Genomic DNA, 57671 nt, shown 5'->3' with positions numbered 1-57671 from the left:
CCCAGGTGCCGCAGACTCCCGACACCGGCTCACTGGAGGGCGACCTGACCGTGATCGTCAACCAGACGCTCGCCGGCTGGCACTCACCGGGCCTCGCCCGCACGACCAAAGAGATCTTCGGCGAGGCGGGCCGGGACCCAGCGGTCGCCGAAGTCATCCGCACCGCCATGCGAGACAAGCGCAAGCGCGACTGGGCGATCTTCGACCGCGCCATCGCCCGGGGCGAGATGCCCGCCGACACCGACCCGTGGCTGCTCGCCGACATGCTCGTCGGCCTGGTCGTCTACCGCGGCCTCATCGACCTACCGCAACCGGAGCCACAACAGATCGTCCAGGCCCTCCTTCACGGCTTCACCCCCTGACCGTCACCACAACAGGGAGCAGTTCCTCTACCTGCACACCCGGCCAAGCTGACCCGCCGGGGCGCTCACTTCTGTGAGTGTCCGAGGTGACGAACTTGTAGTGCGCGACCCTATGTGTGGCGCACTGTATGACACAGACTCTCTCCAGGTTTCTGCCGAATGAAGCGGAAGAGAGTCATTTCGTGTCACAACTCGGGCGGAGTCGGAGTCGGGGCCTCGGTGGCGGGGAGCGCTGAGGTGGCCGTCGCCCTCGTCGTGCTCGTCGCGGTCTGCATGACCGCCAACGCGCTCCGGCTGCGGGCCCGATTGCGCGCACTGCTCCCGCTACCGGCACACGTGGCGCCGATGGACCCGGATCAGGATTACGTGCTGCTCACCGCCCGGGACGTTCACGTGCCTCCGCATGTGGCGCGGGCAGCCGAACGCCATGCGCGGGAGAACGGGCTGGGGCTCGTTGATCTCTTGCCGCGAGACCTGCCCGTGGACGACGTTCTCGATCTGGTCCGCCATACCGATGTCGAGTCCTATCGCGCGGACACGTTCGGCATGGGACGGGGCGCGTGCCACGCGGTACTCGCCCGCCGCGACGCCGTCTCCGCCGCGGGCATCGGCGAGGTCAGCGGGCTCGACCCGGACGAACTCGGCGCGGCCACGGCCCGGCTCAGGCTCTACACGGGCTCGGCCGACATCGTCGTCGCGCGGATCGAAGGCCATGATCAGATCGCGTTCCGGCGTGCCCGGATGCGGGCGCTCGCGCTGGTGATCCCGCAGACGCTGGCCCTCCCCCAGACACTGCTGGCCATGGCGGCGGGATATCTCCTGGTCGTCGGGAGCGTGGCCCTGGCCCCGGTCATGGGCGCGCTGCTAGCCGTCTGGTACTGCGCCGTACCGTGGCTGGTCTTCGCGGGCACGCCCGTACGGCCCGGCAACCTGCGCCGCGTGTGCCTGCTGCGGCCGATCCACGTACCGGTATCGCTCGTCCGGACGCTCACCGCCCCCAGGACGCGCTGGGAACGAGACCTCCTGGCCCGCCGGGAGGAGGCCCGCACCTGGTATCGCGCCGAGATCGAACGCGGTGTCGGCCGGTTCGTCGGGCCGCGCGCCGAGGAGTGCCCGTGGTGCGGCTCGCGCCGGTTGCGCAAGCACGTCACCGCCCGGGACATCCTCCAGGGCAAGCCAGGGCGTTTCACGTTGGAGCGTTGCGGTGACTGCGGGCATGTGTTCCAGAACCCGCGCGTCACCGCCGAAGGGCTGGCGTTCTACTACAAGGACGTCTACGACGGGCTCGGCGACGTCCTGGCCGAACGGATCTTCAGCTCCAACACGTCCTGGTACCTCGCCCGTGCCGCCATGGTGAGCCGAGCGACGCGGCGACCGCGTTCGTGGCTGGACGTCGGCACCGGCAAGGGGCACTTCTGCCGCGCGGCGCGCACCGTTCTCCCCGGGACGCGGTTCGACGGCCTCGACTTCGGGGCCGCGGTCGAGGAGGGCGGGCGGCGCGGCTGGGTCGATCACGCCTACCGGGGCGAGTTCCTCGTGCTCGCTCCCGACCTGGCCGGACGCTACGACGTGATCAGCATGCACCACTACCTGGAGCACACGAACGATCCGCTCGCCGAACTCGACGCCGCCGCCAAGGTGCTGCCGCCCGGCGGGCACCTGCTGATCGAACTGCCCGACCCCGAGTCGTGGTTCGGCGGGGTGCTGCGCGGCTTCTGGGTGCCGTGGCTCGCTCCGCAACACCTGCACATGATCCCGCTCGGCAACCTGCGGAACGCGCTGGAGCAGCGGGGACTTGAGGTCGTCGCGGAGGAACGGCGGGAAGCCGACCAGGGGCCCGACTTCGTCGCGTCCGCCGCGGCCGTCGTCAACCGGCTCGGCCTGGACGTGGATCGCCCCTGGTGGCCCCGCGTTCCCGGCGTACGCGAGTACGCGGGCGTCCTCGGCACGATCGCCCTCGCCGCGCCGCTCATGGGAGCGGCGGTCCTGCTCGACCTGCTGACCGTCCCGATCGCCCGGAGGAACAGCAACGCCTACCGGGTCCTGGCCAGAAAGAACCTCGGATGAGACACCTCGTCGCGGCCTGCGCCCTCTTCCTTTCCGTCCTCACCGCCGTACCGTCGGCGGCTTCAGCGCCGGTGGCCGCCGCTTCGGTGGCCGCAGCACCAGTGGCCGCCGCTCCCTTGGTTACCGAGACCTGGCACGGCTCCCGCGTACTCGATCTGAGCTGGCATTCGGCGAACGTCGGCCAGGCGGTTCACGTCCGGTTGCTGCTGCCCAAGAACTGGCGGCGCTCCACGACCAGGACGTGGCCGGTGGTGTTCGCGCTACAGGGCGGGCGCGACGACTACACCTCCTGGACGCGTGAAACCGACATCGAAGGGCTCGCGGCGCGCTGGGACGTCATGGTCGTCATGCCGTCCGGCGGGGTCAACGGCAGTTACACCGACTGGTGGAACGACGGCAAGGGCGGCGTCCCGCGTTGGGAGACGTTCCACACCGTGGAGCTGGTGAGGGTGCTCCAGCGTTACCGCGCGGGCGACCGCCGGGCCGTCGTCGGCGCCTCGTCCGGTGGTCAGGGCGCGATGGCCTACGCCGCGCGCCATCCGGGGATGTTCCGCTTCGCCGCGTCCTTCAGCGGATCCAACCATCTGACCATGGACGGGATGCAGGTGTTCCTGGTCACGGTCAACCTGCTCGGCTTCGGCCTCGACGCCTTCCGCATCTTCGGCCTCCCCGGGCGGGACGACGCGAACTGGCGCGCGCACGACCCGTACCACCTGGCGCCGAAGCTGCGCGGCGTCGGCCTGTACGTCTCCAGCGGCACCACCGGGATGAACGGGCCGTACACCCCGCCGGGAGCCCAGTGGCGGCTGACCCAGCTCAGCGAGATCCTCATCGGCCGGATGAACCGCTCGTTCGTCGCGCGGCTGAAGCAGCTGAAGATCCCCGTCACCGCGCACATCTACGGCGACGGCTGGCACGCCTGGCCCGAATGGATTCCCGAGATGACCAGGGCCTGGCCGCTGATGATGATGGCGATCAACGCGAAGGGAACATCCGCATGACCGGAGGGCAGCCGCTGATCGAACGGCTCGGCGTCTGGGCCGGCCGGTACCCCGACGAGCTCGCCTACACCTTCGTCGACTACGCGACCGATCCGGCTGGCGAGGCCACGGACCTGACTTGGGCCGGCCTGGACATCCGCGCACGGGCGATGGCGGCCGCGCTGCGCCGCGCCACCGAGCCGGGTGAACGCGCGGCCATCTTGGCTCCGCAGTCTTTGGACTACCTGGTGGCCTTCTTCGGCTGCCTGTACGCACGCGTCGTCGGCGTCCCGCTGTTCTCGCCCGACTTGCCCGGGCATGCCGAACGCCTGATGGCCGTTCACCAGGACGCCGAACCGCGCACCGTCATCACGACGTCGGCGGCCCTGCCCGTCGTCGAGGCGTTCCTCGCCACCAACGACATCGTCCAGCCCAAAGAGATCCTCCTGGCCGACCGCCTCGACCTTGGCCTCGGTCTCGATTGGACGGCGGAGCCCACCGGCCCCGACGACGTCGCCTACCTGCAGTACACCTCCGGCTCGACCAGGAGACCGACCGGAGTGATCATCACGCACGGCAACCTCACCGCCAACGCCGAACAGCTCCACACGGCCGGGCAGGCGAAGCCCCGGTCGTCCAGCGGCGTCAGCTGGCTACCGCTCTTCCATGACATGGGCCTGGTCTTCACCGCGGCCCTGCCGCTCGTCCACGCCAACCCGTGCGTGCTGATGGACCCGGTCGCGTTCATCATGCGACCGCTGCGCTGGCTGGAACTGCTTAGCAAGGGCAGGGACGTCTACTCGGCAGGACCCAACTTCGCCTACGAATACCTCACCGCGAACGTCACGGCCGAAGAGAAACAACGGCTCGACCTGACCGGCGTACGGATGCTGCTCAACGGCGCGGAGCCGATCCGGGCGTCCACCCTCGACGGCTTCCGCGACGCGTTCGCCGAATGCGGACTGCGGCCCGAAGCCCTGTCACCGGGGTACGGCCTGGCCGAAGCGACCGTGTACGTCACGGCCTCCTCCCCCGACCGCCTGCCCACCGCGAGGTCGTTCGATCCGGAAGCCTTGACCCATGGCCGGGCAGAACCCTGCGACTCGCCCGGAACCGTCCTGGTGTCGTGCGGCGCGCCCACCGGTCAGGACATCACCGTCGTGGACCCCGACACCGCGCGCCCGCTCCCCGACGACGTCATCGGCGAGCTCTGGGTCCACGGCCCGAACGTCGCCCCCGGCTACTGGAACCGGCCCGCGGAATCGGCCGAGACGTTCCACGCCACCCTCGCCGAGGCGCCGCCCGGGCTGCCCACCGGCCGCTGGCTGCGGACCGGCGACCTGGGCTTCCGCCACGACGGCGAGATCCACGTCACCGGCCGCATCAAGGACCTCGTGATCGTCGACGGCCGTAACCACTATCCCCAGGACCTCGAACACACGGTCGCCGCCGCGCACCCTGCCGTCCGAGACGGCTACGTCGCCGCGTTCGCCGTGCAGGACGGCGACACGGGTGAGGCCCTCGTCGTGGTCGCCGAACGCAACCGGCGCATCCCGATCGCGCGCCTGAACCCGTCCGAGGTCGCCCAGGCGGTCCGCGCGGCCCTGCACCGTCACCACCAGGTGGCCCTCCACGACTTCGTGCTCATCGAACACGGAACGCTCCCGCGCACCACAAGCGGCAAGCTGAGCCGTGCCGCCACCCGAGCCGCCTACACATCCGCAACCCTGACCAGACCAACCATGCCCTTGCAGGCCGACGACGTCGACGCCTAGCCCATGAAGCTCTGGCCGCAGTACGCGACCGCAGGCTTATACATCCCTGGTTGTAGGACCATCGTCAACTCCGGGCGGACGACCCGTCCCTATGCCGGTACCTACGCTGACGCCTGTTGGCCAACGAAAGGACCTGGCGTCTATGAATTCGTCCCAGCTGACTCGCCGCCGCATTCTCGGCGCCGGACTCACCATGGCAGGCGGTCTCGTCGTATCGACCGGGACGGCCGGCGCCAGCTCCCCGGGACGGATGCGAGTCTTGCGCACCCCCGAGCGGCGCTTCAGCGACTTGGAGGACTACGGCTTCCGGCCGCGCTATCTGAGCGTTCGAGCGGGAGATGGTGCCGGCTCGCGGTTGCGGCTGCACTACCTGGACGTACGGCCCAGATCTGGCCGGTGGTCGGGCGAGACCGTTCTGCTGTTGCACGGCGAGCCCGCCTGGAGCTATTCGTGGCGGCAGGTGATTCCGCGACTCGTGGCCGCGGGTCACCGCTGTGTGGCTCCCGACCTCATCGGCTTCGGGCGTTCGGACAAGCCAGCGGCGCGGTCCGACTACACCTATCAGCGTCATCTCGACTGGCTACGCGAAGCCGTCTTTGGCCGCCTCGGCCTACGCGACGTGACGATGGCGTGCCACGACTGGGGCGGCCTGCTCGGGCTGCGACTGCTCGCGGAGCATCCCCGGCGGTTCCGCCGGGTGGTGGCGTCCAACACCTTCCTCGCCACCGGTGACCAGGACCTCGGCGAGGCCTTCCGCCGCTGGCGGGAGTACAGCCAGACGGTCGAACGGTTCGAGGTCGGGGCGATCATCGCCTCCCAGACCGTCTCCGGACTGTCCCCGGGGGCCAGGGCGGCCTACGACGCCCCGTTCCCCGACGAGTCGTACAAGAGCGGCGCCCGGCACTTCCCGATGCTGGTGCCGAGCACACCGGACGACCCTGCCGCCGAGCCGAACCGCCGAGCCTGGCGCGTGCTGGAGACCTTGCCGACCCCATTCCTGTGCGCCTTCAGCGACCACGACCCCGGGATCGCCGGTGGCGCGCCGGCGCTGATCGACCGCATCCCCGGCGCCGCCGGGCAGCCGCACACCGTGATCAAAGACGCCGGCCACTTCCTCCAGGACGACAAGGCGTCCGAGCTGGCCGCCACGGTCAACGACTTCATCTCCAGGACCGGCTAATCCTGGCGGTGCCCTCTCATACGTTCCTCCACGACCGGCCCGAGCATGTCCATCAGCATCTTCGAGGTTGCGGCGAGGGCTGTGATCAACCCAGGCGGGTGGCCAGAACGGCGAGGCCGGTGCGGTTGGGGGCGCCGGTCTTGGCGAGCAAGGCGGCGACGTGAACCTTGATCGTGGTCAGGCCGAGATCGAGCCGGTCGGCGATCTGCTGGTTGGACAGCCCTTCGGCCAGGAGCGCCAGGACCTGGCGTTCGCGGGCGCTGAGCGTGACCGGCACCGGGTGGTGCGCCCGGACGGCGTGGGTGACCAGCCGGGTGAGGACCGGCTGGCTGAACGGGGTCTGGCCGGAGTGGACGCGGCGGATGGCGTCCAGGAGCTCGGCGGGCTCGGCCGCCTTGAGGAGGAAGCCGTGGACCCCGGCGGCGAGCGCCGGGTAGAGATGGTCGTCGTCGCCGAACGTGGTGAGGGCCAGGATGCGGGTGGCCGGGTGGTCGGCGGTGATGCGCGAGGTCGCCTCCGTGCCGTCCATGACCGGCATGCGCAGGTCCATGAGGACGACGTCGGGGAGCAGTTCCGCGGTCAGCCGCACCGCCTGTTCACCGGTGGACGCCTCGCCCACCACCGTCATCCCCGTATCCGAGTCGCACAGCATGCGCAGGCCGGTGCGGACGAGATGCTGGTCGTCGGCGAGGACGATCCGGATCACGGCGATGGCTCCGGCAGCGGCAGACTGGCGGTCAAGCGCCATCCAGAACCCTCCGGGCCTGCCCCTAGGCGCCCGCCCAGAATCTCCAAGCGCTCCCGCATGCCGTCAAGGCCCATACCGGCTCCTTGCGCCGCGTCCAGGCTGGGGCCGTCCGCCTTGCCGCCGTCGTCGGTGAGTTGCAGATGGAGCAGGCGGTCAACGGCTTCGATCGTCAGCTTGACCGCGGCCGTCGGTCCCGCGTGCCTCGCCACGTTGGCAAGACCCTCTTGGACGAAGCGGAGGACGGCAACGCCGCGTACTGTGTCCAGCCGCTGCAGGTCGGGAGTGATGGACGCGTCTATCGTCAGGCCGATGCCCCGTCCGTGGCAGAGAACATCCTCCAGCGCGGCAGGCAGTGGTGCCGTGACGGCGGCTGCCGGTTCGCGCAGGACGGTGACGAGGTGGCTCAGGTCGTCCATGGCGGCTTTGCTGGTGCTGTGCAGGTCGTTCAAGATCTCGCTGACGCGCGGATCGGTGTCGGTAGGCAGAACGTGCCGGGCGACGCCGATGCGCAGCACCATCGACGACACGTGATGGGCGACCAGGTCATGCAGTTCCCGCGCGATCGCGGTGCGTTCCTGCTCGGCCGCCCGCACCCGCGACTGTGCGGCGACCGTACGCGCTGACCGTACGTACGCTCCCGCAAGCAGCGGCACCGCCAGGAACACCGACACCCGATACAGCGACGTGGCGTCGACCGGCTCGATGAGCCAGCCGACAGCGGCACCCAGCATGAAGAGCGCACCGCCAAGGGCCAACTGCACTCCTGGCCGCCGTACGCCGAGCTCGAACAACGCGATGCCCACGATCACCTTCACCGGCATCAGCACGCCCGGCGCTGCCAGCTCGGCCACCCCGAGCGCAACCGCCAAAGCGCACACTCCGCCCAGCGGCCACCGGGCCGCCAGGACGTACAGGCAGCACACAGCCAGGACCAAAGCCCACGCGACGGCGTCGCCGGGGCGGTGCACCAGCGCGAGATCCCCAGCGAGCAGCGTCCCGGTCAAGGCCAGCCTTACCCGGCCGTACCGGCGTGCGAGCAGGGTCTCCAGCCAGTTGGCGAACACTCCACGATCGTAGGGAGCCGGTGGCCGCCCATCCTCCTCCTCGTGGATGATCCAGCTCTGGCCGACTGGCCGCCCGCGAACGGGACCCTCGGCCGAGGCGCCGGCGTGCGCGTGCCGGTGAGATGAAGCCATGGAAAAGACACGAAGCGCCATGTCACGACGCGCGATGGTGGCGGGCATGGCAGGGACGGCCGCCACGGCCGCCGCCACCGTCGCCGCCGCCGGACCGGCGCAGGCCAAGCCGCGGCGGCGGTTCGAGGGCAAGGTCGTCCTCATCACCGGGGCGACCTCGGGCATCGGCCGGGCCACCGCCAAACTGTTCGCCGCCGAGGGGGCGAAGGTCGCGTTCTGCGGACGCAGGGAGAAGCTCGGGGCGGAGGTGGAACGCGAGATCCGCCGCGCGGGAGGCAAGGCCACCTACATCAAGGCCGACGTCCGGGTACCCGAACAGGTGAAGTCGTTCGTGGACCGGGTGGTGTCCACGTACGGGGCCCTGGACATCGCCTTCAACAACGCCGGCATCGGCGCCGGCAAGGTGCCGCACGAGCTCTCCGTCGCGGAGTGGGACGACGTGCACCACACCAACACCCGAGGGGTGTTCCTGTCCATCAAGTACGAGATCCCGCACATGCTCAAGGCCGGGCACGGCCTGATCATCTGCACCTCGTCGTCCACCGCCGAGGTCGTCCGTTCCACCTCGTCGGCCTACAGCTCCAGCAAGCGCGCGGTCGACGGCATCGTCCGGCCCGCCGCGCTGGCGTACGGCTCCAAGGGCATCCGGGTCAATTCGATCATGCCGGGCACCACCGACACCCCGTTCATTCGCATCCCGGGAATGTCGGATGCCGACTGGGAGCGGTTCAAGCGGGCCTACGCCCCCCTCAACATCGACGGCCTGCTCCGTATCGCCGAGCCGGAGGAGATCGCCAACGCCGTCGTCGCCCTGGCCGATCCCGCCTTCAGCTACATGACCGGCGCCGTCGTCCCGGTCAACGGCGGCAGCACCGCAGGAAGGGAAATGGACGTGCCGCCTGGATTCGGCCTCCCCGGCACCTGACCTCACCCCCCCACCTGGGGCGCGAACCCGAGGTGCGGCCTGGGCCGGCTGCGCCGGGTTGTCGGCCGATCCTAGGTGAAGATATTCGTTGACACGAATATTCTCTGTGTGGAATGCTTCCGCTCATGGACGCACCACTCCTGGCCGCATTGGCCGACCCGGCCCGCTGGCGGCTCCTGAGCCTGTTGGCCGAGCGTCCCCGTTCGGTCGGCGTCCTGGCGCAACTGGCCGGGGCGCGCCAGCCCCAGACGACCAAGCACTTGCAGACCCTTGAACGCGCGGGTGTCGTCACCTCCCAGCGGTCGGGTCAGCGCCGCATCTACGCGCTGCGGCCCGGCCCGCTGCGAGACCTGGCGGTCGCGCTGAACCAGCTCGCCGACATCGCGGAGCGGGCCGGTGGCCCCTACGAGACGTTCGACCGCTACGGGACCGATCTCGACGTCGAGCGGCGCGCCGCGCAGACGCACAGGTGGGCCGACGGCCGTACGTTCAGCTTCGTGCGGTCGCTGACGGCTCGCACCGAGCTGGTCTGGCGGCACCTGACCGAAGAGCCGTTGCTGACCCGCTGGTGGGCGCCCGAGGGGTTGCGCGTCTCCGAGCTCGTCTTCCAGCCGCGACCTGGCGGGCGGATCGTGCTGGCGTACCACGACGTCGAGGACACCGACGGCTCGGACCTGGTCGTCGGCCGCGCGGAAGGAGCCGTCGAGGAGCTGCGCCCGGTGGAGCGCCTGGCCTATCGACTGTCTCCGCTGCTTCCCGACGGCGGCCTGGCCTTCACCGCCCACATCACCTTCGACCTGCGGCCCACCGACACCGGCACGCGCCTGGACGCCCACTGGCGGCTCACCGACAGCACCGTCCAGTCCGCCGACTTCATCGCCGGCATCGAGATCGGCTTCGGCCAGAGCCTCGACAAGCTCGCGGCGGTCCTGGCCGCCGACGCCCACAACCCCGGCACGACACCTGACACAAGGAGCTTCTCGTGGGACGACTGATCATCAATGTCGCCATCACCGTCAACGGCGCTTTCCAGGCACCGGCGCCCGAGCCACAGGGATGGCTGGTCACCGATCCCGACAGCATGCAGGCCGGACTGGAGATGTGGCAGGCGGCCGACGCCATGGTGCTCGGACGCAGGACCTTCGAGGGTTTGTCCGCCGCTTGGCCCCAACTCGCGAACGTCCCCGGCTTCGAGGCGTACGCGGCCCGGATGAACGGCATGCCCAAGTACGTCGCGTCCCGGTCACTGACCGGACCACTGGAATGGAACGCCACCCTGCTCGACGGCGACCTCGCCACCAGCGTGAGCCGCCTCAAGGACGAACACGACGGCAACCTGATCGTTCCCGGCGCCGGCGAACTGGCTCGAAACCTCATCGCCCACGACCTCGTCGACGAGTTCTGGTTCAACCTCAGTCCCTACCTGTGGGCCACCGGACCACGGATCTTCGACGACATCGGCCCCGTCCGGCTGCAACTCGTCAACACCACCACCTTCCCCTCCGGCGTGGTCCGCCTCAGCTACCGACCCAGCCCAGCCGACACCCCCTCCACCAACTAACCCCCGCAGCCGCCCGCACCGCTAGTTGCACGACCTGCATACGGCTTCCGCGGCAGGAATGGCCACGCGAACGCGACGGGATGCGGCATCAGATGATCGCGGTGGCCGCAGCCATCCTCACAGGAGGGCCCAGACGGGCCCGCGTCTGCCCGATTCCGGTCTACGCAACTGGGATGGGCTGCTGGTTGCCGGGAGGGACCGGCGACGGCCGATGAGTTTCTCCATGATCCGCAGTCGTAGCTAACGTGCGCCGGAGGCCTCTTGGCCGCCGCCGTCGTGGTCACGCGCTTCTGACCCGGTTGGATGAGGCGCGCGGCGCCGCCGGTGCGCTGGATCGGCTGGTGGCGGCGGGTGTTCAGGTTTGGTTTCCACGAGATGACCTGGACACCCCCTCGCCTCATTTCCGCCGGCGATCCCTTGAGTTCACGCGTCTAGTTCCGGATCGGGAAGATGTGCAGTCCTGGTTGGTTGCTGTTGGTGGAGGTGCGGCTCAGGCCGTTGGGTGAGGTGTCGAGGAACGAGCCGGGGCGGCGGGAGCCGTTCACCTCGTGGAAGGTGCCCGGGTCGCCGGTGCCGTTGGAGTAGCCGACGCCGGCGGAGGTGCCGCCCAGTCCGTTGCCGCCGCCGCTGGCGTCACCGGTCTCCCACTTGAGCGCCTTGTACTGGAACACGATGTCGAAGGCGCCGGGCGCGACGTCCGCGCGGTCGACGATGTAGAGCTGGAACGAGTTGAGCTTGTCTGTGTTCTGGTTGTAGTAGCCGACCCGGTCGTAGTCGACACAGAACGCGCGGCGGCCCTCGACCGTCCCGTTGCCATAACGGACCGGCTGCGACCCGGTGGGCCGGGTGTCCACATCGGCCCACCAGGGGGCGATGATCGGTGAACGGGTCTGGTCGAAGGGTTTGGGCGTGTAGTCCGACATCGCGTCATCGAAGGTGACGTTGCCGTTGTTGTTCACCCAGAGCGAGGAGAACCGCCGGCCCTTGAAGTTGACCGCGAAGGGCAGGTCGACCTTGGGCGACAGCTCGTCGTCGCTCGGGGCCACCTTGTCGCCCTGGCAGCTGGTCTGGGCCTGCTGGGTGTCGGCGCGCAACGTGTACGCCCCGGTGTGGCCGCCGGTGTCGTGGACGCGCAGCTGGTAGCGGCCGGTCTCGCGCAGGCCGCTGACGCCGAGGGTGCCGCAGCCGGCGCCGCGGGTCCGGTCGATCGCCCGTCCCGATGGCGCGACCAGAGTGATCGAGAACGTGCCCGATCCGGGGCACGGGCCTGGCGTGGTGACCTTGAGGGTCTGCCCGGCTGTCAGGTCCACCTGGAACACGTCGGTCGCGTGCGCCTTGCCGAGCCTTCCCTGGACGTTCTGGCCCAAGGGGAGGGCGGTGGTGTCCTCCACCCGGCCGGTCAGGGCCGCCAGATCGACCGACAGGCGCAGCCGGTCGGCCACGACCCCGGCGCTGCCGGCGTGACCGCGGTCCCCGGTGAGCGCCACGTCCAGGATGCACTGCTGCAACGCGGCGCCCGGCGCCACGCCCAGTTCCCGGCAGATCCGCTCAGCGTCGGCCCGCGCCGCCGCGGGCAGGTCGGCCACCGAGGCCACCTTGGGCGGACGGACGGGCAGCGCGCCGTCCCGAGGGATCGCGGTGCGGAAGAACGACGCCTTCCCGGTGGCCTGCCAGCCGGCCCCGAACGAGCCGTACAGCTGCTGGAGGTTGAGGGGATCGGTGACCCGGGTGCCGTTGCGGGCGGTCAGGTCGTTGGACGGATTCCGATCGGCGTTGCCCAGCAGCCCGCGCACCCTGCCCCAGCGGCTCTGCGACAGCGTGATGAACGCGTTGTCGGCGATCCACCGTCCGGCGGCCAGCTCGGTGCCGTCCGCCCACCGCACCACCGCGCCGCGAACAGCGCTGAAGGTCAGCACCGCCCCGCCGGGCAGGGTCATGCGCATCCCCGGTTTGAGCGCGATCCGCTTGCCGTCCAGCGCCGCCACCTGAGGATCGAGCGGCTCGGACGTGGTGTCATCACCGAACGTGATCACCGACCTGCCGACCTTGGCCGCCACCCCGCGGTTGACCGATATCGTCGACGACCGTCCTGGGAGACGCACGTACCGGCCCTGTACGGCGAAGTCACCAGAGGCCGACTCGGCCAGCACATAGTCGCCGGCGCCTTGGAAGTCGACCGCACCGCCGTCGAAGGTGATGAAGTGCGGGTCACCATAGGAACCGCCGGTCCCAGGTGTGGAAGGACCCGGATCGGGCCGGGTGCCGCCATCGGAACCTCCACCGCCGGGGTTGCCGGGTATACCGCCCGGGGGTCGTTCGCATTTGTCGGGGGCGGCTTGGAGCGTCTGCGGAGCGCAGGGCTCACACGCGTCCCCCACCCCGTTGCCATTACGGTCGGCCTGACCGGGGTTGGGGATCGTCTTGCAGTTATCGATCTTGTAATCCGCGCCTCTCCATGGCTGCTCGTCCGGGACACCGTCCTTGTCGACATCGTTGTTGTACGCCTCGGAGACGTCGCGGAGGATCGCTTCAGGTTTGTCTGTTTTGAGCTTGTACATGACGGGCTTTGCCCACGTACCACCACCGGGGTGAGGCGTCTTCTCCAACCGGCTCAGCGGTATCGTGAAGTTCTTGACGAAATTGGATCCCATGTCGCCAGGGCAGAAATCGACACTGTCTTCCAGTGCCAGTTTCAAATATGCCTTCATGTCAACCCGCGTCAACGCGCCCTTCGCACTGACGTGGGGAATGAACTTGATTTCGCCCGTGAGGTCTCGGCGGTCGAGGAAGGTCCCCTGGCCGGGAAGATCGGTTTCGCCTACCCCGCCGGCGATATTGACAGGAAGGGTGAAGGAATCCTCGCCATAGCGGATGTTCACGTTTTGGCCGATTGGCGTGCCGTCGCCCATCCTGAAGTCGGAAAGCTGCTTCGTAGTTGGGTTGTCGGGGGGCGAGAGTTGCGGTCTCTGAGTTCCGCTGGCCACTCGAAACCCCACCAGAGCAAGGGCGTCCCCACGTGCTTGGACTGTTGCTCGGTCTGTGTCGAATCTTACGAGCGCGTCGGGGTTGGTGATATCTTCCCGCGCCGGCGTCGGCACTCCGGAGGTGAGGTACTTGCCCCACAAGTAAGCCGAGGTCTCACCGATCCCGGCCCACAAGGCCGGTAGCATGATGTCGCGCAAATACTCATGGGCCTTGGCGGCGTCGGCATTGTTTGCAAATGGCTCGCAGAATTTGCTCGGGCCACCCCACATGTTGGTCCAGTCCGGTGGTGGTTCGAAACGGACCTCCAGCCCGCGCAATGCGGTCAGCTGAAACTGCAGTTGCTTGCCCACCACGCGCGACTTCAACGGGATGACGGCGAGGCTGTCGGGGTCGAGGCCCACGAGGCGTGCATGGGCCGCCTGGAGCCCGACGAGCCCCGGGTCGACGGTCACCGTGATCGGTCGGGCGAAACGCAGCCCGTTGGGTGACAGGTCGAACAAGGGCAGCCCGAAGGCGTCCTTCGAACCAGTGATCAGCAATCGTGTCAGGTTCAGATCGGTCGTCTGGCGGACGGCACCCGCTGGTATCCGCACCTTCCAGCCGTTCCCGGAGAACGCCCCGCCCTGCGGGCCGACGCGCACCGGTTTGGTCAGCGGCTGCATCAGAATGCGGCCGATCTTGCCTTGACCGCGCCTGATCCGGGCGATGTCGGCTCCGCTGAGCCGGCCCGCCGAACGCGCGGAAACGGCGACGCCGCCCTCGGGGAGACCGGTGAGCGTGTAGCGGCCGCGCTGGTCGGTCTTCGCGGTACGGGAGCCGTACCGCACGGTGGCGCCGGCGATCGCCTTCCGCGTGCTGATATCGAAGACCTCTCCCGACACTCTCCCCTTGGGGCTTTTCAGTCGCTGCTGCACCGTGACTTTTCTGGAGATGGCCCGGCGGCCGTGATAGGCGGTCACCTTGAGCTTGTTACGCGCGTTCGGCCGCAACAACACCTCGGCGGCGTACCGGCCCTTCCGGTCGGCGGACAAGGTGACCGGCAGCACACCACCCCCGATCCGGATCGCACTCTTGGCGAACGTCCTCCCGCGCAGCAGCACACTGCCACGGTCGGTCCGGCGAGGCGCGACCACGGTGAGGCCACCCGTGCCGCCCTGGGTTTGTGCGGCCCCTTGAGTTTCGTTCGGCTGGGAAGCGGCCGGGGCGGCTACGGCGACATTCACCGACAGGCCGACCACCACCGCGACGACCGCAGCCAGAGGGGAGAACAAGCGCATCGATGCCTCCTGGGAGCCGAGCAACGAAAAGCCGTCACATCATGCACACGCAGCACTACAAAGGGCATCGGGGTAAATACGTACAACGGTGGCAGCATCGACCAGCGAAAGACCGCCTGGTCCAGGCGATCTTGGGCCCCTTGACTCCGGCGAGGGCTCGCGCGGAAGCGCCGACCAGATGGCCGCTCTGTGCCGTGTCGCCCAGGCTGAAACAGAGCACCGTCCGGAGTGCTTGGCGTTGGAGCGCAGCAGCACAGGACGGCGGACTCTCCGGCCGTGAGGCGGAGGGGTCCCTCAGTTGAGTGAGGACTGGACGAGCTGCGCGAGGTGAACGGCGGCGTCGTTGAGGGGAGTGTCGTCACCCGTGACGCGGCTCAGCAACTCCGCGCCTTCCAGGATCGCGATGACCGTCCCCGCCAGGGCCCGGGCCGTGGGCGAGGGCATGCCGCAGGTCTCCAGCTTGGCCGCGACCATGCCCTGCCAATGGGCCAGGGCCTCGATGGCGGCCTGCTGGATGCCGGGCACGCGGCCGACGGTCTCCAGCGCGGTGACGGCGACGGGGCAGCCGTCGGTCCAGTCGGATTCCCTGAGCGTGTCGGCCTGAAGAAGGGCGCAGGCGGCAACGGCCTTGGCGGCGTCGGGACTGGACGACAGGCCTCGCGCGAGTACCCGGCTGAACTCCTCCGCGCCGTACCGCATCGCCTCGATGGCGAGCTCCTGCTTGCCGCCGGGGAAGAAGTGGTAGACCGAGCTCACCGATGCTCCGGCCGCCTGGGCGATGGGCTTGACCGAAGCGCCCTCGTACCCCTGGCGCTGCAGCAGTGCCGCGGCGGCCTGGACGATGCGGTCACGGGTATCGCTCTCGGCGGGCGAGCGTTCGGCTCTCACGCCCCCATTCTACTGGTTGGAACGTTCGTTCTAATGTTGCTAGGCTCTGGATCGAACGTTCCAACCAGAATGGATGCACAGATGGCGAAGACATGGGCGGGGCACCCTGGGTACGGGCACATGTTCGCCCCCGGAAGGCTGACGGTGGGGCTGTTCCTGCCGCTGTGGCCGTACTCGGGCGACATGGCCGCTATGCACGGTCAGAGCGCTCTGGTGGAAGAGGCCGAGCGGCTCGGCTTCGCGGGAGCCTGGGTGCGGGACGTCCCCCTCGCAGATCCCGGCTTCGGCGACGTGGGCCAGGTGTACGACCCCTGGTCGGCGCTGACCTGGCTCGCGGCGCGCACCTCGCGGATCTCGCTCGCCGCCGGTAGCGTCATCTTCACGCTGCGCCACCCCATCGACCTGGCCAAGCAGGCGGCCTCCGTGGACCATCTCAGCGGCGGACGACTGGTGCTCGGCATCGCCTCGGGCGATCGTCCGGTGGAGTTCCCCGCCTACGGCGTCGACTTCGAAACGCGTGGCGCGCGGTACCGGGAGACGGTCGACGCGTTCCGAGGGCTACTGGAGCCGAAGCCGGGAGGAGGCGTGGACCTCCTTCCCAAACCGACGCATGGGCGCGTCCCGTTGCTGGTCACCGGGTCGTCGCAGCAGTCGCCCGAGTGGATCGCCGAGAACGCCGACGGCTGGCTCATCTACCCGGGTGCCACCGCGACCGCGGAAGGGCCCCGCGCTCTCGGCCAAAAGATCTCCAGGTGGCGTGGCCTGGTGCCCGGGCAGGAGTTCCGCCCGGTCGTCACCAACGAGTGGATCGACCTCACCGAGGACCCGGCGCACCCGCCCACGCCGCTGCGCGGAGGTTTCGTGCTGCGCACCGGCACGCAGGGGCTTCTCGAACTCCTGAACCGCTGGCAGGACGAGGGCGTCAACCATGCCGCCCTCGGAGTCCAGCACGGACGGCGCCCGGCGGCCGAAGTGGTGGCGCAACTCGGCGCGGAGGTCGTGCCCCACTTCCCGGCGCTGTCGGCCGCCCCGCCGCTGGAGCCCGCGTGGTGAGCGCCGACGAGTTCCGGGACGTCATGCGCCGCTGGGCGTCCGGCGTCGCCGTGATCACCATGCGAGGCCCCGACGGGCCCCACGGGATGACGGTCAACGCCCTGCTCTCGGTGTCACTGGACCCGCCCACCCTGCTGATCGTCCTCGCCCGGAACGGCCGCACCCGCGGCATCCTGGAGCGGACGGGCCGGTTCACGGTGAACATCCTGGCCGCCGGCCAACAGCCCCTCGCCGACCGTTTCACCAAGCGCCGCCAGCCGGGCGACGAGGAGTTCGCCGGGCTCGACTGGCACCCCTCCCCCGGCGGCGCGCCGGTACTGCAGGGCGTTCTCGCAGCCCTGGACTGCCTGGTGACCGAGCAGACACCCGTCGCCGATCACGTACTGCTCATCGCCACCGTGACGCACACCCACCTACCGTCCACCGAAGGAGCACCACTGGTCTACGCGGGCCGCCGCTACCACGACCTCCCGCAACAGTGACCGAGCCCCGCCTCCCTCTAGCGGTCGTCGCAACGTTGTCCACGCACTTTCTAGCGATGTGGGCGCGGCCCAAAGGGTGTTCGTTCATGTTTCCCTCCGGTCGCTGCCGAGCATGCGGTGAACGAGGTCGCGCCACGGCTCGAACGTGCCGGGCTGGACCCACATGCCGCGGACGGTGCCCGACGGCATCCGCACCCGCCACCAAGCGCCGCTCTCGTGGAAGAACGCGCCGACCGTGCCGCCGCTCTCGTGGTCGACGGCGATGAACGTCTGGCCGTCGTTGTTCACGTCGTACACGTCGATCTGCCAGCCCTCCGCGGCCTGCGTCACGCCCATGTGATCCCGCCCCTGGTCTTGTGCGCCCGGGCGACGACGTTCAGGTCGACGTAGGAGATGTCTCCGCGCAGCGACAGCGACCCATGCGGCTTGGAACTTTCCCTGACCGCGACAGTCTTGGCGATGCGCGGCCACTCCGTGCCGCCACGTCTCCGCCCGGCGCGGCCGGGCGGAGACGGAAGGCGGAGCGGCTGCGAGTCCATGGCCGCCCGCGATTGTCGGTCAGGGGAGCGTTACCGGTGTACTCCGGCCAGGCCCTGACAGAGGCCGCAACCACCGCTGGCATCCGACTCCCGGCCGGCCGCCCATACGGTGGTGGATCCCGGGACACGGCTCAGGCCTTCGACCAGGCCGGTGAGACCGTTGGGATTGACGGCCGTGGTCCAGGCTCCGTTGGTGTACTGGGCGAAGAAGCCCTGTGTCGAGGACGAGTAGGACATTCCAGCGGCCCAGACACCTCCTCGGCCGTCGGTCTCGACCGCGTCCAAGGTGGCCAGCGAGGCGCCGGCGGGGGCGGGCGGTGCGCCGACCATCTGCCATCCGGTGCCGTTCCAGCGAGCGACGGCGGGCTTCTGGGCGGGGTCGGGCTGGAGGCCTACCGCCCAGACCTCGGTGCTGGACACCGCCACCACGTCGCGTGGCTGGAATTCGGTGCCATCCCCGATCAGCATGCGTGACCACACGGAGCCGTTCCAGTGCCAGGCGACGGCACGCGGGGCGAACACGCTCTCCCGCTCCTCGCCGACCGCCCAGATATCGGTCGCCGAACGCGCCGAGATCGACGACACCGTGCCCGATGTCCCTTGGAAGGGCAGCACGAACCGCTGCCACCGCTGCCCGTCCCGGCGCTGCGCGGTCGGCCGGCGGGTGTACCCCGCGCCGACCTCGTCACCCACGGCCCAGAGGGTCGAGGCCGACACGACGGCGGCCCCCTTGAACGCCATGCTCTCCGCGGGGTCGTTCACGATCCCGTTGAACCTGCGCCAACGGGTCCCGTCCCACTTCAGCGTGGTGGGCCGTTCGGCCGCGGCGTCCGCGTCCCAGGTACTGCCCACTGCCCAGACGTTGTTGGGGCCGCGGGCGGTGACGCTGATGAGCGTGGACTGCTCGGCCGGGACACGGGTGTCGGTCTGCCAGCTCTGCCCGTTCCACCGCAACACCACGGGCGGGTGCCCCGAGTATCTGTTACCGACGGCGATGACGTCGTTCTGGGCAACGGCGACGGTGTCCCTGAGGTCGTAGCTTCGATCAAGCGCCGGAGTCGGCGTTCGTTGCCAGTCGGTCACCCCTGCCTCCGCCGGAGAGGCAAGGGTGAGGAGGAGCGCGGCGGCCGAGAGCGGCGCCGCCCAACGCCGGTCGATGAGGGATCGGGTCATCAGGGGTCTGTCCTTTTCTCGTTGGCGGACGATGCCTTGATCGTCAAGGACCGGCGCCACCGGCGACAGATCGCGCGAACCCCCGTAAGAACACCGTAAGAGCCTCCTGCCGCGGCGAAGACCGGGCCACATCGCCGGGCTGCCGAGTCGAGTCGTGCGATTGTGACGATCCTTCTCCGCTGCAGAGCCTTGTCTGCGGGCCGTGATGGGATATCGCGATGAGCGAACCCCCTCAGCTGGGAGGCGGCATCTACGACCCCGCCGATTCCGTACGCAGAACGTTCTTCAACGTGCCGGCGGTGTACGCCGAGCTCAAAGCCGGATGAGCTTCGGCAACTTCGCCCGCAAGGTGCGCGATCCCGCCTTGCCGTACCGGCGACGCGTATCGGCGCTTCGTTCCTGTGTGCAGCTCTACCGGCCGATCGGTTTCCACGCGACGCTGAGTTTCCTGCAAGCCAAGGCCGGGCCGTTCCACGCCGACGAAGCCGCCCTGCTGCGAGCCTTGGCCGTCCTGGAGGCCAGCCGCTCCGCCTGGCATGCCGAGCTGCGGGCCTACGCGGTCACCCGACGGCAGGCCAAGCAGCGAGGCGAGCGCAGCCCCCACCCCGGCGACGCCAACCCGTACACCCCGACGCTCTGGTACGGCGCGCGCCGGGAGGCAGCGCTGCACGCCGTGCGCTTCTGGCACCAGCGACGACTCGCCGCGCTCATCACCGACGACGGGCCCTCACAGGACCTGCGTGAATGCGTGCAGATGTGCCTTGATGCCAACGGCCACCTGACACCCGCCCAGCGTCAACTTCTGAGCCACTGCACCGATCAGCTCACGGCCCGTTTGCAGCCCGCACTGTGGGCTGACGATCGAGCGGCTTACTTCCGGACCCGCGACTTGCTGACGGTGGCCTGGCACCTTGAGGTGGCCACCCGTGATGAGCCACGTTCGCACCAGCTCGGCGCACCGATCAGTGAATCGTAGGACGCGTCCTCCGGAGTAGAGGTCAGCGTGAAGTCCTCGCAAGCGAGCCAGGACGTCGGGCTCATCGCGAAGATCAAGGCTGAGGGGCGAGAGGCCGCGTCGCCCTTCAAGGCCGTGTAGAGGATCGGACGCTCCTCACCACCGGCGCCGGTGTCCCGGCTCCTTCACCCGCGAAGCCCTCCAAGGGCTCCCCCGACCGCGAGATGGACGTCCTCGGTCGAAGCCACCGGGCCAGGCCTGGAAGCGGGCAGTGTCGCCTCGTTCGTGGATGGCAGGGATCAGTGATCGCATGCCCCTCAGCGGCAGTTTCGTCCTGGCTCTGGGGTCACGCCAGGTGGCGCTGGGCTTGGTGGCCACCGTGGGCGGCCATCTGAGGAGCGCTTTAACGGCTTGTCATGCGGTGACTATGGGCTGTCTGTTGTCCGTCACGGGGTCTTCGGTGACGGCGGCGGAATGGTCGAACACTGTGGTGTCTGGGACGCCGAGTGTTGTGCTGATGCCCTGGAGGTGGCTGGTGCGCAGCATCGGCAGGCTGGCCTCGCCGAGGGCTGCGCTGGTCTGTCCGGTGCCGCCGTCGACGGGCAGCGTGGGGACCGGGCCGATGTGGCTGTCGTTGATCTTCAACGTGCCGGCGTTGCGGACTTGGGTCACGAACGTGGCGATGACGGCGGGGTCGGTCGCCCACAGTGAGTTCCGGAGGCCGTGCCGGTTCTCGTTGAGGAAGGTGATCACGTCGTCGATACGGCCGCTGCCGGCGACCACGGTGGTCAGGAGCGGGAAGAACGTTTCGTCGCGTGCTGCCCGCAGCGACCGGGCGCTGCCCAGCCCGTCGACTCGGAGCAGGGCGGGCCGGATGAACGGGCCGCGTGCGCGGGGCTCGCCCCGGACGTCGACGAACTGGCCGCCGGTCACCAGGGTGGCCCCTGCCTTGAGTGCTTCGGTGACCACGTCGGTGAACTCCCCGCGGCGCACCACCGGACTGAGGATGACGTCGTCGCGTTCCGGACGTCCTATGGGGAGCCGGTCGATCTCGTGTCGCAGCCGTTCGATGACCTGGTCGGCGATCTGTGGATGCAGCACCGCCCGGTTGGGCGTCAGGCAGATCTGTCCCGAAGCGTAGAAGGCCTCCAGCAACGCCTGGACCGCTGGTTCCAGGGGCGCGTCCCGCCAGATGACGATGGTGTCGTTCGCCGACAGCTCCAGGATCGGCTTCTTGCCACGCCGGATACAGTCCGCTGCCAGGTCCAGGCCGCGGCTGGTGGGGCCGAAGTAGTAGATGTCGTCGATGTACGGGCTGGCCAGCCATTCCGGCATCGTTTCGCGGACCGGGGAACACACGGCGCTGAGGACGCCGCCGTGGCCGCCCAGCAGCGGAGCGAGCAGTTCGTGGCAGATGAACGCCGCGCTCAGCGGGCCGCTGGGCGGCAGGTCGACCACGACGGCGTTGCCGGCGGCCAAGGTCATCACCGCGGAGAACACCAGGGTCGCCGCGGCGGCGTTGCGGGCGGGCACCAGGCCGACCACGCCATCGGGTTTGCGGACCAGCTCGACACGGCGGCCGTTGACCGTCGTGCGGCGGCACAGCTGCGCGGCCGCATCGGCGGTGGTGCGTGGATGCACCGCCGCCAGCATCGTCGCGATCTCAAAGCGCGCGACCCGCACGGGGTGCCCTTCGGCAACGAGCAGTTCCAGCAATTCGGCCTGCCGTGCCTGAAGGGCCCGATGGACGGCGGTCACGAAGCCGAGCCGTTCGGTGGCCGGGGTGGCCGCCCACCCCGGTTGCGCGGCCCGGGCCGCGGCGATCGCCCGGTGCCGCTGGTCGGCGGTGCCCAGCGCGACCCTGCCGACCACGGCCGGGTGCGCCGCCGCCCCGGGCCCGGCCTCACCGGTGTCCAGGGCGGCCTTGAGCACGGCCATGTCGTACGGGGCCTCAAGCGCGTCACCGACGCGCACCCAGTGCACCCAGCCGGCCCCCTGCTCCTCGGCGCCGCCGATGAGCACGGGATAGCTGTGCCGCACGTTCACACCTTGCCGAACAGCCAGTTCCCCAGGGCATCGCCGTCTTCGTCGGGGTTGGTGTAGTAGTCGCGCATCGCGTCCAGCAACTCGGGGACGCTGAGCTCGCCGCTGCCGTCGGTATCGAGCTTGTCGAACGCCAGGTCCGTGTTCTCGACGGAGGTGCGCATCACCCGATGGAACTCCTTGAACTCCTGCCGGCTGACCGTTCCGTCGCCGTCGGTGTCCATCAGCGCGCACACTGCCTGGGCCATCGGCAGGAAGGCCCGATCGAAGCCGGAAGCGTCCTCGACGAACGCGCCGAGCATGCCCGTTCGGTACTCCTCCGGGGTGATGTGCCCGTTCCCGTCAGCATCGGCCGCCCTGCTCAGCTCCTCCCAGAACCGGGCCATCCCCGCGGCCATCGCGGTCGCCTTCGGCGAGGTCGGCGATTCGCCGAACTGGGCGACCAGCCGCGACCCGAGGCCAAGCAGGTCATCACGTTCGACCGTGCCGTTCCCGTCGACGTCGAGGTGCCCGAAGCAGACGTCGATCTTGCGAATCATCAGATCGGTGCTCGCCATGTGATCCTCCTGTGGACTGGCACTGCTCCTGCAAGGCCATCAACAGTATGCGTTCACCCGAGCACAATATGTAGCCAAAAGGGGATCGTTCAGCGAACCCTCACCGGACGACCGCGCCCACCAACGCAGGCGGACGGTTATGGCCTGGGCTCCTTGTTCTTGGCAACGTAGGCGGCGAGGGCGCCCAGGCTCAGGCAGAGCGGGGAGTACAGAGCCAGGTCCATGCGCGTGAACGTGGTGGACTCTCCCGCGAATCCCGAGGAGACCAGGCCCGCGCCGCCGCGGGTCAGGAGGACGCCCGCCACGGTGGCGGTGGCAAGGCGCCCCAGCCGGGTGGACAGCAGGCGCGGCGCCAGGCCCGCCTGAGCGGCGACGAGGTAGGTGGCCGCGCCGAGCGCCGTGGCCACGCTGGCCGTGGCGGCTGCGCTGGGGGCTTCGGTTTCGGGCACGCCGGCGATCGTTCGGGTGAAGTCGGCGACGTTGTCGAACGGCCAGGGGGAAAAGACCCAGACGACGTGCAGGGCCGCGGCGGCGCCGAGACCGAGCATGGCCGCGCTCCCGGCGACCTTGGTGCGACGGCCGCTGCGCAGGTACCGGTTGTCTTCAGAACTCAGGAGCATGCGCTTAGGTCCCCTTCGGGCTCGTTCCTGCGGATCTTCCAGACCCAAAGGTTCGCGTGGGCAGACTCCCCCGCACCTCCCCCGCAGGAGGGAACCCGTCCGTTGAGCAGTGGGCCGTTGGTCGCGCGCTCTTCCCCCGCACGGGGGAGCCAGCCACGCCTGGCCGGCTCGGGCAACGAGGTCGGGGCGGTCCTAAGAACGCCGCCCTCAGGCTCACGGCCCCTGCGGCGTGTCGCTGAGCCGAGCTGGCCGGGAGCCCTGTCAGATCCCGGCCAGCCGATGGATTCCCTATTGGGTCATCTCAGCCGCGGAGCACTTTGAAAAGCGCGGGGCCGCAGGCTGTCGAGCCGTCGGTCGGGGTCTGGGGTTTCCAGATCGTGAATCAGGCCGATCTCGGCGACGACGGTGTTGATCGAACGGGGTGACAGCCGTCCACCCGGCCGGTGTGTGCCGATGGAAGCGGCGGCCAGGAACAGCGCCTCGGAACGGTCTTCGGCACCGCCGGGACGTTCGTTTTCGAGGTAGTCAGCCAGGGCCACGACTCCGGCGCGGCGTAGCCCGGTGCCCAGGATGAGGTGCACCAGCGCCCGGACCTGCGGTGCGGGAAGCCGGAGGCCTTCGACCTTCTTGGCCGGGTCGCCGTAACGCAGCAGCCCGGGCGGCGCGTGCACGCTGATCCAGGAGAACAACGCGGACAGGTGTGCCAAGTGGTTGTTCACCGTGGCCGGCGCCATCGGTCCCATGCTGCCGTCCCGGGCGTCCGGAACTGGTCTGCGGGATTCCATTCCGCCAATCACAGCGCGCTGCTGCACTGGCTACGCACCGAACGTCGCCTGGCAGGCCTCGTCCGAGCCCGGCAACACCAACCGGGGCCCGAAGAACTCGGCGGGGCACTGGACGTGGTGATGGTCGCCGTCAGCTCCGGTGGGGTGGTCGCCGTACTGGCCCAGATGCTGCCGGCCTGGATCCGAAGTCGACGGCCCGCTGTGCGGTTCACCCTCACCACGCAGGCCGGAGACCGTTTGGAGTTGGAAGCTTCGGACGCGGCCGAGGCATCGCCCCTCATCGCGCAGTTCGCCGATGGCCTTGCTGTAGTACTCGGTGGTCCAGCAGTTGGTGAGCAGGGTCAGACCCGACGCTTGCTCGGCCTGGCCGACCAGGTGCGGGCGGACAATGGCGCCTTGCCAGGCGTAGTACACCTCGCGGCAGTGGCTCGCGTAAACCCGACGGAGTGACTCGCTGGTGTTGCTCCTCATCACTGCGACCCCAGGTCAGTCAGGGCGCCGGTCCGCCTTGTTGCGCTTGGTGGCTGAGCCGGGGCGGTGGGTTGTGAGGCGCTCGTTGTAGCTGGTCCGGCGCGGCGCGTTGGACGGCTCCCCGCTCCCTGACCCTGCGCCGAGCAGCCGCCGCCTTCCGTGCCGCCGTCACCGCGGCCCAGGACGACGGGTCAGGCCACCATCAGCCACGTGATCCACCGGGTGCAACGCACTGATCGGTGATCCGGCGGAACCCGTCGCCGCTTATGCCATCCGGTCGCCATTCGGAGCTGGGCGCGTCAGCCTGCGGAGAGGGCCAGGACGCCGATGAGTGATGTGGCGATGCCTATTAGCTGGGGGCGTTGGAGTTGTTCGTTGAGGAAGATCCGGGCGAGGGCGATGGTGATGATGGTGTGCAGGGAGCCCAGTACGGCGGCGATGCTCGCCAGGCTGAGCGTTGAGGCGGTGGCGTAGAGAGAGTCTGCCGCAATGATGAGGGCGCCGATCGCGGCGATGGTGGGTAGGTCGGCCTTGGGTGCGGTGACGTGGTGGCGCTTGAGGACGATGATGGAGGCGATCACGGTTACCGCGGTGAGGCGGGCCGTCAGCAAGGCCCATCCGACATCGCTTTGGCTGGCGTTGTGCATGGTGAGAAAGAAGGTGCCGAAGCCGATCGCCGCGAGCAGCCCGTAGAGGACGCTCGGCAGTGTCCGGGTGCCGTTGGCCTTGCCGCCGCTCGGCCGGCGGGCTGTGACGACCAGCCCGAGCAGCGCTAGCGCGAGTCCGGTGAACTGCAGCGGCCCGGGAATCTGACCGGTCGCCAGCCCGGCTAGAAGAGGGATGACGGGCGCGGTCGCGGCGACGGGCGCGACGATGCTCATTCTGCCGACCGCGAGGCCGCGGTAGAGGGCGGCGACGCCTGCTGTCTCGCCCAGCCCGGCGACGGCGCCCTGAACGAGGGAGGAGGTGTCCGGCAGGCTCCCCCCTCGTATGACCACCATGGCCGTCAGCAGGGCCAGTGCGGTGGTCTGCGAAATGAGCAGCACCGACAGCAGCGGGACGGAACGGCTCTTCAGCCCGCCGAGAAAGTCGGAGGCGCCCCAGGCGAGGCTTGCGCCGAGAGCGAGCGCGATGGCGAGCATGGGATCTCCCCGTCAGTGGTGGGCTGTGTGGTCGAGGATGGCGGGAATGATCGCCTCCCAGCTGGCCTGCGGGAAAGTCTCATGACCGGTCTGTTCCATGGCGATGAAGCGTGCGCCGGGGATCTCCGCGGCCAGGGCACGGCCGTGGCCGAGCGGGAGGAAGGGGTCTTCGGTGCCGTGCAGGACGAGCGTCGGCGCCTTGATCTGGTCGAGCCGGTGCCGCCACGGTGCTCCGGCGTCCAACAGATAGGGATTGGTCAACTGGGCGGCGATGTCGCCGGCGCGGTCGACGACGCGTCCCGCCAGCTCCCGCATGGCGTCTTCGTCGAAGGGACGTGAGGTAGCGGCGAACGGACGTTCGGCCTCGATCAGGTAGGCGATGGCGGCTTCCCGGTCCGACCAGTCGGGCTCGGGGGCCTCGACCGCGAACAGTGCCTGGAGCTCCGCCGACATTTCCGGCAGATCTTCTTGCGGGTGGCCCGGGCCCCCGGGAGTCGAGGACGCGAGGGTCAGTGAGGCGACCTTGTCGCCGTGGTCGAGCGCCAGCAGCTGGGCGACCGCCGCGCCCTGCGACATACCGACCAGGTGAACGCGGTCCCGTCCGAGCGCGCCGATCAGCTCTGCGGCGTCGGAGACGAGAGTGCGCAGGTCGTGCGGTGGGGCTCCGGCCGGTGAGCTGGTCGACCGTCCAGCGTCCCGGCTGTCGTAGCGGATGACGTACCGGCCTCCGCCGGCCAACTGCCGGACGAATTCCTCATCCCAGTTCAGTAGAGAGTGGCCGCCGCCGTGGATCAGCAGGATCGCGGGCCCGGTGGGGTCTCCGAATGTCTCAGCGGCCAGCTCTACCCCGTTGACCTTGAAGAATCGCTCGTTGGTCGCCATGATGTCCCGCTCCTCGAGAGAATCTTCGTTACATGTAACGGAGAAGATAGCCGAAGTTCCGTTACATGTCACTAGTTTTGTCTAAACTGGGCTCATGACCCCACCACACCACCCTGCCGGGGGAGGAGCCCGCGACGCCTGGGCGGCCTACCGCAGGCTGCAACTGCTCGTGGATGTCGAGATCTCCCGCGACCTGGAGAAGGACTCGGGCCTGTCGATGCCCGACTACGACGTGCTCGCCGCGGTGGCGGAGATGTCGTGCGAGGAGACATGCGTGCGGGTGAGCGGTCTGGCCAACCGGATGCACTGGGACCACAGCCGGCTGTCACGCCAACTCCGCCGCATGCAACAGCGCGGGCTGATCGCCCGCCAGTCCTGCGAGCTGGACGGCCGCGGCGACGACGTCCTGCTCACCGAGACCGGACGGCAGACCCTGGAAAGAGCGACCCCCGCCCACCTCGCATCGATCGACCGCCACTTCAGCGGAGCATTGTCCGAACGGCAGCTCGACGCCCTGATCGGAATCCAGCAGACCATCGCGGCAAGCCGTGCCGACAGTGGGCCTGCCGGTGTCAGCCGTGGAGGCAGTCGAGCTTGATCGAAGACAGACCCGCCGAGTTCACTCGCTGTACGCGGCCTCTGCCACACCTCTGGGGAGTCGCGCACTCACATGGAGCCTGAGCCACCACGTTGAGCGCAAATCTGGCCAACCGGCGACAGCTCAGGAGTCCTCGGCTTATCCGTCACCGATGGGTGCACGTTCAGCTGTACCGACCGGTGCGCATTCAGTTGTACGCCGACAGCGCGGACCTGCAGCACGGTGTTGCGCAGTATTTCCTCCACCTCGGGCAGATCACCGACGTCGAGTTGGTCGACGAGCCTGGCCGCAGCCGGTGGCGGGCCAGGGCAGGTGCACAGTTTTCCACTTCACGCGCTTCGGCATGACGTCGGAGCCGCTGGTCCGGCTGTGGGTATCGGTCATGCTCGGGCCTCCTGCCGGGCGAGGCGGCGTGTCATCACGGTCACCGCGGCCCGGGCGCAGGTCACCTGGGGCTGGCTCTGGCGGAGCTGGCTGAACATGGCCCGGGCGGCGTCGCGGTCCTGGTCCGACGCTGGCCGCGACCGTTTCGGCGGTGGCCTGGTTCGCGCGGCGACCAATCGGTATCGGCCCGTCCTTGCTGGTTAGCGGGGTGCTTGTGGGTCCGGGGCGAGGTCGTCGAAGACGGTGATGGCCTGGTCGACGTGGGCGGAGGCGCGGTGGGCTCGGTTGCGGCGTTCCCAGTAACCGATGGTGGTGGCCGGGTTGGCGTGGTCGGCGAACTCCTGCACCTCGGCGAGCGGGATTCCGGCGTCGAGCATGTGGGTTATGCGGGAGGCACGCCAGACATGCGGGGTGAGGTCGCGGCCGGGTAGAACGGCGGCGGCGCGGCCCAGCCGGGTGCTGATCCGGTCGACGTCGTGGCGGTCCAGGCGGCGGCCCGCCGCGTCCAGGAGCAGCGGCCCGGAGGTGCGGTCACCGATCACGCGGCCCAGCAGCCGGGTGCACCGGTCGGGCAGCGGCAGGGCGCGCTGCTTGCCGCCCTTGCGGGTCAGGCGCAGGACGGTGCGGTCGCTCTCGACGGCCAGGTCGGAGACGTCGGCGGCGCAGATCTCGGTGACCCGGCCGGCCAGGGTGTACAGCAGTACCACCACCAAAAGGTCCAGGTCGCTGCCCGCGCAGGCGGCCACCGCGCGCACCTGGTGGGTCTCCAGTACCGGGGTGGACGTGGCGGTGTTGCCGGTGGGGATGCGCGGCCGGTCGTCCTCGGTGACCGGGTTGACCAGCGGCGTGTCCAGCCGTCCGGCCGCGTGGACGTGCAGCGAGGACAGGCACGCGACGTAGCGGGCGATGCTGCGCTGGGCGACCCCGGCCGCCTCTTGGCGCAGCCGCCACATCCGCACGTGCTCGCGGGACAGGCAGCCGACGGCGAACGCGTCGTGGCCCAGTTCGCGGGCCAGCGGGGCCCAGACGCGGCGCAGGTCATCGACGTAGGTGCGTTTGGTGGCCGCCGAGGCGCGGCGGGTGCTGCTGAGCCAGTCGAGCACCAGCCCGAACGTTTCGGGCGTGCACGCCTCGGCCAGCAGTGCGATCCGGCGCCGGTAGATGCGGCGGCCTCCCAAGCGCGCGACCTGCACCTGGCCCAAGTCAGCGTCCAGCTTGGCCAAGGCGTCGGCGGCCAGCGGTCGAGCGGGCCACGCCAGCGTCCCGTCCGGGCGGGCCACGGGAACCACGTCGGGTCCTGGCTCAGTCGTGTGTCGCGCCTGCGTCGGACCGGTCGTGCCGTTGCCGGAAGCGGTTGCAGTGTCTGTGCTGAGCACCGCTCCGCGCAGCGGCGGCGGATCGCCGGGTTGCGGAGGCGCGGCCCCCTCGTCCAGCGTCATCGGATCGTCCCTTCCCGGGCGCAGGATGTGACGTGGCGTCAGCTTAGACGCCCGGGCATCGTGTCGGGTTACGAGGGCATGCGGCACAAGGACCCGTGGTCGTGCTCAGCCAGGCGAGCCAGGCGCCCATACCGCGCACCGTCTCCCAGCACGAGCCCGGCCGCCGGTCGGTGAGGGCGTCGGCGCCGACCTGCCGTGCCGCAGATCCCAGCCGGAGCGCCCGGTTGGCCGGGTCGTCGGTGCTGAACACCGTGTAGAGCGCGTCGGCCAGCAGTTCGGGGACGCGGCTCCGCGCCGCCCGCTCCCGCCGGTAGTCCTGGAACGTGGCGGACCTGGCCAGGCACATCCCGTTGGCGAAGGCCAGCAACAGGCCCGCCGCCGTCAGCGGATGGAAGTGCCCGACGACGTCGCCGTACGCGCGTTCCACGGGCAACCCGTCCAGCGCGCGTTCGTCGGTTTCGGGACGTATCAGCACCCGCAGCACACTCTGGGTTGCTACAAGTCAACTACCCAGAGCAATGGTTCGGGCGCGACAAGTAGCCGCATAATCACTGTTCGCGACCGAAGGGAGATCCCGTGTGGGCGACGAGGCGGCGTGCCGGAGTGCTGCGCGACTTCGTCGGGCCGCTCGTCCTGCTCGTGCTCACCCCGCCTTCGGTCATCATCCTGTGGGAGGCCTGCCGGTATCTCGACGGCTCGCTGCGGCGGCTGGCCACCCTCGACGGATGGGCCGCCGTCAAGGCCGGCGTTCCGTCTCCCAGCTGGAGCGCCGCAGCGGTGCTCCTTGGCTTCCTGCTCTGGGAGGCGCTGCTCCTCAGGCTCCTGCCCGGACGGCTTCACCGGGGTCCCGTGACCCCGGACGGAGCGCGTCCGGAGTACCGGCTCAACGGGGTCCGGGCCTGGCTGGTCACTCACGCCGCCTTCCTCGGCGCCTCCTACGGCTTGGGCTGGTTCTCACCCGGCATCCTGTACGAGCGGTTCGGGGAGTTGCTCATCACGATGTGCCTGGGCTGCCTGGCGCTGTGCGGTCTGCTGTACGCCAAGGGCAGGCTCAGGCCTTCGGCCGCCGACGCGGGAAGCGGCCGCAACGTCGTCATGGACTACTTCTGGGGCGTCGAGCTGCACCCCTCCGTCCTCGGCGTCGATCTCAAGCAGCTGTTCAACTGCCGCTTCGGGATGATGGGCTGGAGCCTGCTCGTCGTCTCGTTCGCCGCGTACCAGCACGAGCGACTGGGACATCTCACCAACGCGCTGGCGGTCTCCGTCGCGTTGCAGCTGGTCTACATCCTGAAGTTCTTCGTGTGGGAGCGCGGCTATTTCAGCACGCTCGACATGATGCACGACAGGTTCGGCTACTACCTGTGCTGGGGCGTCACGACGTGGCTGCCGGGTGTCTACACCATCGCGGCGCAGTACCTCACCGCTCACCCTCGTCAGATCCCGTCATGGGCCGCCTGGACATTGCTCGCCGTCGGGCTGGCGGCCATCGGGATCAACTACGACGCCGACCGGCAGCGCCAGCGGACCAGGGACTCCGGCGGGACGGCCATGATCTGGGGACGCCCGGCGCAGGTGATCCAGGCCCGGTACGCCACCGGCGACGGCCAGTCCCGTCAGAGCCTGCTGCTCGTGTCCGGCTGGTGGGGGGTGGCCAGGCATTTCCACTACCTGCCCGAGATGGTCCTGGCCCTGGCGTGGAGCCTGCCCGCGGGCTTCGGGCACCTGCTCCCCTACGTCTACCCGATCTTCCTGGGCGTCTTGCTGGTCGACCGCGCCGGCCGGGACGACCGCCGGTGCCAGGACAAGTACGGCGCCTACTGGAACGAGTACAGGCGACGGGTCCGCTGGCGCGTCGTACCGCGCGTGTACTGAACGAAGGGGTCACATGAAGCGGCGAATCTGCATCATCGGCACCGGCGTGTCGGGGCTGGGGGCCGCGTGGGCGCTGTCCCGCCGCCCCGGCGAGTTCGACGTCCAGGTCTTCGAACGTGACGACCGCATCGGCGGCAACGCGGTCACCGTCGACTTCCCCACGCTCGCGGGCGGGACGGTACCGGTCGACATATCGGTCACGGCCTTCATCCCTTCCGTCTACCAGAACTATGTCGAGCTCATGAAGGCATGCGGCGTTCCGCAGACGCCGACCCGCTTCAGCTACTCGGTCCGCTACGGGAACGACGTCTACGCGCACGACTTCGATTCCGAGCTGAGGACGTCCCTGGCCGACGACATAGCCAAGTTCAGGAGACTCCTCCGCTTTCTGGGAGTGTTCAACGAACTCAACCGCAGGCCGTCTGTGACCAGGGCCGCCGTCAATCCGTTCGACTACGTCAGCATGCGGCGGATGCTCGATCTGTGGGGGATCTCAGACGACTTCCGCTACAAGGCCCTGAAGCCGCTCTTCGTCAACTTCGTGCTCGCGTCGGGCGTCTTCGAGATGCCCGCCTCCCTCTTCTCCCGGTACCTGGACTTCTTCGACGTCGAACGTGCCACCCCGATGGTCACCTGGCGGGGAGGCACGCGGGCCGTCTACGGCGCGATGACCGCCGGCTTCCAGGACAGAATCCACCTCGGCAGGGCCGCTGTGCGGGTCGTGCACACCGACGCCTCCGTGCTCCCCGACGACGCCACTCACGCCCTGCGGCACCGCAGCAACTTCGTCCGCCGGCACGGGCCACGTCCGGACGACTACGAGATCACCTACATCATGCACAACCAGCAGCCCTGGGCCGCGACGGGCGGCCTGCGCTGCCTGGTCACCTACAACCTGCGGACCCCGATCGACGAGTCCAAGGTGGTGGGCCGGTTCCGTTTCCGGCACGTCGTCCACGACGTCTTCCACACCGCCGCCCTGCTCGCCCTGCTCCCGCTCCTCCAAGGCCGAAACCGCACCTGGTTCTGCGGTGCCCACACTCTGATCAACAGCCAGGAGCACGGACTCCTGTCCGGCCTGGCCGTCGCACGCCGCCTCGGGGCCGACTACCCGTTCACCCACAACCCCGAGGCGACGGCATGGTTCAACTTCCACGGAACCGTCATGCACGGCCGCCGCTTCCCGCGATGCCGTCCCGCGTTCTGATGAAACCGCAATGCGGCGGGCCGGACATACCCCGACCGTGATTACTCAGGGCACCATGGGCGATGCACTGTGTGGCCGCTGGACGACGACGGTACGGAGGTTCCGTGTCCGCGATCGCCCGGCACAAGGTCGCGATCCTGATCGTCACGGCGACGGCCGCCCTGGTCTCGGTTCCCATGGCGATGGACCTCGACCGGCACGTGGGCGGGGCGGACCTGACCGTGCCGAACTCCCCGTCCGATCGCGCCGACCGGATGCTCGCCGACCGCTTCGGCGGCGGCCATCCCGACCTGGTCCTGGTGGCGACCGCACCCGGATCCGTGGACGACCGGGCCGCCGCCGCGGCGGGGCGGGCGCTGACCCGTCGACTGGCCGCGCGGCCGGACGTTCGGTGGACGATCTCCCACTGGCAGCGAACGGCACCGCCGGGACTGCGTTCGGCCGACAGGCGCCGGGCGTTGCTGCTGGTGCGGCTGGCGGGCGGCGCCGAGCGCCAGCAGCGGCACACCACGGCCGTGGTGTCGGCGGCACGCGGCCGCCACGGTGTGCTGGACGTGGCGGTGACCGGCGCCGCCGAGCTCAACGCCGAGGCCACCCGGCAGGGCCTGGCCGACCTGCGCCGGGGCGAGCTGATCGCCGCGCCGATCATCCTGGCCTGCCTGGTGCTGGCCTTCGGCGGCGTCACCGCCGCGCTCCTGCCGCTGCTGGTCGCGGGACTGTCGATCGCGGCGACCTTTCCCGTGCTGCGCATGGTGTCCGCGCTGACGGAGGTGTCGGTCTTCGCCCTCAACATGGCGACCGTCCTCGGCATGGGACTGGCCATCGACTACAGCCTGCTGATCATCACCAGGTTCCGGCAGGAGCTGGCCGCCGGGAAGGCGGTGGGCGACGCCGTGTCGGCCACCGTGCGCACCGCCGGGCGGACGGTGGTGGTCAGCGGCGTGATCGTGATGGTGTCGCTGGCGGCCGCTTTGATCTTTCCCATCTACCCGATGCGTTCGCTGGCCTACGCGGGCATCCCGATCGTGGGATTCACCGTGCTGGCCGCGGTGGTCACGCTTCCTGCCGTGCTGGCGTTGACCGGCAGCCGGATCGACCGCTTCTCCGTGCGAGCGCCTTGGTTGCGCCTTGGCACGCCGCCGATCGCGGGCCCGCCGTACCGTCGCGGCTCGCGGCTGTGGGGGCTATGGGGGCTGTGGGCGCCGCGGTTGACACGGGGCAGGACGCGCCGGCCAGGGCCGGTCGCCGTCAGCAGTTCGATGGTCACGGTTCCCGCTGTGCTGGCCGTCTTCGGCGGGCGTATGGACAAATTCCCCGTCTGGCCGCCTCGTCCGCGTTCCGGCATGGGCTGGGGTGGGAACGCCCCGTACCGCCGAGGCTTGTGGGGCCGGGTGGCGCACGGGGTGGCGCGCCGCCCGACGCCCGTCGTCCTCAGCAGCTCGATGGTCGCGCTCCCCGCCCTGCTGCTCCTCTTCGGCCGCCGGCTCGACGGTTCCGCCGTCCGGCCGCCACGGCCGCGCCCCGGCACGCCGTCGATCCGGCACCCGGCGCACGACCGGCGGGCCGGGCCGTGGGGCCGGCTGGCGCTGGCGGTGATGCGCCGGCCCGTGAGCGTCGCCCTCGGCACCGCGGCCGTGCTGGTCCTCCTCGGGTCGCCCTTCGCCGGCGCCCGGTTCGGCATCCCTGACGACCGAGCGCTGCCCGCGCACACGCCCGTGCGCATCACCACTCAGCTCGTGCGCGATCAGTTCGCCGGAGCCGCGACCGTGACATCGGTCGTCCTGCCCGGCTCCCGGCTGAGCTCCGCCAAGTCGCTGGACGGCTACGCCCGTGCTCTGTCGCGACTTTCCGGCGTGTCCCGTGTGGACGCCGCCACCGGCACCTATCGGGCAGGCCGCAGGGTCGCCGAGCCCGGCCCCGCGTCACGTGCGTTCCGGTCCCCCAGCGGCACCTGGCTGTCCGTCGCCTCGCCCATCGAGCCCGTGTCCGCGGCCGGCGCCGACCTGGTGCGTCGGATCCGGGCCGTCCCCTCGCCCGGCCCGGCCCTGGTGGGCGGAATCGCCGCCGGCTCCGTCGACCTCATCGAGGCGGTCCGCGCCCGCGTGGCGTGGGTGATCGCCATCATGGGAGCGGCCTCGCTCCTGCTCGTCGCGGCGTTCACCCGCAGCCTGCTGCTGCCCGTGAAGACCGTCGTGCTCAACGTGCTGAGCCTCACCGCGAGCTTCGGCGCGATGGTCTACGTCTTCCAGGACGGCCACCTGCGCGAGCTCCTCGGAGACTTCACGCCCACCGGCACCATCGACGTCATGCTGACCGTATTGGTCTTGTGCATCGCCTACGGGCTGTCCATGGACTACGCACTGTTCCTGCTGTCGGGCATCAAGGAGCGCTACGACGTCAGCGGCGACAACACCGCCGCCGTCGCCCAGGGGCTCCAGCAGACGGGCCGCCTCGTCACCGCCGCCGCCGTGCTCATGGTCGTCGTCCTGGCGGCCTTCACGATGTCGGGCCTGACGCCGCTCAAGATGTTCGGCGTGGGCCTCGGCCTCGCCGTCCTGGTGGACGCCACCCTCGTCCGCTGCCTGCTGGTGCCCGCGCTCATGCGCCTGGCCGGCCGGGCGAACTGGTGGTTCCCCGGCCGTGTGCGCCGCCGGTGAGGGGGGCCGATCCAGCCGTGCCGGCGTCCTCGGCCGTGCTGCTGCCCGCCTTCGTAGCAGCGCTGTTCGCCGGTTCTCTGGTGGCGCCGGGCCCGGTTCGGCAGGGGGTCGTCCTGCCGGACGGCAGCCGGCGTCCACCGCCTCTCGCGACGGACGGCGGCCACCCTCTCCAGATCATCGCCACCAGCGGCCTGCTCGCAGCGATGCGCATGTACGAACGCCCCCGCACCTGCACACACCCCATATCCGCAGGGGGCCCGCGCCATTGCAGGTCGTGGCGGCGGAGCTCTGTCCCCTGGTCCGGCTTCCTTGTCCCGAACGTGACCCGAGCCGCAGGTAGCCCCAGATACCGCGTCACCAGCTTCGATTGATCACTGCGGGTCTGCGGACGCTTCCGGGTGCTAGCCGCGTAGTACTCCAACGCCCCGGGAAACACCGCCAGCGCGCATCGGCGCCACGGCCCGGCGCATCCAGGAACGCATGGGTTTTGTCTGATGAGCAGCGGGTGGTCTATGGGGCGTTCGATGAGCTGCCGATTCGCATCGCCTGGACGTAGCGGTCCTGATCGGCCCCCGCTTCCGAACGTGTTCCCAGCCGCCAGGTGGATAGCGCGGTCGGCTATAGGTAAATCATCGACATATGTCGATAGTGTGGCCTATGGTGCTCGTCATGGCATCGACGTCTATGCAAGAGCCCACGAGGCTGCTGCTGACCGCGCTCGCGGACGAGCCCCGGCACGGCTACGCCCTGATCAAGGAAATCGGGGAGGTCTCCGAAGGGCGGGTCAAGCTCCGTACGGGCACCCTGTACGCCGCGCTCGCCCGCCTCCAGCAGCAGGGCTGGGTCGAGGTGACCGGCGAAGAGGTCATCGACGGAAGGCACCGCCGCTACTACGCCCTGACCCGCGCCGGCGCCGACGCGCTGGCCGAGGAGACCGAACGACTCCGCGCCGCCGTACGAGAAGCGGATCGCCGCCTCCAACTGCGCCTGGGCGGAGCCGGCGGGGTGACGGCATGAGCGGCTCCGCACGCCTCACCAAGGCAATTCTCCGCCTCTATCCGGCCGAGCGGCACGCGGAGCTCGCCTCGACGATGCAGGACACTCTCGCCGGGCAGAGTCGCGCCGGGGCCGTACGGGAGTTGGCAGACCTCACCGTGCAGGGGCTTCGGGAGCGGTCGGGACTGACCGCCACCTCCGCGGTCGGAGCGGTCGTCGCCGCGGCCGCGCCTTTCGCGGCGGCCTCGGCGATCTCGATCTCGTTGGTGTTCCTGGTCTTCGCGGAGCGGTCGTGGAGGCATCCGTACGAGAGTCCGTTCGCGCCGCCGGGGCCGTTCGACACCCTCGGCCCCTACGCCTATGCCCTGTGGCTGCTGGTGGCCGTGGCCTCGTGCTCGGGCTGGGCGCGCGCCGCGCGGCTGCTGATGGTGGCCGCGGTCGTGATGACAGCGGCGCTCGTGCCGCTGGCCAGGCTCACCGGCTGGGACAGCCCGCCGCTCATCGTGCTGGGCGTGCTGGTGGCGTTCGGCGTGATCGCGCTGGCGGCACCGCCGGATCCGATCGGCCGGCCGCCGCTGGACGGCCGCGTCACGGTGATCAGCATGGCCTTCGCGGCGCTCCTGTCGGCACCCGTGCTCGTCTACTTCAACGTCGATTTCGGCCAGATAGGCGGCCTGCTCGGACCGGATCGTCCGCTCTGGTATCACGGGAGAGAGGCGGCCGACGCGATGGGCGTCTGGATCCCGGCGTTGCTGGTCGTCGCCCTGATCGCCGCCGTCGCGTGCATGCGCTGGAACGTGCTCGCCCCGTTCGCGGTCGTGCTCCTGTCCGTCCCCTGGTGCGCGTTCGCCTTCAGTGTCGGGCACGACAGCTACGACCACGGGGCGACCGTGCCGTACATGAGGGCGACCGTGCCGTACATGGTCCTGCCCACTGCGCTCGCCCTGATCGCCGCCGTGGCCGCACTCGCCCACAAAACCAGACGCCGCGCCATCGACTGACCCTTCCCCGCCTCGTTGAGTCGTGACCCGCGAAGTGAAATGGATGCCTGTGCCCAACGTCCTGTGTTGCGACGGAGAGATGCTCAGCTTGATCAGCGATGGGCCGCGATGAGGCGTCGTAGTGCGGCGTGGGCGGGTGGGCCCCACGTGACCTTGCCGCCCGGGCGGCCACGGACAACGGCTTCCCCGATATGGATGCAGGCGAGGGCTTTCAGTACGGCCAATCCGCGGGCGCGGCGCAGGGTCGCGGTGTCCGGGGTCGGCTGGTATGCGGCGTGGAAGCGGTCGGTGGCGCCGTCGGGCAGCAGGATCCAGGCGGCGGCGAGGTCCCAGGCCGGGTCGCCGGCGAAAAGGTCGCCGAAGTCGATCACGCCGCTGATGGTGCCGTCTGTGGTGAGGACGTTGGCCGGATGCAGGTCGCCGTGGAGCCAGAGTGCCGGGCCGGCCCAGTCGGACGCAGCTGCGGCGTCGTCCCAGACCGCGCGCACTTCTTCCGGGTCGGAGATGAGTCCCATCTCGGTGGCCGAGGTGAGCTGGTGGGCGAAACCCCCGGAGTAGTCGGCCAGCGGCCCGCCGCGGTCCCGTCCTGTGGGTGCCTGGTCGGGGGCGGGTTGGTGCAAAGCCGTCAGGAAGGCGGCCAAGGCGTCGGCGGCTTCCGCGGCGCGTGTGACGGGGGCACGGTCGGCAGGCTCGCCCGCCACCCAGGTGGTGACGATCCAAGGTCGCGGAAACAGCGCGGAAGCCTCGCCGAGTCGCTGCGGAACGGGAACCGGTAGCGGAAGGCGTGGGGCGATGGAGGGCAGCCAGGTGTGCTCCTTGCGCAGCAACTCGTCCGCGGACTGCGTCGCCCAGGGCAACCGGACGGCGAGATCGTCGCCGAGCCGCCAAATCTGGTTGTCCCAGCCACGCGCCCCGAGCGTCACGGGGTGGTCGGCCAGGTCGGGGCGCTGGTCACGCAGCAGGTCCCGCACCAATTCCGCGGTGATCGCGATCTCGATGTGCGTCATTCGGAGCAACACTAGCCCGACGGTCACCGGCCCATTCCGGCTGCCGGGGAGGGACCCGTGGCCGACGAGGATGTAGGGGTGCCGGCAAGGCCACTCGCGGGTCTTGCGGCACCTCGGAGGGCTGGGAGTTCTGCGAGCGGGTCTACGAGGTCCGGTACGTCGACACGACGCCGTTGGCAGGCTCGGCGCCCCGTGCAGCGGCGCATTAGCGAGCGTGCCCGGCCAGCGCACGGCAGGTGCTGGCCGGGCACGGCGCCCGGGCTTAGGAGTCCTTTTTGAACTGGATGATCTGGAGGTAGTTCCCGTCAGGGTCTTCGAACGTTCCGAAGCGGCCGGAGGGGCGATCGGCGACGGGGACGAGCCAGTCCACGCCGGCCGCGCGCAGCTGTGCCTCGACGGCGCCGAAGTCGTCGACGTGGAAGTTGAGGATCATTCGGCCCGGCTCGTTGTTCTTGGCGTCGACGTCGTCGCGCTGCTCGATGACCAGCAGGAAGCCGCCGAGATCGATCGGCCCTTCGCCCTCGTGTCCCGGTGCGAGCGCCTTGCGGTACCACTCACGCAGTTCCGCAGGCCGGGTGGTGCCGAGAAGGATGCTGCCGGGTTTCGGTGTGGTCATTCGGGATCTCCTTGTCGTTCAGGCGAAGGGCTGCGCGTCACGCGTGGGACTAGGCGGGTTCGGCTGCCGAGAGGGCGGCATGCTCGTCCTCCAGCGCCTTGGCCGGGCTGTTTCGCCATCCGGCGGCCATGGTCTGCGCCATGGGGTCGGGGAAGATGTCCTCTTCCTGGTTCTCCACGCCGTCGAAGATGGCTCGCGCGACCGATTCCGGTGATGCCTTGGGCATGTCGAACCCGCGATTCATGTCGGTGTCGGTCGGGCCGGTGAACACGGCGTGGACCCTTACGCCCTGGTCGGCAAGAAATATTCGTTGTGACCGCGTCAGGGAGTATGCGGCTGCCTTGGAGATCGAGTAGGCCGGGACGATCGGCATCGGTTCCAGGGCCGCGGTGGACAGGTTGTTGACGATGGCGCCGCGGGAACGGACCAGCAGGGGCAGGAAGGCCTGTGTCACGCCGTGGTAGCCGAAGAGGTTGACGGCGAGGTGGTGTTCGAGCACGGCCGGGTCGTTGAGATCGTCGGGCACTGCCACGCCGGCGTTGTTGACGAGAAGGTCAAGGGCGGGGACGGCCTGGGCGGCCTGCTGTGTCTGGGCCTTGTCGGTGACGTCAAGGAGCAGGGGTGTGACTCGTTCGTCCGGGTGGACGAAGGATCCGCGGGTGGCGGCGTACACCTGCCGGGCGCCCCTGTGCAGGGCCTCTTCCAGCAGTGCCCGCCCGATGCCGCGGTTGGCGCCGGTGATCAGGACGATCTTGCCTGTGAGCGCGGTCATCTCAGGCACTCACCTTGGTGTCGGCCAGGCCGGTGGCCCGGGGTGAGCGCTTGGCGCGGTGCGCGGTGGCGGCGTGCTGGTGGTCCGGGGCGTTCCCGTCCTCTTTGGGGTTGGGCTGGCCCTTGCCTGTGTTGATCAGGTTGCGCAGGCTGCCGCTGATGTAGCCGCCCCAGGCGTTGGTGCACACGTCGTAGCACTCGTACTGCGGAACCAGTCCCACGTGGGTGAAACGGACCTCGGCGCCGCCGTCCTTCTCGGAGATCTCGAAGACGACCTCGGTGTCCTTCCATTCGGCCTGGTCTTCGATGAAGTTGAAGTAGTTGTCCAGGATGAGCCAGGCGACCTTCCGGCCGGGCACGAGTTCGGTGACGCGGAGCTTGCAGCGGTGGACGTCCTGGTAGCGGTGGTCGAACTCGCCGCCGACCTGGTCGGTGACGCCCTCGACCCCTTGCGACCACCAACCGCGGACGTCGGTGATGGCCTCGAACGCTTCCTGGGGAGTGCGGTCCACCGAAAAGGTAGTGGTGAAATTCTCACCTGCTTGCATCATGCAAGTTAAATTAGCCTAGGCGCTTTCATGACGCAAGCCCCCCTCGGTAGACTGGGGGCATGCTGGGAAAGACCTACGACTCACAGGTGTGCTCGATCGCACGCGCCCTGGAGCTGATCGGCGAACGCTGGAGCCTGCTGATCATTCGCGACGCCGTGTTCGGGGGAGCGACCCGCTACAGCGACTTCCAGCGCAGCCTGGGAGTCGCGACCAACATCCTCAAGTCCCGCCTCGACGGATTCGTCGAGGCGGGGATCATGCGGCGCCGCAGATACTCCGAGCAGTCCGAACTGTACGAGTACCTGCTGACCGACAAGGGGCGTGCGCTCGCGCCCGCGCTGGTCGCGCTCTCCGAGTGGGGCGACAAGTGGGCGACGGAGGGGGAGCCGCCGATCCTCTACACCCACTCGGTGTGCGGCACCGGAGTCACTCAGCAGTCGGTGTGCTCCCACTGCGGCCGCGTGGACGACCCGGCCGAGATCCAGGCCACGATCGGACCCGGCATGCCCCCCGAACGCATCAAGGCCTGACTGACCTCCACATCCACGGTGTAGACCTCATTCGCTCGTTGCCGGTGTCAGGGCGACATCCCAGAACTCGGCGTAGCGGCCGCCACCGCGCAGCAGGTCCCGGGTGTCGGTAAGAGTCGTGCATTCAGGTACACGCGATTGAGTTCGCCCAGCTCAGCGGTGGCACTTGCGGCCCGTTGGTGGATCTTTCTTCCGATCGGTGCGTGTGGGGGATGCTGTGCGGCCAGTATTGATCCGGATCCGTGGGGGTTTGCGGCGGCGTGGCCGCCCGTTTCGTGAGAGGTCCGGATGCCGCGTGGTGCGTGTGCTGGACGATGACGAGCTGGTCGGGAACTGGACGCTGGTCGGGGACGAGTTGGAGCAGCTGTCGGGCCGCCGGGGTGCGACGAAACTCGGGTTCGCGTTGTTGCTACGGTTCTACGCCCTGCACGGCCGGTTCCCGACGGGCCGTGCCGAGCTTCCCGATCAGGCCATCGCCTTCGTCGCTGGGCTGGTGGGGGTGCCCGCCTCAGAGTTGAGGCTGTATGAGTGGGATGGCCGGACGATCAAGGCTCACCGCAAGGACATCCGGAAGTACTTCGGGTTCCGGGAGTGTTCGCTGGCTGATTCCGACAAGGCCGCGCACTGGCTGGCCGTCAAGGTGTGCGACAAGGAGCGGCAGGTTGACCGGGTCCGCGCCGAGCTCTTGGCGCATCTGCGGGAGGAGCGGGTCGAGCCACCGGCCCGGGACCGGATCCGCCGGATCATCGGGACGGCGTTGCGGCAGGCCGAACAGATCCAGACCGCCCGGATCGCTGGCCGGATTCCGTCCGAGGCGATCGGCCGGCTGCTCGCCCTGATCGACAAGAGCGCCGACCGTCGCGGCGAAGCTGAGGGCCGGGATGAGGACGATGGTGCGCTGTTCAATGCCGCGGAGGCGCAGGCGTGGACGTGTTCGCGGTGATCCGCGAGGAGCCGGGAAATGTGAGCGTGAAGACGATCGAGCGGGAGGTGTTCAAGCTGACCGCGATCCGTGCGGTCGGGCTTGCGGACGACCTGTTCGCCGATGTCTCCTCGAAGGTCTTGGTGGCTTGGAGAGCTCGAGTGGCGGCCGAGGCTCCCTCTCACCTGCGCTCCCATCCGCACGACATCAAGGTCACCTTGCTCGCCGCCTATCTGCACTGCCGGGCCTGCGAGATCACCGACACCCTGGTCGATCTGCTCGTCTCCACCGTGCACCGGATCAACGCCCGCGCCGACACGAAGGTCACTAGCGATTTCGTGGCGGAGCTGAAGCGGGTGTCGGGCAAGGAGAACATCTTGTTCAAGATGACCGAGGCCGCCCTGGAGTCGCCCGAGTCGCGGGTCGAGGACGTCATTTACCCGGCGGTGCCGGGCGGCTACAAGACGCTGGTCCAGCTGCTGCACGAGTACAAGGCCAAGGGCACCTCCTACCGGCAGCACAAGCAGCGGGTGTTCAAGGCGTCCTATACCAGCCACTATCGGACCGGGCTGATCCAGATTTTGGAGGTGCTGGAGTTCGGGTCGACCAACACCGTGCACGCGCCGATGATGCAGGCGCTCAGCTTGATCAAGCGGTATAGGGCCGAGCAGTCCATTCGGATCAAGTGTTACGCGCTCGGCGAGAACGTTCCGGTGGAGGGGATCGTCCCGGCCGAGCTGGTCGAGCTGATGTATCGGGCCGATAGCAGGAAGCGGCAGCGGATCCTGCGCAGCGTGCACGAGTGCGGGGTGTTCCAGACGCTGCGGGAGAAGTTGCGCTGCAAAGAGATCTGGGTGGTCGGCGCCGATCGGTGGCGCAACCCCGACGACGACCTGCCGAAAGACTTCGAGGCCAACCGGGCGGGGAACTACGCCAAGCTCCGCAAGCCCCTGGATCCGCAGGTCTTCGTCGACCAGCTGCGCCGGGAGATGGACGACGCGCTGTCGGCGCTGAACGATGCCCTGGGCGGGAAGGGTCTTTCCTGGTTGAAGATCGCCGAGCGGAGGGGTGCGGGCGCGATCCAGCTGACCCCGCTGGACGCCGCAGCCGAGCCCCGGAACCTGCGCCGGTTGAAGGCGGCGATCCGGGACCGGCGGGGTGTGGTCCCGCTGATGGACATGCTCACCGAGACGGCCTTGCGCACGGGCTGCTTGAACGTCTTCACCCCGGCCGGGACGCAGAACCATCTGGACGTTCAGGTGCTGTTCGAGCGATTGCTGCTGCTCATCTACGCCTACGGCACCGGGACCGGGATCCGTGCGGTCGCCGCCGGCGACCATCCCCACACCGAGGACGACCTGCGGTACGTTCGCCGCCGCTACCTGACCGTCGAGACCTGCCGCGAGGTCGCCCGCCTCATCGCCAACACCACCTTCGCCGTCCGCCAGACCGCCCTGTGGGGTGAAGGCACCACTGCGGTGGCATCGGACTCCACGCACTTTTCCGCCTTCGATCAGAACATCTTTACCGAGTGGCATTCGCGCTACCGGCGAGCCAAACGCGGCGTTTTGATCTACTGGACGGTCGAGACCGGCGGGTCCATGGCTGTGCACTCGCAGCTGATCTCCTGTTCGGCGTCTGAGGTCCACGCAATGGTTGAGGGGCGATGCGGCACGGCACCGACATGGAGGTCGAGACCAACTTCGTCGACTCCCACGGCGCCAGCTTCGTCGGGTTCGGCATCACCCGGCTACTGGGCTTCGACCTGGTCGCTCGGTTCAAGCAGATCAACAAGATGAAGCTCTACCTGCCCGACCGGGGTGAGTCCTACGACTACCCGCTGCTGGACCCCGCGCTGACCCGCCCGATCCGCTGGGAGATCATCGCCAACAACTACGACGTGATGATGAAGTACGCCACCGCGATCCGGCTGCGGACCGCATCTACTGAGGCCCTGCTGCGCCGCTTCACCAGTGAGACCACTCATCCCGCCTTCGCGGCGATGCTGGAGGTCGGCCGCGCCCAACGCACCATCTTCCTCGCCCGCTGGCTCAACGACCGTGATCTGCAGCGGGAGACCGAGTCCGGGCTGAACGTGGTGGAGAACTACAACGGGGTGAACGACTACATCAAGTTCGGCAAGCGCGGCGAGCTGGCCTACAACCGGCGCGAGGAGCAGGAGCTGGGGATGCTGTGCCTGCACATCCTCCAGTCCGCGCTCGGGCTGATCAACACTTTGATGATCCAGGACATCCTCGCCCGGCCCGAATGGGTCGGCGTCCTCACCGACGCCGATCGGCGCGGCCTCACCCCGCTGTTCCACACCAACATGACCCCCTACGGTGAGATCCAGCTTCGCACTGACCGGCGGCTGGACCTGACCGATCTGCCGACGAGGTGATCGGGCCGCTCCGCCGGGCGGCGGCCGGGGACTGATGGGCGGGTGAGGCCGGCGCGGCGCAGCAAGGCGTCGATGGCGGGGGCTATGCACTCCCGCCGGACTCCCCGGTGCTTGCCCGAGGGCTGGCGCAAGCGCAAGCTGGTAGGAGCTGCCATCTGATGATGCTGGAGCAATGTGATGCACCTTTTCTATGGCGTGGTCCTCATCGCGGCGGGTGCCGCGGTGGTGGCCGTTGGGCGCAGTGCTGCGCGAGGACGGCTGGGGCGTAATCATGTTGCCCGGATCCGGTCCAGGCAGACTCCGGCCGATGACGAGTCCTGGCGGATCGTGCACGAGGCGGCGGAACCGTGGAGTCTGGCCGGCGGACTCGCGCTGACGCTGGGCGGCTTGGTGGCGTTGGGTGCTGAGGACGAGGCGGTAGCGGCCATGGTTGCGGCGTTGGCCGCCGTGTTCGGTATCGCGCTGGTGGTCGCAGGGGCGATCATCGGCCTTGGGCAGTTGCGCCACCGCTCAGACTGATACTGGCTTGCGTTTACGTACTGGGATCCCGGCACGCTGGCCGAAGGTGTCGCAGGCGAATCGGGCGTCCGGGAACGTCGACAGTTCGGGACCTGGCTGTCGATGGTGGCCGTTGCCTGTGCCTGCGTCGGCCACATACCTAGGCGTAGGGTGCCGACATGATCGTCGACTGTGGATCGGCCGGTGGGATCTGCGTACGGTGCCGGCCGCTGGGTTCCCCTCATGGGTCGTGATTCCGAAGCTCGCTGGGAACGGTTCTTCAAGGTGATCTGGCTGGTGGTCGTTCCGCTCGTCGCCGTCATCTATATCTTCACCGCCGCCCAAGAGGCCGGTGCCGTTCGGGTCGCCGTAGTACTCGGGAAAGATCGGGCGGATATGACGGCGTAGGCTCCCGAACCGGGATCTTTGGACTCCGGCGGGAGGTTGCTGGGTGGTCGCTCCGGTGTTCACCGACGAGGAGTTGGAGGGGCTGCGACGGTTCCCGGAGATTGGCCGGGAGGAGCTGTTCCGGTTATTCACCTTGACGCCAGCGGACGTGGCGTTCGTCGATCCGGGTCGGGGGCGGGGCCCTGCGGATCGGCTTGGGCTGGCGGTGGCGTTGTGCACGTTGCCGCGGCTGGGGTTCGTGCCGGACGTTGTGGCGTCCGCGCCGCCGGCGGCCGTTGCGCGGCTGGCCGCGCAGCTCGGGGTCGATCCGAAGGTGATCGGGGTGTACGGGCGGCGGGCCAAGACTCGCACGGATCATCTGCGGCTGCGGCGCAGTATCTGGGGTGGCGGGCTCCGACGGCGCTGGAGTTGAAGGAGCTGGATGAGTTCCTGCTGGCGCGGGCGATGGAGCATGACTCCCCGACGCTGCTGTTCCGGCTGGCGTGCGAATACCTGATCTCAGCGAAGGTGATCCGGCCGGGCCCGGTGACAGTGGTGAAGCGGGTCGCGCACGCCCGCGAGGTGGCGCGGCGCGAGACCTTCGACCGGCTGGCCCGTGAGTTCACCGACGAGCGCCGTGCCGGGTTGGACGGGCTGCTGGTGGTGGACACGGCGATCGGGATGACGCGGCTGCGGTGGTTGGGCAAGGGCCCGGTGGAGGCGGTGAAGACCGAGATCGCCAAGCTGGAGTTCCTGCGCGGCATGGACGCGCACCGGCTGGACCTGTCGGTGCTGCCAGCGGAGCGGCGGCGCTTCCTGGCCACGGTGGGCCGCCGGTTGACGGCGCAGGCGCTGGCGCGGCGCGATCCCGAGCGCCGGTACCCGATCTTGTTGACGCTGGTGGCGCAGTCGGCGACCGAGGTGCTGGACGAGGTCGTGCAGTTGTTCGACCAGGCGGTCTCGGCGCGGGAGAGCAAGGCCGAGCGCAAGATGCGCGGCGCGCTGGCCGAGCGCGCCAAGGCCGGCGAGGACCGCCAAGCGCTGTTGGACGCGATCTTGGCGATCGTCGCCGACCCGGTGGTACCCGATGAACAGGTCGGCGGCCTGATCCGCGGTGAGCGGATCGGATGGGAGCGGCTGCGCGCGGCGCAGTCGGCGGCGTTGCCGCCGCTGCCCCGCGACCACGGTCATCTGGCCGCCCTGGAGGGCTCGTACGGGTATCTGCGGCAGTTCACCCCGCAGGTGCTGGAGGCGGTGCCGCTGGCGGGCGGCAACGCCGCCGCCGACCTTCTGGCGGCGGTGCGGATCCTGCGGGACCTCAACGCCACCAGTGCCCGCAAGGTCCCCGCGGGTGCGCCCGCGGGGTTCGTGCCGGCCCGCTGGCGCGGCTACCTGCAAGACGCGGCCGAGGTCGGCGACACCAGCGCCTACCCGGCACTACTGGGAGTTGTGCGTGCTGCTGGCGCTGCGTGATGGGCTGCGGTCGGGGGATGTGTGGGTGCCCGGCTCGCGCCGCTACTGTGACCCGGCCGCCTACCTGCTGTCCCCGGCAAAGTGGGCCGGTCAGCGGGCGGAGTTCTGCCGGCTGGTGGGCAAGTCCGCCGACCCCGCCGCGGGCCTGGCCCGGATGGAGGAGGAGTTGCACACGGCGCTGGGCGAGCTGGAGCAGACCTTGGCCGCAGGCGACGGTCCGGTCCGCCTGGACGAGGCGGGAGACCTGGTGATCTCCCCGCTGTCGGCCGAGGACGTCCCGGCCGAGGCGGTCGCGCTCAAGGCCGAGCTGACCGAGATGCTGCCGTTCGCGCCGATCGTGTCGCTGCTGATCGAGATGGACCAGCGCACCGGGTTCCTGGGTTGTTTCACCCACGCCGCTGGCAAGCAGGCCCGCAGCCCGGAGTTGAAGCGGAACCTGATCGCGGTGCTGCTCTCCCAGTCGACCAACCTCGGGCTGACCCGGATGGCGGACGCGTGTGGGATCTCCTACGACGTGCTGGCCTGGACCGCCGAGTGGTATGTGCGCGAGGAGACGCTGCGGGCGGCGAACCTGGCGCTGATCGGCTACCACCAGGGGCTGCCGCTGACGGCGGTGTTCGGGTCGGGCACGTTGTCGTCCTCGGATGGCCAGCGGTTCCCCACCCGCGGCAAGTCCGTCACCGCCCGCGCGCTCAGCAGGTACTTCGCCCATGAGGGGCTGTCGACGTACACGCATGTCACCGACCAGCACACCACCTACGGAACCAAGGTCATCGTGGCGACCCGGCGGGAGGCGCACTACGTGCTGGACGAGATCCTGGGCAACGCCACCGACATCCCGGTGACCGAGCACGCCACCGACACCCACGGGGTGACGCTGGTGAACTTCGCCCTGTTCGACCTGCTGGGCCTGCAGTTGTCGCCGCGGATCCGGGACCTGGGCAAGATCACCCTGTACCGGACCGGCCCGAAGTCGCAGGTGTTGGATGCGTTCCCGCTGGCGGGGCCGCTGCTAACCCGGCGAGCCAACACTGAGCTGATCGCGGCGCACCGGGACGAGTTGCTGCGGCTGGCCGGGTCGCTGAAGTTCGGGCACGCCACCGCCTCGCTGCTGGTCGGCAAGCTGTCGGCGTCGGTTCGGCAGAACGCGCTGGCCGCAGCGCTGAAGGAGTACGGGGCGCTGCGCCGCACGATCTACGCCGCCCGGTACCTGTCGGATGCGGCGTACCGGCGCAAGATCTCCCGCCAGCTCAACAAGGGCGAGTCGCTGCACGCGCTCAAGCGGGACCTGCTGTACGCCCACGAGGGCGCGATCCGGGCCCGGCACCTGGAGCAGCAGACCGAGCAGGCATGGTGCCTGACGCTGGTCACCAACGCCGTGGTGACCTGGACCACCGAGTACTACGGGCTGGCGGTGGCCTCGCTGCGCGCAGCCGGGCGCCGCATCGATGACCAGGTGCTGGCCCACATCTCACCCGCGCACAGCGAGAACATCAACTTCCTCGGCTCGATCGACGTCGACGTCGAGGGCGAGCTCGCCCAGCTCGGCCCCACCGGGTACCGGCCCCTGCGCGTGCGCGACACCCTGTTCTGATCCCTGCTGCGCCTCTGCGCTGGCCCGGTGGCGGGCCCGGGTGGGTGGGCCCGGTGCCAGCCGTCGCCGGTGCCGCTGGGCGGGCAACAGGTCCGAAGGTCGGCGCTGGGGTGAGGCAGGGGGCTGCGGTCAGCGGCGCGGCGGCGGGGTCGGTGTCGGCGGTGACGGCCGCGGAGGTGTGTTCGCCGAGGCGGACGTAGGCTCGCTGGTCCATCGCTTTCTCGCGAACGGTGGGTGAACCGCGGCGGGGTCATCGGCTGGCTCGCCGATTACGGGTGGTGCGTAGGGCGAGCGTGACGCGGAGGGTGATCGTTGCGAGCCCGGCGGCCACCGCGACGCAGAGGGCGGCGAAGGCGTCTGGCACCCAGTTCATCATCTGTCCTGGGCTCATCTGGCTCATTGCCGGAACGGCGATGAGCAGAGGCAGTGCGCCGGCGAGGGTCCATGCGGCGGTCGCGATCCTACGGCGTAGCGAGGAGGCGGCGGGGCGGCGGCGTAGGAGCAGGGCCGAGCGTCCGGTCGCCAAGATGAGTCCCAGGGCCAGGGCCGTGATGCCCCAGACGGTCAGGTAGTAGGTGGATGCGGAGGGGGCCTTGGAGGGCGTGCCGCCTGCGAGCAGCTTGGCTGCGCCGAATCCGGTGTGCATGACCGCGTCGTTGTGGAGGAAGCCGTACAGGTTCTGCTGCAGGACGAGCGCGATGTTCTTCTCGGGCAGCAGGATCAGGACGCTTGAGTAGCCGAACGTCGCTCCCGTGTGCCAGAGGGCGCGGTCCAGGGGCGCGTCCAGAGCGTTGATGCTCCAGCCCAGCCCGTAACCGCTGCCCTCGCCTGAGCTGAGCTTGCCCTCTTCTCGCATGAGCCGTACGGACCCCGGCGTGAGGACCGCCTTGCCGTCGGTGGTCTGGCCGGACCGGAGCTGGAATGAGGCGAACGCCGCCAGGTCGTTCAGGTCGCCGCCCAGGTAGCCGTACCCGGCGCCGTGCTCGTCGTAGCCGTCGGCGATGGCGGACGGGATTCCCCACAGGAGCTGATGTCCGGGCGGCAGGTTCCGCTTCTTGGCCGACCCGATGTCGGCGATCGCGCCCTTCATCCCTGCCGGTTCGAGAACGGCTGGTCGCAGGTACTCGGCGTACGGACGCTTGGTGACGGCCTCCACGATGGCCGTGAGCAGCAGGTAGTTGGCGCTGGTGTAGGCGTACTTGGTGCCGGGCGGGCCAAGGGGCTTGCCGCCGTTCAGCGCGCTGATGCGCTGGGCCGGAGTCGGGCAGCCGGACCCGAGGCAGTCGGTGACCTTGAAGGTGGCGGCTTCGGGGAGGCCCGCGGTCTGGTTGAGCAGGTGCCCGATCGTGACCTGCCGCGCGTGCGCGGCGCCGCCGAACCGGAAGTCCGGCAGGTAGTCGACGACCCGATCGGTCAGGCGGAGCCGTCCGGACTGGACAAGAGTCATGACAGCCGTGGCGGTGACCGGCTTGGCGACCGACCCCCACAGGAACGGCGTCTGTGGCGTGACGGGTTTGCCGCGGCCGTCGGTTCCCCAGGTGCGCTGGTGGATCGGGCCGTCGGGGCCGACTACGGCGTAGGCGATCCCGGGGGTATGCGTGGCCTTCATCCGGTCCCGAACGAAGGCGTCGATCGCCTCGTACGGATGGGACTGCGCGGACGCTGGCGCGACCGGCGTGCAGACGAGCAGGCAGAACAGCAGGGCAAGGAGGCGCATCAAGGTCCTCGAAGGTCGATAACAATATGGTCATACGGTTTTACCGTATGCTGATATGGTTATCAAGTGTCGAGGACAGCCGACCACGACGAGCGCCGCCGCCAGATCGCCGTGGCCGTGTGCGCGCTCATCTCCGAGCACGGGCTCGACGCCGTCACCGTCGCCCGTACAGCCGCGGCGGCCGGGATGTCGGTCGGCCTGGTGCAGCACTACTTCCGCACCAAGGACGAGATGCTGCTGCACGCGTTCACCCACGTCAGTGCGCATATCAGAGGGCGGGTGGACGAGCGGATCCAGGCCGGGATCGACCATCGCCGGCCCATCGCGAGGGTCCTGGCGGAGGCGCTGGCCGAGTTCGTCCCGCTGGACGAGACCCGCCGCACCGAGTTCCGGGTATCCCGAGCGTTCGCCGGACGCGCGCTGGACGCCCCCGCGATGGCCGACGTGGACGCCAAGACCGCTCGGGCGCTGCTAGGCGACATCGCCCAGGCGGTGCACAACGGCAAGGAATGCGGCGAAGTCGCCGAAAACCTGGACCCCTGGCCCGCCGCCGTACGGCTGGCGGCCGTGACGGAGGGCATCGCGATGCAGGTCTACCGCGACCCCGCCCTCGCCCTCGCCGTACCAACCGGTCAGCTCGCAGCATCGATCCTCGACGCCGAGCTCGCCACGATCTTCACCGGCCAATGCCGTCAATACGCCTGATCGAGCGCGCCGTTCAGAAAGATGAGGGCGCAGGGTACCGGGGGTCTTCTCCCGAACGAGACCCCAGGGCCAAAGGTGTCGGCGGTAACGCGGGCGGAGGTGTGTTCGCCGAGGCGGACGTAGGCGCCGAGGCTGGCCAGGTGGGCGTGCCGGCTCTTGGCTTGGAGTTCGGCGGCGGTGCGTCCGGCGGCCGCCAGGTGTTGCAGGGCGGAGTGACGGAGCTGGTGCAGCGTCCAGCCGTGTCCGTGCGGGTCGAGCTCGCGGGTGGCGGTCTTGAATAGGTATTCGGCGCGCGGATACGACAGCCGGCCGCGTCCAGTGGCCGGGCAGATGTCGGCGGCCGCGGGGGCGCGGGGGCCGGAGGTGGGGGCGCGGCGGTCGGCCAGGAACACCGGTCCGGCCGTGCGGCCCTTCAGGAGGCGGGGTAGTAGCCGGGCGGTGCCGGTGGCCCAGTGCACGTACTCGATCGCACCGCCCTTGGAGGTGATCCGGGCGCGACGGAACTCGGGGTCCAGGTCCTCGATGTCCAGCGACAGGATCTCTTCGGCGCGCGCTGCGGTCTCGTACAGCATCCGCCACAGCAGCCGCTCGCGCAGCGCGTGCGCGTCGTCGGCCAGCAGTTTGTCCAGTCGGGCGCGGGGGATGGCGCGGTCGCCGCGGCGGGCGGTCTTGCGGCGGGTGAGCCGCCGGGCCGGGTTGGTCTCCAGAAGTTCCTGCCGCTGCGCCCAGGTGGTGAAGGAGGTGAGCGCGGACAGGTGCCGGTTCCAGGTGGCGGCCGCCGCGGTGTTCCAGCGGTCCATCACCGCGGCGTAGTCCTCGGGCGTGAGGCTGGCGGCCGGGCTGGCGCCGCCGGCGACGTCGATGAGGCGGGCGAGGGTGTCGTCGTAGCTGGCGCGGGTGGTGGCGGTCGGGATGGAGCCCAGGTAGCGGTCGACGGCGGCCGCGAGGGTCGCCGCGGTGATCGGGCCGGGGCGGCGGCCGGGGAACGCGACGACGGACACTCGAGAACCTCCGCAGGCCGTGTCCGCCGGAAGCCAGCGAGCACGTGGCCTCGCCTGATACTGCCGGCCAGGCCAGCGCGTTGGGTGCGCCGGTGAGCAGTGCGGAGGGGCCGGAGCAAGCGGCGATTTCCAGCCCGCGCAAGAGCTGCGGACTGGAGATCATCGCGCGTGAGGCCGAGCTCCAGGCTCAGCGCAGCGCGTTCGGCCACGACGCCGCCGGATTTCCCGGGAGTAGCAACGCCCCCACCTGGCTCGCCCGTGCCGCGGGCTCTGCCGATTGGGCGGGGGCGCGGTGTCCTGTCCGGTCAGCACTTGGTGTTGTGGTGTTCTGTCCTGTCAGGTCACGGTGATGGTGACCTGGGTGCGGGGGATGTTGGTGACCTCGCTGTAGATGTAGTTGCCCTGCTTGTGCCAGTAGCCGCCGTCCTTTTTCCTTTGCTGCCGACGAAGCGGTAGGTCTGGCCGGGCTTGACGTCGCGGAGGGTGAGCTTGCCCCAGGCCTTGCCCCAGTCATCGGCGACCCGCTCCCAAAAGTCGGTGGCGGCGACGTAGGTGTCGCCGCGGTAGGCGGTGATCCGGCCCCTGAACTGGCCTTCCCATTTGACCTGTTCGTGGTACCAGGCGGCGCCCCAGTAGTACTGGAACTTGCCGCCGTAGTAGGCGTCGATGTAGCGGTTACCGTCGTCGTCGCGTTTGACCTCGGCGCAGACCTTGGTCCGGGCCCAGGACCGCTTGGCGGCGCCGTAGGTGTCGTCGCTGCTGCCGCAGATCTCGGCGCGCAGGCCGGCGGTGGCGGCGCCGGCCTGTGCGGCGGTCAGGGGGTCGGCGGAGGCGGCCGGAGTCGGGGCCAGGCCGGCCGCGATCGCCGCGAACACCGCAGCGCAGACGGTCGGCCCCACAGCTGGGGGCGTGTCATGGGGACCTCCCGGGGTCGAATCGACGTCCCGGGGGATTATCTCCCTCTGTGTGCGAGTAATGACGGAGTGAAGTTAGATTGTTGGGAGATTCGCCGCAGCTGAAGCTCACATCGCCTGGGCCGCGGTGATTTTGATGACACGCCGCCTCGCCCGGCAGGGAGCCTGACCGTCACTGCCGGTCGCGGGAGTGAGGTGTGTCCCCTCGGTAGTCGGCGACGATGAATCCGTCCGGGGACCGGCCGTCCCACTCGTCGGGCCATCCCTGATAGAGAGCCACCACCTTGCTGCGCAGCAGCTCGGGAGTGAGGTCCACCCCGCCGGCCTCCCTGGCGATCTGCCCGCCTGCGGCCTGCTGCTGGACCTCGGCGATCGCCTCGGTCCATGCCACGTCCCAGGTCACCAGGGTGGCACGCTGCTCAGACTCCGCGGAGGCCAGCAGCAGCACCCCATACCCTCCCTCGAAGGGCTTGAGCCCGGTCGTTGCGCACACCTTCTGATAGGCGTCCTCGCCACCAAGCTTGTCCGGGGTGAAGAACAGATACTCCCGCAGGATGGGACGCTCGATCATCCGCATGCAGCAACGCTACCCCTGACCTGCGTGAACCAGCGGGAACCCGGGCCGCCAGCCTGACTTCGTCCAGCCAGCACGTCAGCCCTCGCGGCTCATCGACTCTGGGCCAAGATCATCGTTCTCAGAAACCTTCTCAGATCGTCATCGTCATTGCCGAACAACCGGCCGAACATGCTCATCCTGAGTGGCAGCTAACACCCGCATCGCCATCCTGTGGCACGCCAGCCACACCTGAGCGTCCGCGCCACCACTATCACGGCCCGCACGGCCCGCCGACAGCGCCGCGGAATCGATCAGGAACCCGACGGCCGTCTGACCGGAGCGGCTGGCGGCTGCCGCACGGCCGGGGCGCGGCCCACCGCGCCTGGCCGTGAGGCCCGGCGCCGGCCCCGGCCGCCGGCCCTGTGCGCTTGCGCCCGCAGATCGCCGCGCCGCGGTTTAGCGCCGGATCTCATTCCGATTCACTCATGGAGCAGGCTGAAGAATGGGCCTGGAGCAGGAGGCGTTCGGGGCCCGGTTGGTGAGAGTCATGGGGTGGTGTCGTGTGGCAGGCGCCGTACTGCTCGGTCCGCCAGGGAGAAGTTGATCAGTTGTGTCGCGGCGAGGGCGAGGCGTTCGGCGCGGTCGCGTGTCCGCACGAGCGTCTTCTTGAGCCCCATCGCCGGGCTTGGGGCCGAGCTGCGGGGTGTCAGGACGCACAGGCCGCCTCCGGCCAGGATCCGGGTGTGGCGGATGGGTGCGTGGACGGCGAGGGAGCTGAGCAGTTCGTGCATGATCACCGCTGCGGTGGTCCGGGTGAACTGCTCGGCGGGGCACCTGCGTCGCCCTTTGCCGAAGACCATGTATCCGTGGTCGGCGCAGCCGGGTTGTTCCCATCGTTCGGGGATGAAGGCGTCGGGTTGGGTGTGGCCCATGCGCTGGTGTCGGCTGATGTCGACCAGCAGTTGTGTGCCGCGCGGGATTGTCACCGCCGGGCTCAGGGGGACGTCGTCGACCACCAGTCGCTGGATGCGGGTGTAGAAGGGGTAGAGCCGCAGTGTTTCGGCCAGGACGTGGTCGAGGTAGCGGGGGTCGCCGGCGCGGACCTGTTCGACGACGTGCGGATGCGCGGCCGCCGCGAGCACGGCATGGCAGACGCATTCGGAGATCTGGTTGACGCCCTTGTGGAAGAACACACCCTGCAGGTGTTTGGCCTTGGCGTCGGTGTCCAGCGCGCTGTCGGAGCCGAAGATGGCCGGGCATCCGTCGTGCTCGGTCACCGTGGCCCGCAGCAAGGCCAGGAGCTCCAGCTGGGTGCAGATGTTGCGTGCGTTGCGCAGTCCCTTGAAGTTCTTCAAGGTGTCGCTGGCCGAACGACCGATCAGCGCGATCTGGTCCTGCGACGGCGGTGCCTTGAAGACCAGCTCGAACATCAGCGCCGAGGCGATGGGGACGGTCAGGTCCCGCAGCCGCAGCACCCGGCTGGTGGTGCCGTCGCGCCACAGGTCGGTCACGACCTGGCGGGTGCATCTGCGGGCCAGGGCGGCCAGCGCCTGGTCGGGAACCGAAACAGTGCGGTAGGTCGCCCTGGCCAGCTGCGCGTAGTGGGGGTGGTCGGTGTCCAGGCTCTCCTGTTGTTCGGCCGGCCTGTCGAAGTAGCGGATGGTTCGACGCGCGTGAGTCTGCCCGCGTTGACTGGCGGACTTGTGGGCCAACAGCTTCTCCAGCACAGGCCCGTGGATCTCCCGGTTGGGGATCCGGATCGTCGGGGTGTCATCGGGATCATCGAAGAGCCTGGTCAGCAGATACTTGTGGGTGTCGCGGTGGAGCATCTGGTGGGTCGGGGTGTCAGCCGGATCATCGCCTTGGGTGAGCGGCGCGCGTCGTGTGGAGCCCGTGGACGAGACTCGACCGGAACCTGCCATCGTTCCGCCTTCTGTCGTTGGCCGCGCGGCGACGGCCTCTACCGCACTATGTGCCCGCATGCCATGCCGTACGCACCCACAGAGCAGACAGATAGGCGGCCAACGGCTGGGCCACAGGGGGTAAGACCAGGTGAACTGGCCCTCACTGGCCGAGCCAGGCCAGCCGGAGCGCCAGCGAGGGCGGTGGGACGACCGTCCTCACCCAAAGGTAGTCCTCCGTTGACGCTCCGGGCTGAGAAGGTTTCTGAGAACGATGATCTTGGCCCAGAGTCGATGAGCCGCGAGGGCTGACGTGCTGGCTGGACGAAGTCAGGCTGGCGGCCCGGGTTCCCGCTGGTTCACGCAGGTCAGGGGTAGCGTGTGTGACCGGGCGGTGCTGTGGCTGGTGGAGGAGCGGGTGCTGCTGCCGGGGATCACGACGCTGGCGCGGCTGGTGCGCCAGGTGCAGCGGGACGCGCTGGAGAAGGTCAACGTGGCGGTGGTGACGCCGACGCCGGTGCACACGCGGCGGGAGTTGATCGCCGCGCTGGAGGTGCCCGGCGGCAAGCGGGTGTCGACGCTGGAGTGGATGCGCACTCCGGTGGTGAAGCTGACGGGGACGGGGCAGGTCGAGGCGCTGGACCGCGCCTCCTATGTGCTGGGGTTGGGGACGGGCGCGGTGGACCTGTCGGCGGTGGCGCCGGTGAAGCTGGCCGAGCTGGCTTCCTATGGCCTGCACGCCAAGGCCCCCAAGATCAAGAACTTGAAGGGTGAGCGGCGGGTGGCGACGCTGGTGGCGACCGTCCGCCATCTGGAGCGCTCGTCGGTGGACGATGCGCTGCTGCTGTTTGATCTGCTGATGTCGACCAAGCTGCTGTCGGGGGCGGCCCGCAAGAGCAACGTCGAGAAGCTGAAGACGTTCCCGAGGTTGAAGACCGCGGCCGCTCAGATGGCGGCGGCCTGGTCGGTGGTGCTGGGTGAACTGCCCGGCGGCCAGAGCACGCCGGTGTCGGTGCCGGAGATGATGGCCGCGGTCGAACGGGTGGTGTCGCGTGCGGATCTGGCAGCTGCGGTCGAGTCGGTCCGCGAGCTGCTGCCGCCGCCGGGCGAGGGCGACGACGGAGACAGTGAGTGGCGGGCGGCGCTGGTCGACCGGTACGCCACGGTGAAGCCGTTCATCGAGCTGCTGGCGTCGGTGGTCCCGTGGGGCTGCACCGAGGCGGGCACGCCGATCCTGGCGGGGCTGCGTGGCCTGCCGAAACTGATCGCCGCCAAGAAACCCGGCGTCGACCACATCCGTGGGCTGGAGGGCCTGGTGACGGGGTCGTGGCGGCGGCTGGTCTTCGCCAACCCCAAGCTTGCGGCGCCGCTGATCGACCGCCCCGCGTTCGTGTTCGCGGTGCTGGAGCAGCTGCATGACGCGCTGCGTCGGCGGGACGTGTACGCGGTGGGGGCCGACAAGTGGGGCGATCCGCGTGTCCAGCTGATCGCGCCCCGGGTGTGGGTGCGGGAGCGGGACACGGTGCTGACCGCGCTGGGGTTGCCGGCCGACCCGCGCGAGCACCTGGCCGAGCTCGCCGACATCCTCGACGGTGCGTATCGCCAGGTCGGCGCCGGGCTGGCGACCAACGAGGCCGCACAGATCGCCGATGGCAAGCTGTCGCTGGCCCGGCTGGAGGCGGCGCCGTATCCCGACGGCTACCAGGCCGTGCATGACGCGGTGGCCGCGATGCTGCCCCGGATCGACTATCCGGAGCTGTTGCTGGAGGTCAACGCCCGCGCCGGGTTCCTGGACGCGATGCCGCACATCTCGGGATCAGAGGCCCGCCGCGACGACCTGGACCTGAGCTTGGCTGCGTTGCTGGTCGCCCGCTCGTGCAACATCGGCCTGAGGCCGGTGGCCAAAGCGGGCACCGCCGCGCTGGGCGAGAACCGGCTGATCGGAGTTGAGAAGGGCTACTTCCACGGCGAGGGGATCGCCGTGGCCGCGGCGGTCCTGGTCGGCAAGCAGGCCGAGATACCCATCACCGCCGACTGGGGCGGCGGGATGGTCGCCTCCACCGACGGGTTGCGATTCGTGGTCCCGGTCCGCTCCCTGCACGCCCGCCCCTCGCCGCTGTACTTCGGGATCGGCAAGCGGCCGCGCGGGACGACCTGGCTGAACACCGTGTCGGACAAGGTGATGGGGCTGGGCGGCCTTGTGGTGCCGGGCACGCTGCGCGACTCGCTGTACATCCTGGACGCCATCCACCGCCTGGACGCCACCGAGCACCCCGATGTCATCACCACCGACCAGGGCAGCTACAGCGACATCGTGTACGGCATGTTCGCCGCCTGCGGCTACCAGTTCGCGCCGCGGCACGCCGACATCACCGACACCCAGCTGTGGTGGATCGACACCGCGATGCTGGACGGCGAGATCACCCGCGACCATCGCGCCTCCAACGGGTGGGGCGCGTTCAACACCTTGGCGCTGCGGCGGGTGTCGGTGCCCGTGATCGTCGCCGAGTGGGAGGACATGATGCGGGTCGCCGGATCCTTGGCCACCAGCAAGGTCCGCGCCTACGACCTGATCAAGGTGATGACGGCCGGTGGCCGCCTGACCGGCCTGGGCAACGCCTTCGCCCACTACGGCCGCATCTTCAAGACTCTGCACCTGCTCCAGGTCATCCATGTGGAGGCCTACCGCAGGATGATCGGCACCCAGCTGAACATCGGCGAGTCCCGCCACGATCTGGCCCGCAACGTGTTCTTCGGCAACCTCGGCCGCCTGGCCAGGGGTTATGAACGCGGCATGGAGAACCAGCTCGGGGCGCTGGGCCTCGGCCTCAACGCGATCACCTGGTGGAACTCCCTGTACGTCGACGCCGCGGTGAACCGGCTGGAAGCAGGCGGACTCAGCGTCGGGCCACAGATCCGCGCCCGTCTGTCACCTCTACTGTTCGCGCACATCAACTTCCACGGCTCCTACCCGATCCAACGTCCTGACCTGCAAGGACATCTACGCGACCTGCACGACGCGAACCGCGACGTGCCCGCACCGCAGGAGTGGTAGACACCCGGTGAGCGACGCCCGCGACAGCTCCGGCGACGACGGCGAGGCCACGCCCGGCTACACCGTGCCGACCCGGCCGGACGGCTGGCCCGACCTGCTGCGCCGCCGACCGCTGAGCAGCACCGAGCGGGCTCGCCTGCGTGCCCGCCTAGGGCCTGTTTCGAAGTCTGGTTCGGGGTGGTCCGGCGTGTCTTGATCGTTAACGTGTGAGGCCTCCGGTAGGTGGTTTAACGACCAAGAAAAACCCGATACCGGAGGCCTCGTGGCCACCC

49 protein-coding genes and 2 pseudogenes (1 of these 51 running past the window's edge) are annotated in these 57671 nt (G+C 69.3%); 27 read left to right on the top strand and 24 right to left on the bottom strand.

Annotation, left to right across the window (positions count from 1 at the left end; all coding sequences use genetic code 11):
* The 5 genes from ABD333_RS44340 to ABD333_RS44320 all read left to right on the top strand — a co-directional run.
* Positions 1-362: the 3' portion of a TetR-like C-terminal domain-containing protein gene (locus ABD333_RS44340; RefSeq protein ID WP_344548881.1), read on the top strand. 199 nt of this gene lie to the left of the window's left edge; 362 of the gene's 561 nt are visible here — the last part of the coding sequence; the start codon falls outside the window, past its left edge; it ends in the stop codon at positions 360-362.
* 237 nt (positions 363-599) lie between these two features.
* Entirely contained in the window at positions 600-2429 is a 1830-nt protein-coding gene (locus ABD333_RS44335) for a class I SAM-dependent methyltransferase (protein ID WP_344548879.1), read from the top strand.
* Positions 2426-3430 carry an alpha/beta hydrolase gene (locus ABD333_RS44330; RefSeq protein ID WP_344548877.1) on the top strand — a complete coding sequence of 335 codons (1005 nt, stop codon included), beginning with the start codon at positions 2426-2428 and terminating at the stop codon, positions 3428-3430. Before ABD333_RS44335 ends, ABD333_RS44330 begins: the two co-directional genes overlap by 4 nt.
* Positions 3427-5184, top strand: a complete 1758-nt coding sequence (locus tag ABD333_RS44325) for a fatty acyl-AMP ligase (RefSeq protein ID WP_344548875.1) — start codon at positions 3427-3429, stop codon at positions 5182-5184. Before ABD333_RS44330 ends, ABD333_RS44325 begins: the two co-directional genes overlap by 4 nt.
* A 250-nt stretch (positions 5185-5434) precedes the next feature.
* Positions 5435-6364 (top strand): haloalkane dehalogenase, encoded by a 930-nt coding sequence (locus ABD333_RS44320; RefSeq protein WP_344548972.1) that lies wholly within the window; start codon positions 5435-5437, stop codon positions 6362-6364.
* Positions 6365-6449: 85 nt separating this feature from the next.
* Here ABD333_RS44320 and ABD333_RS44315 read toward each other — a convergent pair whose 3' ends face one another.
* Positions 6450-7070: a response regulator transcription factor gene (locus tag ABD333_RS44315; protein WP_344548873.1), complete on the bottom strand. Its 621-nt coding sequence runs from the start codon at positions 7068-7070 to the stop codon at positions 6450-6452.
* Complete coding sequence (locus tag ABD333_RS44310) at positions 7067-8356, bottom strand: sensor histidine kinase (RefSeq protein WP_344548871.1); 1290 nt, start codon at positions 8354-8356, stop codon at positions 7067-7069. The genes ABD333_RS44315 and ABD333_RS44310 overlap by 4 nt, the downstream gene beginning before the upstream one ends.
* On the opposite strand from ABD333_RS44310, the gene ABD333_RS44305 reads away from it, so the two are divergent.
* The 3 genes from ABD333_RS44305 (at position 8355) to ABD333_RS44295 (ending at position 10794) form a co-directional block, all read left to right on the top strand.
* Entirely contained in the window at positions 8355-9233 is an 879-nt protein-coding gene (locus ABD333_RS44305) for an SDR family NAD(P)-dependent oxidoreductase (protein ID WP_344548869.1), read from the top strand. The two genes, ABD333_RS44310 and ABD333_RS44305, sit on opposite strands and share 2 nt — an antisense overlap.
* Positions 9234-9358: 125 nt before the next feature.
* Positions 9359-10228: a metalloregulator ArsR/SmtB family transcription factor gene (locus ABD333_RS44300; protein WP_344548863.1), complete on the top strand. Its 870-nt coding sequence runs from the start codon at positions 9359-9361 to the stop codon at positions 10226-10228.
* Entirely contained in the window at positions 10216-10794 is a 579-nt protein-coding gene (locus tag ABD333_RS44295) for a dihydrofolate reductase family protein (protein WP_344548861.1), read from the top strand. The genes ABD333_RS44300 and ABD333_RS44295 overlap by 13 nt, the downstream gene beginning before the upstream one ends.
* Positions 10795-11225: 431 nt before the next feature.
* On the opposite strand, the gene ABD333_RS44290 is transcribed toward ABD333_RS44295, so the two are convergent.
* Both ABD333_RS44290 and ABD333_RS44285 read right to left on the bottom strand, forming a co-directional pair.
* Positions 11226-15056, bottom strand: a complete 3831-nt coding sequence (locus tag ABD333_RS44290; RefSeq protein ID WP_344548859.1) for a nidogen-like domain-containing protein — start codon at positions 15054-15056, stop codon at positions 11226-11228.
* 294 nt (positions 15057-15350) lie between these two features.
* On the bottom strand, positions 15351-15944 hold the full coding sequence (locus ABD333_RS44285) for a TetR/AcrR family transcriptional regulator (protein WP_344548857.1): 594 nt from the start codon (positions 15942-15944) through the stop codon (positions 15351-15353).
* An 81-nt stretch (positions 15945-16025) separates the two neighbouring features.
* Here ABD333_RS44285 and ABD333_RS44280 point away from each other — a divergent pair, with 81 nt between their 5' ends.
* Both ABD333_RS44280 and ABD333_RS44275 read left to right on the top strand, forming a co-directional pair.
* Positions 16026-16997, top strand: a complete 972-nt coding sequence (locus ABD333_RS44280) for an LLM class oxidoreductase (RefSeq protein ID WP_344548855.1) — start codon at positions 16026-16028, stop codon at positions 16995-16997.
* Entirely contained in the window at positions 16994-17479 is a 486-nt protein-coding gene (locus ABD333_RS44275) for a flavin reductase family protein (RefSeq protein ID WP_344548853.1), read from the top strand. Before ABD333_RS44280 ends, ABD333_RS44275 begins: the two co-directional genes overlap by 4 nt.
* 84 nt (positions 17480-17563) lie before the next feature.
* Here the strand turns inward: ABD333_RS44275 and ABD333_RS44270 are convergent, their stop codons facing one another.
* From ABD333_RS44270 to ABD333_RS44260, 3 genes are read right to left on the bottom strand one after another with little or no spacing between them, the layout of a single operon-like run.
* A complete protein-coding gene (locus ABD333_RS44270; RefSeq protein ID WP_344548851.1) occupies positions 17564-17815 on the bottom strand; it encodes a hypothetical protein in 252 nt (83 codons plus the stop codon).
* Entirely contained in the window at positions 17806-18018 is a 213-nt protein-coding gene (locus ABD333_RS44265) for a hypothetical protein (RefSeq protein ID WP_344548850.1), read from the bottom strand. The genes ABD333_RS44270 and ABD333_RS44265 overlap by 10 nt, the downstream gene beginning before the upstream one ends.
* A 30-nt stretch (positions 18019-18048) precedes the next feature.
* Positions 18049-19191: a hypothetical protein gene (locus ABD333_RS44260; protein ID WP_344548849.1), complete on the bottom strand. Its 1143-nt coding sequence runs from the start codon at positions 19189-19191 to the stop codon at positions 18049-18051.
* A gap of 322 nt (positions 19192-19513) precedes the next feature.
* On the opposite strand from ABD333_RS44260, the gene ABD333_RS44255 reads away from it, so the two are divergent.
* Positions 19514-20167, top strand: coding sequence for a hypothetical protein (locus ABD333_RS44255; RefSeq protein WP_344548846.1), 654 nt, complete (start codon positions 19514-19516; stop codon positions 20165-20167).
* Between the two features lie 393 nt (positions 20168-20560).
* On the opposite strand, the gene ABD333_RS44250 is transcribed toward ABD333_RS44255, so the two are convergent.
* The 4 genes from ABD333_RS44250 to ABD333_RS44235 all read right to left on the bottom strand — a co-directional run bounded on the left by ABD333_RS44250 (position 20561) and on the right by ABD333_RS44235 (position 24100).
* Complete coding sequence (locus tag ABD333_RS44250) at positions 20561-22186, bottom strand: aldehyde dehydrogenase family protein (RefSeq protein ID WP_344548844.1); 1626 nt, start codon at positions 22184-22186, stop codon at positions 20561-20563.
* 2 nt (positions 22187-22188) lie between these two features.
* The gene (locus ABD333_RS44245; RefSeq protein ID WP_344548842.1) at positions 22189-22746 is read right to left on the bottom strand and encodes an EF-hand domain-containing protein; all 558 of its coding nucleotides are present in this window, start codon (positions 22744-22746) and stop codon (positions 22189-22191) included.
* Between the two features lie 137 nt (positions 22747-22883).
* Positions 22884-23366, bottom strand: coding sequence for a DUF3995 domain-containing protein (locus ABD333_RS44240; RefSeq protein ID WP_344548841.1), 483 nt, complete (start codon positions 23364-23366; stop codon positions 22884-22886).
* 296 nt (positions 23367-23662) lie between these two features.
* Positions 23663-24100, bottom strand: coding sequence for a hypothetical protein (locus ABD333_RS44235; protein WP_344548839.1), 438 nt, complete (start codon positions 24098-24100; stop codon positions 23663-23665).
* Between ABD333_RS44235 and ABD333_RS47770 the strand changes: the two genes are divergently transcribed.
* Positions 24032-24601: an effector-associated constant component EACC1 gene (locus ABD333_RS47770; protein WP_425546968.1), complete on the top strand. Its 570-nt coding sequence runs from the start codon at positions 24032-24034 to the stop codon at positions 24599-24601. The two genes, ABD333_RS44235 and ABD333_RS47770, sit on opposite strands and share 69 nt — an antisense overlap.
* 320 nt (positions 24602-24921) lie before the next feature.
* Here ABD333_RS47770 and ABD333_RS44225 read toward each other — a convergent pair whose 3' ends face one another.
* Complete coding sequence (locus tag ABD333_RS44225) at positions 24922-25764, bottom strand: EamA family transporter (RefSeq protein ID WP_344548835.1); 843 nt, start codon at positions 25762-25764, stop codon at positions 24922-24924.
* A 12-nt stretch (positions 25765-25776) separates the two neighbouring features.
* Positions 25777-26646, bottom strand: a complete 870-nt coding sequence (locus tag ABD333_RS44220) for an alpha/beta fold hydrolase (RefSeq protein WP_344548833.1) — start codon at positions 26644-26646, stop codon at positions 25777-25779.
* Positions 26647-26740: 94 nt separating this feature from the next.
* Here ABD333_RS44220 and ABD333_RS44215 point away from each other — a divergent pair, with 94 nt between their 5' ends.
* On the top strand, positions 26741-27244 hold the full coding sequence (locus ABD333_RS44215) for a MarR family winged helix-turn-helix transcriptional regulator (protein ID WP_344548831.1): 504 nt from the start codon (positions 26741-26743) through the stop codon (positions 27242-27244).
* A gap of 584 nt (positions 27245-27828) precedes the next feature.
* On the opposite strand, the gene ABD333_RS44210 is transcribed toward ABD333_RS44215, so the two are convergent.
* Positions 27829-29067 carry a tyrosine-type recombinase/integrase gene (locus ABD333_RS44210; RefSeq protein WP_344548825.1) on the bottom strand — a complete coding sequence of 413 codons (1239 nt, stop codon included), beginning with the start codon at positions 29065-29067 and terminating at the stop codon, positions 27829-27831.
* A 43-nt stretch (positions 29068-29110) separates the two neighbouring features.
* Positions 29111-29542 carry a hypothetical protein gene (locus tag ABD333_RS44205; RefSeq protein WP_344548823.1) on the bottom strand — a complete coding sequence of 144 codons (432 nt, stop codon included), beginning with the start codon at positions 29540-29542 and terminating at the stop codon, positions 29111-29113.
* A 101-nt stretch (positions 29543-29643) separates the two neighbouring features.
* Between ABD333_RS44205 and ABD333_RS44200 the strand changes: the two genes are divergently transcribed.
* The 5 genes from ABD333_RS44200 (at position 29644) to ABD333_RS44180 (ending at position 36800) form a co-directional block, all read left to right on the top strand.
* The gene (locus ABD333_RS44200) at positions 29644-30939 is read left to right on the top strand and encodes a phosphatidylethanolamine N-methyltransferase family domain-containing protein (protein WP_344548821.1); all 1296 of its coding nucleotides are present in this window, start codon (positions 29644-29646) and stop codon (positions 30937-30939) included.
* A 13-nt stretch (positions 30940-30952) separates the two neighbouring features.
* Positions 30953-32146 carry an FAD-dependent oxidoreductase gene (locus ABD333_RS44195; protein ID WP_344548819.1) on the top strand — a complete coding sequence of 398 codons (1194 nt, stop codon included), beginning with the start codon at positions 30953-30955 and terminating at the stop codon, positions 32144-32146.
* A gap of 104 nt (positions 32147-32250) precedes the next feature.
* On the top strand, positions 32251-34803 hold the full coding sequence (locus tag ABD333_RS44190) for an MMPL family transporter (RefSeq protein ID WP_344548817.1): 2553 nt from the start codon (positions 32251-32253) through the stop codon (positions 34801-34803).
* A gap of 669 nt (positions 34804-35472) precedes the next feature.
* The gene (locus tag ABD333_RS44185; protein ID WP_344548815.1) at positions 35473-35820 is read left to right on the top strand and encodes a PadR family transcriptional regulator; all 348 of its coding nucleotides are present in this window, start codon (positions 35473-35475) and stop codon (positions 35818-35820) included.
* Positions 35817-36800 (top strand): hypothetical protein, encoded by a 984-nt coding sequence (locus ABD333_RS44180; RefSeq protein WP_344548813.1) that lies wholly within the window; start codon positions 35817-35819, stop codon positions 36798-36800. Before ABD333_RS44185 ends, ABD333_RS44180 begins: the two co-directional genes overlap by 4 nt.
* Before the next feature lie 92 nt (positions 36801-36892).
* Here the strand turns inward: ABD333_RS44180 and ABD333_RS44175 are convergent, their stop codons facing one another.
* The 4 genes from ABD333_RS44175 to ABD333_RS44160 form a co-directional block, all read right to left on the bottom strand.
* Positions 36893-37807: a phosphotransferase gene (locus tag ABD333_RS44175; protein WP_344548811.1), complete on the bottom strand. Its 915-nt coding sequence runs from the start codon at positions 37805-37807 to the stop codon at positions 36893-36895.
* A 262-nt stretch (positions 37808-38069) separates the two neighbouring features.
* Positions 38070-38423, bottom strand: a complete 354-nt coding sequence (locus ABD333_RS44170; protein ID WP_344548809.1) for a VOC family protein — start codon at positions 38421-38423, stop codon at positions 38070-38072.
* Between the two features lie 49 nt (positions 38424-38472).
* Positions 38473-39195 carry an SDR family NAD(P)-dependent oxidoreductase gene (locus ABD333_RS44165; protein WP_344548807.1) on the bottom strand — a complete coding sequence of 241 codons (723 nt, stop codon included), beginning with the start codon at positions 39193-39195 and terminating at the stop codon, positions 38473-38475.
* A 1-nt stretch (position 39196) separates the two neighbouring features.
* Complete coding sequence (locus ABD333_RS44160) at positions 39197-39706, bottom strand: SRPBCC family protein (RefSeq protein ID WP_344548805.1); 510 nt, start codon at positions 39704-39706, stop codon at positions 39197-39199.
* A 98-nt stretch (positions 39707-39804) separates the two neighbouring features.
* On the opposite strand from ABD333_RS44160, the gene ABD333_RS44155 reads away from it, so the two are divergent.
* The 6 genes and pseudogenes from ABD333_RS44155 (at position 39805) to ABD333_RS44115 (ending at position 47550) form a co-directional block, all read left to right on the top strand.
* Positions 39805-40275 carry a winged helix-turn-helix transcriptional regulator gene (locus tag ABD333_RS44155; RefSeq protein ID WP_344548803.1) on the top strand — a complete coding sequence of 157 codons (471 nt, stop codon included), beginning with the start codon at positions 39805-39807 and terminating at the stop codon, positions 40273-40275.
* 295 nt (positions 40276-40570) lie between these two features.
* Positions 40571-43598 (top strand): annotated as a pseudogene (locus ABD333_RS47765) (Tn3 family transposase).
* Positions 43599-43775: 177 nt separating this feature from the next.
* Positions 43776-44117 carry an SdpI family protein gene (locus ABD333_RS44135; protein WP_344548795.1) on the top strand — a complete coding sequence of 114 codons (342 nt, stop codon included), beginning with the start codon at positions 43776-43778 and terminating at the stop codon, positions 44115-44117.
* Between the two features lie 222 nt (positions 44118-44339).
* Positions 44340-44504 carry a hypothetical protein gene (locus ABD333_RS44130; protein ID WP_344548792.1) on the top strand — a complete coding sequence of 55 codons (165 nt, stop codon included), beginning with the start codon at positions 44340-44342 and terminating at the stop codon, positions 44502-44504.
* Positions 44505-44547: 43 nt separating this feature from the next.
* Positions 44548-45956 (top strand): annotated as a pseudogene (locus tag ABD333_RS44120) (DUF4158 domain-containing protein).
* Positions 45937-47550: a Tn3 family transposase gene (locus ABD333_RS44115; protein ID WP_344548786.1), complete on the top strand. Its 1614-nt coding sequence runs from the start codon at positions 45937-45939 to the stop codon at positions 47548-47550. The pseudogene ABD333_RS44120 and the gene ABD333_RS44115 overlap by 20 nt, the downstream one beginning before the upstream one ends.
* 250 nt (positions 47551-47800) lie before the next feature.
* Here the strand turns inward: ABD333_RS44115 and ABD333_RS44110 are convergent, their stop codons facing one another.
* Entirely contained in the window at positions 47801-49267 is a 1467-nt protein-coding gene (locus ABD333_RS44110) for a serine hydrolase domain-containing protein (protein ID WP_344548784.1), read from the bottom strand.
* A gap of 66 nt (positions 49268-49333) precedes the next feature.
* Between ABD333_RS44110 and ABD333_RS44105 the strand changes: the two genes are divergently transcribed.
* Positions 49334-49972 carry a TetR/AcrR family transcriptional regulator gene (locus tag ABD333_RS44105; RefSeq protein ID WP_344548782.1) on the top strand — a complete coding sequence of 213 codons (639 nt, stop codon included), beginning with the start codon at positions 49334-49336 and terminating at the stop codon, positions 49970-49972.
* Here ABD333_RS44105 and ABD333_RS44100 read toward each other — a convergent pair.
* From ABD333_RS44100 to ABD333_RS44085, 4 genes are all read right to left on the bottom strand, one after another.
* Complete coding sequence (locus tag ABD333_RS44100) at positions 49960-50973, bottom strand: tyrosine-type recombinase/integrase (RefSeq protein ID WP_344548780.1); 1014 nt, start codon at positions 50971-50973, stop codon at positions 49960-49962. The two genes, ABD333_RS44105 and ABD333_RS44100, sit on opposite strands and share 13 nt — an antisense overlap.
* A 341-nt stretch (positions 50974-51314) precedes the next feature.
* Positions 51315-51872, bottom strand: coding sequence for a hypothetical protein (locus tag ABD333_RS44095; RefSeq protein WP_344548778.1), 558 nt, complete (start codon positions 51870-51872; stop codon positions 51315-51317).
* A gap of 187 nt (positions 51873-52059) precedes the next feature.
* On the bottom strand, positions 52060-52464 hold the full coding sequence (locus ABD333_RS44090) for a hypothetical protein (RefSeq protein ID WP_344548776.1): 405 nt from the start codon (positions 52462-52464) through the stop codon (positions 52060-52062).
* 524 nt (positions 52465-52988) lie between these two features.
* A complete protein-coding gene (locus ABD333_RS44085; RefSeq protein WP_344548774.1) occupies positions 52989-54365 on the bottom strand; it encodes a cytochrome P450 in 1377 nt (458 codons plus the stop codon).
* A gap of 358 nt (positions 54366-54723) precedes the next feature.
* Here ABD333_RS44085 and ABD333_RS44080 point away from each other — a divergent pair, with 358 nt between their 5' ends.
* Positions 54724-57399, top strand: a complete 2676-nt coding sequence (locus tag ABD333_RS44080; protein WP_344548772.1) for a Tn3 family transposase — start codon at positions 54724-54726, stop codon at positions 57397-57399.
* A gap of 7 nt (positions 57400-57406) precedes the next feature.
* Positions 57407-57595, top strand: coding sequence for a hypothetical protein (locus ABD333_RS44075; RefSeq protein WP_344548770.1), 189 nt, complete (start codon positions 57407-57409; stop codon positions 57593-57595).
* Positions 57596-57671 lie beyond the last annotated feature (76 nt).

Origin of the sequence: Actinomadura fulvescens, from assembly GCF_039533225.1 — a bacterium.
Lineage (GTDB): Bacteria > Actinomycetota > Actinomycetes > Streptosporangiales > Streptosporangiaceae > Spirillospora > Spirillospora fulvescens.
This window is presented reverse-complemented; position numbering and strand designations above follow the sequence as displayed.

Coding starts and splice junctions, on each gene's coding strand:
- ABD333_RS44330 (WP_344548877.1), top strand. CDS start 2,426: ATGAGACACCTCGTCGCGGCCTGCGCCCTCTTCCTTTCCGTCCTCACC.
- ABD333_RS44325 (WP_344548875.1), top strand. CDS start 3,427: ATGACCGGAGGGCAGCCGCTGATCGAACGGCTCGGCGTCTGGGCCGGC.
- ABD333_RS44320 (WP_344548972.1), top strand. CDS start 5,435: ATGCGAGTCTTGCGCACCCCCGAGCGGCGCTTCAGCGACTTGGAGGAC.
- ABD333_RS44305 (WP_344548869.1), top strand. CDS start 8,355: ATGGCAGGGACGGCCGCCACGGCCGCCGCCACCGTCGCCGCCGCCGGA.
- ABD333_RS44310 (WP_344548871.1), bottom strand. CDS start 8,356: ATGCCCGCCACCATCGCGCGTCGTGACATGGCGCTTCGTGTCTTTTCC.
- ABD333_RS44300 (WP_344548863.1), top strand. CDS start 9,359: ATGGACGCACCACTCCTGGCCGCATTGGCCGACCCGGCCCGCTGGCGG.
- ABD333_RS44290 (WP_344548859.1), bottom strand. CDS start 15,056: ATGCGCTTGTTCTCCCCTCTGGCTGCGGTCGTCGCGGTGGTGGTCGGC.
- ABD333_RS44280 (WP_344548855.1), top strand. CDS start 16,026: ATGGCGAAGACATGGGCGGGGCACCCTGGGTACGGGCACATGTTCGCC.
- ABD333_RS44270 (WP_344548851.1), bottom strand. CDS start 17,815: ATGGGCGTGACGCAGGCCGCGGAGGGCTGGCAGATCGACGTGTACGAC.
- ABD333_RS44265 (WP_344548850.1), bottom strand. CDS start 18,018: ATGGACTCGCAGCCGCTCCGCCTTCCGTCTCCGCCCGGCCGCGCCGGG.
- ABD333_RS44260 (WP_344548849.1), bottom strand. CDS start 19,191: ATGACCCGATCCCTCATCGACCGGCGTTGGGCGGCGCCGCTCTCGGCC.
- ABD333_RS44255 (WP_344548846.1), top strand. CDS start 19,514: ATGAGCTTCGGCAACTTCGCCCGCAAGGTGCGCGATCCCGCCTTGCCG.
- ABD333_RS44245 (WP_344548842.1), bottom strand. CDS start 22,746: ATGGCGAGCACCGATCTGATGATTCGCAAGATCGACGTCTGCTTCGGG.
- ABD333_RS44240 (WP_344548841.1), bottom strand. CDS start 23,366: ATGCTCCTGAGTTCTGAAGACAACCGGTACCTGCGCAGCGGCCGTCGC.
- ABD333_RS44235 (WP_344548839.1), bottom strand. CDS start 24,100: ATGGCGCCGGCCACGGTGAACAACCACTTGGCACACCTGTCCGCGTTG.
- ABD333_RS44225 (WP_344548835.1), bottom strand. CDS start 25,764: ATGCTCGCCATCGCGCTCGCTCTCGGCGCAAGCCTCGCCTGGGGCGCC.
- ABD333_RS44220 (WP_344548833.1), bottom strand. CDS start 26,646: ATGGCGACCAACGAGCGATTCTTCAAGGTCAACGGGGTAGAGCTGGCC.
- ABD333_RS44215 (WP_344548831.1), top strand. CDS start 26,741: ATGACCCCACCACACCACCCTGCCGGGGGAGGAGCCCGCGACGCCTGG.
- ABD333_RS44210 (WP_344548825.1), bottom strand. CDS start 29,067: ATGACGCTGGACGAGGGGGCCGCGCCTCCGCAACCCGGCGATCCGCCG.
- ABD333_RS44195 (WP_344548819.1), top strand. CDS start 30,953: ATGAAGCGGCGAATCTGCATCATCGGCACCGGCGTGTCGGGGCTGGGG.
- ABD333_RS44185 (WP_344548815.1), top strand. CDS start 35,473: ATGGCATCGACGTCTATGCAAGAGCCCACGAGGCTGCTGCTGACCGCG.
- ABD333_RS44180 (WP_344548813.1), top strand. CDS start 35,817: ATGAGCGGCTCCGCACGCCTCACCAAGGCAATTCTCCGCCTCTATCCG.
- ABD333_RS44175 (WP_344548811.1), bottom strand. CDS start 37,807: ATGACGCACATCGAGATCGCGATCACCGCGGAATTGGTGCGGGACCTG.
- ABD333_RS44170 (WP_344548809.1), bottom strand. CDS start 38,423: ATGACCACACCGAAACCCGGCAGCATCCTTCTCGGCACCACCCGGCCT.
- ABD333_RS44165 (WP_344548807.1), bottom strand. CDS start 39,195: ATGACCGCGCTCACAGGCAAGATCGTCCTGATCACCGGCGCCAACCGC.
- ABD333_RS44155 (WP_344548803.1), top strand. CDS start 39,805: ATGCTGGGAAAGACCTACGACTCACAGGTGTGCTCGATCGCACGCGCC.
- ABD333_RS44135 (WP_344548795.1), top strand. CDS start 43,776: ATGCACCTTTTCTATGGCGTGGTCCTCATCGCGGCGGGTGCCGCGGTG.
- ABD333_RS44130 (WP_344548792.1), top strand. CDS start 44,340: ATGGGTCGTGATTCCGAAGCTCGCTGGGAACGGTTCTTCAAGGTGATC.
- ABD333_RS44110 (WP_344548784.1), bottom strand. CDS start 49,267: ATGCGCCTCCTTGCCCTGCTGTTCTGCCTGCTCGTCTGCACGCCGGTC.
- ABD333_RS44090 (WP_344548776.1), bottom strand. CDS start 52,464: ATGCGGATGATCGAGCGTCCCATCCTGCGGGAGTATCTGTTCTTCACC.
- ABD333_RS44085 (WP_344548774.1), bottom strand. CDS start 54,365: ATGGCAGGTTCCGGTCGAGTCTCGTCCACGGGCTCCACACGACGCGCG.